The organism is Streptomyces sp. NPDC006368 (assembly GCF_040612535.1).
GTDB lineage: Bacteria > Actinomycetota > Actinomycetes > Streptomycetales > Streptomycetaceae > Streptomyces.
In genome coordinates, this window is sequence record NZ_JBEXQK010000048.1 from 1 (window position 1) to 45,376 (window position 45,376).

The window sequence follows — 45,376 nt, forward strand, 5'->3', positions numbered from 1 at the left end:
TTTCCCTTTCCGGCGATTCCGACTCTATCAGATCCTTTCGGGCCTGATTCCCAGTCAGAGGGGCTGTCATCCCGACCCGTTGGGCCGTTCCGACGAGTGAGACTTTAGCGAATCTCCTGCCTCGACGCTAATCGGGGCCGCGCTCGTTCGAACGCCGATTCTCATTTCGCAAAAGCGCACGGAAAAGAAAACGACGTCATAAGGCGTCGCTCGCTTGGAGTGGTTCTTGCGGAATGGCTGTCCGGGGACCGACCGGGGTCGGCGCTCACGTCGGACAACTCGGAGAACACTACGGATCTCGTAAACCCGTGTCAACCCGGGGTGGAGGTGCGTAGTCTGGAGGCATGACAGCGCGTGTGTGCATCCTTCAGTGGTGGGCCGCCTGACGGCGGCCGGCAGACACGCATGCACTCAACGGCCGCCGCCTCGGCGGCCGTTCGCGTTTCTCCCCTCGGGAGGCCGGCCGTCGGTGGCGGGGGCCTCGACCGGAGGACAGGGAGAGGAAGCGCGATGACGCGGATCTTCAGTGGGGTCAAGCCGACAGGGCATCTGACGCTGGGCAACTATCTCGGGGCCGTACGGCGCTGGGTCGAGGTGGATCAGCACCGGGCCGAGGCGCTGTTCAGCGTGGTGGACCTGCACGCGCTGACCGTCGAGCACGACCCGGCGCGCGTGCGGCGGCTGAGCCGGCAGGCGGCGACGCTCCTGCTGGCCGCCGGGCTGGATCCGGACCGGTGCACCCTCTTCGTACAGAGTCATGTGGACGAGCACGCGCGGCTCTCGTACCTCCTGGAGTGCACGGCATCGGACGGGGAGCTGCGGCGCATGATCCAGTACAAGGAGAAGGGGACGCAGGCGCGGGCCGGTGGGGGAAGCGTCCGGGTGTCGCTGCTGACATACCCGGTGCTGATGGCGGCGGACATCCTGGCGTACGGGACCGACGAGGTGCCGGTGGGTGAGGACCAGGTGCAGCACGTGGAGCTCACGCGGGATCTGGCGGTGCGGTTCAACCACCGGTACGGGCACACGTTCACCGTGCCGAAGGCGATGCAGCCGCCGGTCGCGGCGCGGGTGCGGGATCTTCAGGACCCGACGTCGAAGATGGGGAAGTCGCACGCGGACGGGGCCGGGATCGTTTATCTGCTGGACGAGCCGGAGGTGGTGCGGCGGAAGGTCATGCGGGCGGTGACCGACAGCGGGCGGGACGTCGAGTACGACCGGGACGCCAAGCCGGGGGTGGCGAATCTGCTCGATGTGCTGGCGGCGTGCGGGGGCGGGAGCCCGGAGGCGCTGGCCGGTGCCTATGAGTCGTACGGCGCTTTGAAGAGGGATACGGCCGAGGCGGTGGTGGAGATGCTGAGGCCGCTGCGCGAGCGGCACGCGGAGCTGGTGGCCGACCCCGGTTACGTGGACGCGGTGCTGAGGGAGGGGGCCGAACGGGCGCGGGGGATGGCGCGGCCCGTGGTGGACCGGGCCTATCGGGCCATCGGGCTCCTGCCCGCGGGCTGACGCCTGAAGGCGGGGGCCAGGGCACTGCGGGACTGCAGCTCCGGCCAGGACGTGCTGTCGTGGCGGTGCTTGAGGCGCGACGCGTGATGCGTGATGCGTGATGCGTGATGCGCCCGTGTGCGGTGGCGGGGCCGCCGCACACGGGCGCATCGGGGGTCGGTGGGGTCAGCCGTTGCCGGAGGCGAGTTCGCGGCTGCGGTCGCGGGCGGCTTCCAGCGCGGCGATCAGGGCGGCTCGTACGCCGTGGTTCTCCAGCTCCCGGATGGCGCTGATGGTGGTGCCGGCGGGGGACGTGACGGCTTCGCGGAGCTTGACCGGGTGTTCGCCGCTGTCGCGGAGCATCACGGCGGCGCCGATGGCGGCCTGGACGATCAGGTCGTGCGCCTGGGCGCGGGGCAGGCCGAGGAGGATCCCGGCGTCGGTCATGGCTTCGACGAGGAAGTAGAAGTACGCCGGGCCGGAGCCGGAAAGCGCGGTGGCCGCGTCCTGCTGGGACTCGGGGACGCGGAGGGTCTTGCCGACGCCGCCGAAGATCTCCTCGGCGTGGGCGAGGTGGTCCTGGGTGGCGTGGCCGCCGGCGGAGATCACGGACATGCCCTCGTCGACGAGTACGGGGGTGTTGGGCATGACACGGACGACCGGGGTCCGCGCGGTGAGGCGTTCCTCGATGAACGTGGTGGTGATGCCGGCGGCGGCGCTGATGACGAGGCGGTCGGGCGTGATGTGGGGAGCCAGCTCTTCGAGGAGCTTGGCCATGTCCTGGGGCTTGACCGCGAGGATGAGGGTGTCGGCGCGCTTGGCGGCGTCGGCGTTGGAGACGGCCTCGACGCCGTAGCGGGTGCGGAGCTCCTCGGCGCGCTCGGAGCGGCGGGTGGTGACGAGGAGGTGGCCGGTCGGCCAGCCGGCGCGGATCATGCCGCTGAGCAGCGCTTCGCCGATCTTGCCGGTGCCGAGGATTGCGACTGTCTGGGTCATGGCTGAACTTCACCTCGCCGGTGGGGGTACGTGTCGCCATCCTCGCATCGGTGGCGATGTCGGGGGCGCGGTGTCCGCGGAGCGGTACGGGCGGTCTGTTCAGGGGTTCGGGATGACTCGGCCGGTGCTGTCGTGGAGGTGGTGGTGGGACATCCGCCGAGGGTAGGGAGCGGGGTGACGCGGCGGAACCCATTTCTGGTGGCGGCGGTCCTACCGGGCGGCCGGCGGGGCGGGAAGGGGGCGGTCATGTCCGGTGACCTGTCGGGTGGGGTGTCAGGTGGGCTGTCCGGCGAGGCCGAGCGGGGTGAGCTCCGGTTCGTACTGCGGGACCTGAGCCGTTCGGGGGGTGAGGTGTTGCGCCCCTGTGAGCTGCGGAGACGGCGGAGACGGGCCGTGGGGGCCGGGCTCGTCGCGGTGGTGGTACTGGGAGCGGTGGCGCTTCTGCCGGGCAGCCGGCCGGGGGTGCGGGGGACGCCCGTCTCGGTGTGGGTGTCGGTGGACGCGGGGGCCGAGCGGCTGACGGTGGAGCGGGGTGGTGAGCCCGTCCGTGTGCTGGTGGCGCGGGCGGCCGGTGGTGGGGGGCGCTCCCTGCCCGCGGGTCGGTTGACCGTGGTGGCGAAGAGCGCGCGGCGCGGTGAGGCGAGGTGGGTCGTGGAGCTGGCGGGACCCGAGGGGTTCGTGGGGCGGGTGTGGGCGGGGCCTGGGGAGGGGGCGGTGGCGCTGCGGGACGTGGACGCGGAGTGGCTGCACGGGGAGCTGGAGGTGGGGGACGTGGTGGAGGTGCGGTGACGGGGGCAGCCGGTCGAGGGCCCCGTGAGGGGCGGCACTCGGTCGAGGACAGGCGGTCGAGGGCTGCGGTCAGGGGGTGGCGTCAGGAGGTGCGGCGGCGGAGGGTGGCCGCGCCGAGGGTGAGGACCAGGAGCGCGCAGGCCGCGACGATCAGGGCGTCGCGGATGAAGTCGGCCGTCATGTCGGTGTGGCGAAGGACCTGGGTCATCCCGTCGACGGCGTACGACATGGGGAGCGCGTCGGAGATGCCCTCCAGAACCGGCTGCATGCGGTCGCGCGGCGTGAACAGGCCGCACAGCAGCAGCTGCGGGAAGATCACGGCCGGCATGAACTGGACCGCCTGGAACTCGGAGGCTGCGAACGCCGAGACGAACAGGCCCAGCGCCGTGCCGAGCAGCGCGTCGAGCAGGGCCACCAGGAGCAGCAGCCAGGGCGAGCCGGTGACGTCGAGGCCCAGGACCCAGAGCGCGAGTGCGGTGGCGAGGGCGGACTGGACGATGGCGAGCAGGCCGAAGGCGAGGGCGTAACCGGCGATGAGGTCGGCCTTGCCGAGCGGCATGGCCAGGAGGCGTTCGAGGGTGCCGGAGGTGCGTTCGCGCAAGGTGGCGATCGAGGTCACCAGGAACATGGTGATCAGGGGGAAGATGCCCAGCAGCGAGGCGCCGATGGAGTCGAAGGTGCGGGGGCTGCCGTCGAAGACGTACCGGAGCAGGAAGAGCATCAGGCACGGCACGAGGAGCATGAGGGCGATCGAGCGCGGGTCGTGGCGCAGTTGGCGCAGGACGCGGGCGGCGGTGGCGAGGGTGCGGGAGCCGTTCATCGCTGGGCCTCCTGGCGGGCGTCGGCCGCGTCGACGAGGTGGAGGAAGGCCTCTTCGACGGTGGCGGTGGCGTGGTGGCGGCGCAGTGCGTCGGGGGTCTCGTCGGCGAGGAGTTCACCCTCACGCATGAGGAGGAGGCGGTGGCAGCGTTCCGCCTCGTCCATGACGTGCGACGAGACCAGGATCGTGGTGCCCCGGTCGGCGGCGACGCGGTGGAAGAGCTGCCACAGGTCGCGGCGCAGGACGGGGTCGAGGCCGACGGTCGGCTCGTCGAGGACCAGGAGTTCGGGGGTGCCGAGCAGGGCGACGGCGAGGGAGACGCGGCTGCGCTGGCCGCCGGAGAGGTTTCCGGCGAGGGCGTCGGCGTGTGCGGTGAGGTCGACGTCGGTGAGGGCGCGGGCGACGGAGGCGGCACGGGTGTCGTGGTGTGCGCGGCCCGGCCGGAGGACGGCCGCGAAGTAGTCGAGGTTCTGCCGGACGGTGAGGTCGTCGTAGACGGAGGGTGCCTGCGTGACGTACCCGATGCGGGCGCGCAGGGAGGCGTCGCCGGCGGGGCGGCCGAGGACGGTCAGCGTGCCGGTGACCTTGGCCTGGGTGCCGACGATGGCGCGCATGAGGGTGGTCTTGCCGCAGCCGGACGGGCCGAGGAGGCCGGTGATCTGTCCGGGCGGTACGGCGAAGTCGAGCCCGCGCAGGACGGTGCGGGCCCCTCGTACGACGGTGAGGCCGCGGGCCTCGATCGCGGCTCCCGACAAATTCATCATGTGATGAATACTGCGCCTGGGGGGTCGCCACGTCAAGGAAGGGCGGTGTTCCGCGGGGACGGCGCGGCCTCAGGCCGACGGGCCCGCGCTGCGTCGGCGCGGGGCATCGCGTACGGGCGCGTCGACGGCGCCCGGACACGTGGGCACTGAACGGCTAGGCGCGCTTCGGCTTCCGCTTGCGGCCGGCCGGGTTGCCGGTGCGGGTGGCGCGGCGCTTGGCGTACTGGGCGCGGGCCAACTCGTATTCGGCGCGCGCGAGCTTCTCGCCGGGCGCCTCGGTGAGCGAGCGGAGGAAGTAGGCGAGGAGGGAGCCGAGGAAACCGATGGCCTTCAGGCCCCGCAGCGCCTCCTCGCGGGCCGGGTCGGCGGGGCGGCGCCGGAACCCCTCCCAGGTCTTGCGGAACGCGATCGCGGTGCAGACGGCGAACATCACGACCAGGAGGGCGTTGACGAAACCGCCGACGTCCGCGATCGACAGCCCCTGGTACGCGAAGCGGAGCACGAGGGCACCGGCGACGGCGGCCCCGAGGGAGCCGGCGGCGGCACCGGCGCGCCGCAGCCCGTACCCGCCGTCGTGGTCGACCCATGTCGTGCCGAAGAAACGGAGGGGTTCGGGCTGCGGCCCGGCGGGCGTGCCCGTGCCGGTCGACGCGCCGCTCGCCGCGCCGGCCGACGTGCCCGTGGTCTTGTCCGTCTGGTCGCTCACAGGCTCGATTATCCCCGGAGCCGTTTCCCGACGCGGAGCGGACGTCCAGGTCCGGGCAGGTCATGTCCCGGCAGGTCAGGTCCGGGCAGTCAGTTCACGTCACGTCCGTCACGTCAGGAGCAGCGCGGTGCGACGTACCCGTCGCTGCCCGTCTTCACGTACGCGTCCGAGACGAACTCGCCGTCGGCGATGTTGTCCCAGAGGGCGGTCGTGCCGTACGGGCCGGTGATGCGCTCGCCGGGCTTCTGGCAGTAGACCGGCACCCGCACGTCGTACGCGAGCGTGCGGATGATGCGGTACTGGGTGCCGGGTCCCGAGCGGACGTTGACCCGGTGGCCGGGTGCGACCGGGTACCGGACCACGTCGGCGGTGGATGCCGTCGTGGTGACGGTCTCCGTGGTGACGTCGGTGTCTTCCATGGGCTGTGCCCCTCCCCCGTTGCGTTGCGCTGGGCTTCGCAGTGTGTGACGCGCGCAGGCTAGCAAGCCCCACCGACATCGGACGCACCATCAACTAGGCTCCGTGCGTCGCATGCGCGGCCGCAATTCGACGGGGACCACGGGGGTGGGCGATGCCGCCGTTGCCGGGATACACCGGTACGTACCGCCTGGAGGCACGTCTCGGCTCGGGCGGGATGGGTGTCGTGCACCTCGCCCGGTCCGCTTCTGGACTGCGCCTCGCGGTGAAGGTGGTGCACGAACAGTACGCCGCCGACCCCGAGTTCCGGGCCCGGTTCCGGCAGGAGGTGGCCGCGGCCCGCCGGGTGAGCGGGGCGTTCACCGCGCCGGTCGTGGACGCCGATCCGGAAGCCGAGCGGCCCTGGATGGCCACCCTGTACGTGCCCGGTCCCACGCTCGCCGACCAGGTGAAGCGGAACGGCCCCATGGCGCCCGCGGAGCTGCGCCGCCTGACGGCCGGGCTCGCGGAGGCGCTGCGCGACATCCACCGCGCCGGTGTCGTGCACCGCGACCTCAAGCCCGGCAACGTCCTCCTCACCGACACCGGACCGCGCGTCATCGACTTCGGCATCTCGCGCCCCCTGGACAGCGACCTGCGCACGGAGACGGGCAAGCTGATCGGGTCGCCGCCGTACATGGCGCCCGAGCAGTTCCAGCGTCCCCGGGAGGTCGGCCCGGCGGCGGATGTGTTCGCGCTCGGTTCGGTGCTGGTGCACGCGGCGACGGGGCAGGGGCCGTTCGACGACGGCAGCCCGTACGTCGTCGCCTACCAGGTGGTGCACGACGACCCGGATCTGGTGGGCGTGCCGGCCGAGCTCGTGCCCCTCATCCGCCGCTGCCTGGCCAAGGAGCCGGGTGAGCGCCCGACGCCGGACGAGATCATGGCGGAGCTGCGCCCGCCCTCGTACGAGGCGACCGCGTTCATACCGGCGCAGCGGCGCAGCGAGGCGCCCGCGCCCTTCGAAGCGCCGACCGAAGCGCCGACCGGAGCTCCGCCCACCGCGCCGGTGCGGCGGCCTGCGCGCGGTCCCGCCCGCCGGCTCCTCGTGGCCGCCGCGGCCCTCGCGCTCCTGGCGGCCGGCGGGGTCACGGTGTGGGCCCTGGGCGGCGCCGACCGGGCACCGGCGCCCGGGGCCGCCCGTGGTGCCGGGGCGGTGACCGGCGCGCCGTGGCGGACCCCGCTGGGTGGCGCTTCCGGTGACGCGGCGCCCGTGTGCGCGTACGCGGACGGCGCCCTGTACTGCGCGGCCCACGGCGCCGGGCTCGCCCGCATCGACCCGGCCGACGGCAGGGTCGTGTGGTCCCGGAAGGCCGGCGAGCTCACCGATCCGGTCGCCTCGGGCGGCCTGCTGCACGCCGTCGACCCGGGGGGCAGCCTCCGGACGTACGCACTCGCCGACGGCTCGCCCCGCTGGAGCGCCGGCCTCTCGGCGTACAGGGGCGGTGTCCACCACGCCGGGGACACCGTGCTGTTCACCGCGCCGTCGGGCACGGTGACGGCCACCGGCGGTGCCACCGGCCGGACGCGGTGGCGGAAGCCGCTGCCCGGCCACGCCCACCCGCACTTCGGCCCGTACAGCGACCGCACGGGGCTCGTGTACGCCTTCGAGACCTCCGCCACGGGGACGACGACGCTGATCAGCGCGGTCCGGCCGGCGGACGGCTCCCTCGCGTGGCAGCGGCGGCTGGACGGCGACCTGACGCCGGTCGGGGCGGACGGCGGCGTACTGCGTCTGACGTCACGCGACCGCGATTCGCGGACGGACGCCCTGGTGCGGTACGACCCGCGCCGTCGGACCGCCGAGCGCGTACCGCTGCCGTTCCCGATGGCGGAGCCTCAGGTCGTGCTGCGTGGGGACGCGGCGTACCTGCTCGCCCGCAACGGCACGCTGGTCGCCGTCGACACGGCGCGCGGGAAGGAGCTGTGGCGGCTGGAGACGGCTGCCGGGCGGGTGTCGCGGCCCGTGGCCGCCGGCGGGGACCGGTTGTACTTCTCCGCCGCCGACGGCAGGCTCCTGGCCGTCGACGCCGCGCGGGGCGCGCTCCTCGGCCAGACGGCGCCCCGGCTGCGCGGCGGGAAGCTGGGCTACGCCGCTTCCCTGCCCGCGCCGTTGGTCACCGCCGACGGCGGGACGGTCGTCGCCACCGCGCCGGACGGGTCGGTCTTCGCGGTCGACGCCCGCGACCCGGCGCGGTGGTGACCGGCCGGCGGTGAGCCGCCGAGCGGCCTTTCCGGGCGCCACTGGGCCGAGCCCGTCGAGGAGCGCGACGGTGTCCCGGCCCGCGCGAAAGGCGGCTCCGGTCGGCGCCGCACCTGTCGGTGTGGCCGACGGGTGCGGTCAGCCCGCACGGGTCTGAGCGGTCAGCCCAGCTTGGTGACGTCGCGGACGGCACCCTTGTCGGCGCTCGTGGCCATCGCCGCGTACGCCCGCAGCGCCGCCGACACCTTGCGGTCGCGGTTCCTCGGCGCGTACACGCCGCCCAGCGCCTCGCGGCGGGCCGTCAGCGTGGCGTCGTCGACGAGGAGCTCGATGGAGCGGTTCGGGATGTCGATGCGGATCCGGTCGCCGTCCTCGACCAGCGCGATCGTGCCGCCGCTCGCCGCCTCCGGCGACGCGTGGCCGATCGACAGGCCCGACGTACCGCCCGAGAAGCGGCCGTCCGTGATCAGCGCGCAGGTCTTGCCCAGGCCGCGCCCCTTCAGGAAGGACGTCGGGTAGAGCATCTCCTGCATGCCCGGGCCGCCCTTCGGGCCCTCGTACCGGATGACGACGACGTCACCGTCCGTGATCTCCTTGCGGAGGATCTTGTCGACGGCCTCGTCCTGCGACTCGCAGACGACCGCCGGGCCCTCGAAGGTCCAGATCGACTCGTCGACGCCGGCCGTCTTCACGACGCAGCCGTCGACCGCGAGGTTGCCGCGCAGGACAGCGAGGCCGCCGTCCTTGGAGTAGGCGTGCTCGGCGGAGCGGATGCAGCCCTCGGCGGCGTCCACGTCCAGCGAGTCCCACCGCTCGGACTGCGAGAAGGCCTCGGCGGACCGGCGGCAGCCGGGCGCGGCGTGCCACAGCTCCACGGCCTCCGCGGACGGGGAGCCGCCGCGCACGTCCCACGTCTTGAGCCAGTCGCCGAGCGAGGGGCTGTGCACGCAGTGCACGTCCTCGTTCAGCAGCCCGGCGCGGTGCAGTTCGCCGAGGAGGGCGGGGATGCCGCCGGCGCGGTGCACGTCCTCCATGTAGTACGTGCGGTCCTTCGCGACGTTCGGCGCGACCTTGGCCAGGCACGGCACGCGGCGCGAGACGGCGTCGATCTCCTCCAGACCGAAGGGGACGCCCGCCTCCTGGGCGGCGGCCAGCAGGTGCAGGATCGTGTTGGTGGAGCCGCCCATGGCGATGTCGAGGGCCATGGCGTTCTCGAAGGCCGCCATCGTGGCGATGTTGCGCGGCAGGACGGACTCGTCGCCCTGCGCGTAGTACCGGTCGGTGAGCTCGACGACCGTGCGGGCGGCGTTCTCGTACAGGGCGCGGCGGGCGGTGTGGGTGGCGAGCGTCGAGCCGTTGCCGGGGAGGGAGAGGCCGATGGCCTCGGTCAGGCAGTTCATCGAGTTGGCGGTGAACATGCCGGAACAGGAGCCGCAGGTCGGGCAGGCGTTCTCCTCGATACGGAGGATGTCCTCGTCCGAGATCTTGTCGTTGACGGCGTCCGAGATGGCGTCGACGAGGTCGAGCGTACGGACCGTGCCGTCGACGAGCGTGGCCTTGCCGGACTCCATCGGGCCGCCGGAGACGAAGACCGTGGGGATGTTGAGGCGCAGGGCGGCCATCAGCATGCCCGGGGTGATCTTGTCGCAGTTGGAGATGCAGATCAGGGCGTCGGCGCAGTGCGCTTCGACCATGTACTCGACGCTGTCCGCGATCAGGTCGCGGGAGGGCAGGGAGTACAGCATGCCGCCGTGGCCCATGGCGATGCCGTCGTCGACGGCGATCGTGTTGAACTCGCGCGGGATGGCGCCCGCCTCCTTGATCGCCTCGGAGACGATCCGGCCGACCGGCTGGAGGTGGGTGTGGCCGGGCACGAACTCGGTGAAGGAGTTGGCGACGGCGATGATCGGCTTCCGCCCGATGTCCGCACCCGGTACACCGGAGGCGCGCATAAGGGCGCGGGCGCCCGCCATGTTGCGGCCGTGGGTGACGGTGCGGGACCTCAGCTCGGGCATGGTCGCTCAGCTCCTATGAGAGGACAGGGAGGTGTCTCCTTCGAGCGTACGCCGCAGGCTCCAAGATCTGGACGCCGCGTCCGGATGGCGGGACGCGGCGCTCATACCCCGGTCGGGGAGGGCCCCTCCGTCAGGTACCGCTGCAAGGTGGGCGCCACCATCGCCACGATCTGTTCCGGCGGCGCCGATGCCAGGGGCTCCACACGGATGACGTACCGCAGGATCGCGATGCCGATCATGTGCGAGGCCGCCAGCTCCGCGCGGAACTCCGGGTCCGGTACGTCGAGGTCGGCGGCCACCCGCTCCAGGAGGCGCCGCAGCACGAAACCGCGCAGCACCGTGGCCGCCGCCTCGTGGGTCAGCGCCGAGCGCATGATCGCGAGCAGGGGCGCGCGGGTCGCCGGGTTCTCCCAGACGCCGAGGAAGTAGCGGGCCAGCCGCTCCCCGACGCCCTCGGCACCCTCGCCGAGGACCGCCGGGATGACCAGGGCCGGCTCGAAGGAGACCTCGATGGCGGCGGCGAACACCTCGTCCTTCGTACCGAAGTAGTGGTGGACGAGCGCGGCGTCGACACCGGCCGCCTTGGCGATGCCGCGCACCGACGTCTTGTCGTACCCGCGGTCGGCGAATTCGTCGCGGGCCGCCCGGAGGATCCGCTCGCGCGCGCCGGGGCCGGCGTCGGAGGCGGCGCGCGGCGGCCGGCCGCGTCCTCTGCGCGGCTCCGTCACGGGATGCGCGCCGACGAGGCCAGGTGCAGCCGGGTGAAGGCCAGCGCCTCCGCCAGATCGGCCTCGCGTTCGGCGGCGGACATCGCGCGCCGCGTATTGACCTCGATGACGACGTGCCCGTCGAAGCCGGACCGGGCCAGGTGCTCCAGCAGCTCGGCGCACGGCTGCGTACCGCGCCCCGGCACCAGGTGCTCGTCCTTCGCGGAGCCCCGCCCGTCGGCCAGGTGCACGTGCCCGAGCCGGTCCCCCATGCGGGCGACCATGTCCATCGCCTCCACGCGCGCGGTGGCGGTGTGCGACAGGTCGACGGTGTAGTGGCGGTAGTCGTCCTTGGTGACGTCCCACTCCGGGGCGTACGCGAGCATCTCGCGGTCCCGGTAGCGCCACGGGTACATGTTCTCGACGGCGAAGCGGACGTCGGTCTCGTCGGCCATCCGCCAGATGCCGGTGACGAAGTCACGGGCGTACTGGCGCTGCCAGCGGAACGGCGGATGGACGACGACCGTCGACGCGCCGAGCTTCTCGGCCGCCGCCCGGGCGCGCTGCAGCTTCACCCACGGGTCGGTGGACCAGACCCGCTGGGTGATCAGCAGACACGGCGCGTGGACGGCGAGGATCGGGACCTGGTGATAGTCGGAGAGGCGGCGCAACGCCTCGATGTCCTGACTGACCGGGTCGGTCCAGACCATGACCTCGACGCCGTCGTAGCCCAGGCGCGCGGCGACCTCGAAGGCCGTCGCCGTCGACTCCGGGTAGACCGAGGCCGTGGACAGGGCGACCTTCGCATCCGGCACGCGCACCACTCGTTCTGCCACGAGGGACAGGGTACGGGCCCCGGCTAGGAGGCCGGGAGGTGGTCCAGGCGTCGCAGGATGACGCCTTCGCGCAGCGCCCAGGGGCAGATCTCCAGCTCCGCGACGCCGAGCAGGTCCATCGCACCCTCCGCGACCAGCGCTCCTGCCAGCAGCTGCGGCGCGCGGCCCGCGGAGACGCCGGGCAGGGTGCAGCGCTGCTCGGTGGTCATGGCGGCCAGCTTGGGGACCCACTCCTCCAGTGACGTTCGACTCAGTACGCGCTGGACGTACCGGCCCTCGCCGGAGCCGGCCGCACCGGCGAGCCGGGCCAGCTGCTTGAACGTCTTGGACGTCGCCACGACGTGGTCCGGCGGCCCGAAGCGGGCGATCTCACCGACCGTGCGGGCTATCTCGGTGCGTACGTGGCGGCGCAGCGCCTTCACGTCGTCGGGGTCCGGCGGGTCGCCGGGCAGCCAGCCGGCGGTCAGCCGCCCGGCGCCCAGGGGCAGGGAGACGGCCGCGTCGGGCTCCTCGTCGATGCCGTACGCGATCTCCAGGGAGCCGCCGCCGATGTCGAGGAGCAGCAGCTTCCCGGCGGACCAGCCGAACCAGCGGCGGGCGGCGAGGAAGGTCAGCCGGGCCTCCTCCTCGCCGGTGAGGACCTGCAGGGCGACGCCGGTCTCGTCCTTGACCCGCCGCAGGACGGCGTCGGCGTTGGCGGCGTCGCGGATGGCGGAGGTCGCGAAGGGCAGGACGTCCTCGCAGCCCTTGTCCTCGGCGGTGCGCAGGGCGTCGCCGGTGATGGTGACGAGCCGCTCGATGCCGCGGGCGCCGATGGCGCCGTCCGCGTCGAGGAGCTCGGCGAGGCGCAGCTCCGCCTTGTGCGAGTGGGCGGGCAGCGGGCGGGCGCCGGGGTGCGCGTCCATGACCAGCAGGTGCACCGTGTTCGAACCGACGTCGAGGACTCCGAGTCTCATGGACGAAACGCTACTGCGCGCGGCGCATACGCTTGGTGTGTGCCAAAGACGAAGAAGGCGAAGAAGGCGAACTCCGATCTCCCCATCACGCCCGTACCGGACGAAAAGGGACTGGACTTTCCCCGTGCCTGGGTGGAGTTCCCGGACCCGGCCGACGACGAGCAGGTCTTCCGCTGCGACCTGACCTGGCTGACGTCGCGCTGGTCCTGCGTCTTCGGCAGCGGCTGCCAGGGCATCCAGGCGGGCCGGGCGGACGACGGCTGCTGCACGCTGGGCGCGCACTTCTCGGACGAGGAGGACGAGCAGCGCGTCGCCTCGTACGTGGGCCGGCTGACGCCCGACCTGTGGCAGTTCCACGACGTGGGCAAGGCGTCCGGCTGGGTGCAGCTCGACGAGGACGGCGAGCGCCAGACGCGGCGCTGGGAGGGCTCCTGCATCTTCCAGAACCGCCCGGGCTTCCGGGGCGGCATGGGCTGCTCACTGCACATCCTGGCGCTCAGGGAGGGCAAGGAGCCCCTGGAGACGAAGCCGGACGTCTGCTGGCAGCTTCCGGTCCGCCGTACGTACGACTGGATCGACCGCCCCGACGACACGCGCGTGCTGCAGATCTCGATCGGCGAGTACGACCGCCGCGGCTGGGGCCCGGGCGGGCACGACCTGCACTGGTGGTGCACGTCGGCGACGTCGGCGCACGGGGCCGGGGAGCCGGTGTACGTGACGTACCGGCCGGAGCTGACGGAGCTGATGGGCAAGGCGGCGTACGACGTGCTGGTCGAGCTGTGCGAGGCCCGCCTGGCCTCCCAGCTGCCGCTGCTGGCCCCGCACCCGGCGGACCCCGCACCCGGGAACCCCGGGAGCTGAGTCAGTTCGGCGGCGGCTGGGGCGGCGGGTCCGTCGGGGGCGGCGTGTCCGAGGGCGTCGTCGGGTCGGGGGACGGGGACGGCGGTGGGGACGAGGGCGACGACGGTGTCGGCGTCGGGTCCGGCGTGGTCGGCGAAGACGGGTCCGGCGCGGACGAAGGGGGCGGCGTGGGGTCGTCCGCCGGCGGGCGGTGAGCGCCGTGGCCGTCCAGCTCGATGACGGCGCCCGCCGGGTCGACGCGCACCCGCGCGCTCCAGGGTCCGGACGGCTCCCGGTCGCGGTCGACGGAGACGTACACGGTGACGGACCGGCCGGGGCTCAGCGTGCCGGACGAGCGGCTCGCGTGGAGCCAGGGCGCGTCCGTCCACAGCGACCAGGTCACCGGGGCGCCACCCGACGCCGTGAGCGTGAGCATCGTCATGCCGTCGCCGGCCGGCTGGGCCGCGACCGTGATGCGGCCGGGGCCCGGCCGCCCGGGGCGGGACGGCGGGGCCGGGGTGCCCGCGCTGATCACCTCGACGGAGACCGCGCGGCGCCCGCCGGGCTCGCTGCGGGCGCTGCCCGTGTGTTCGTAGCGGCCGCGCGGCCGGTCCGCCACCGAGCCGTCGGGGCGCACCTCGTCCATCTCGCCGGCGTTGATCGTCGCCGCGTCGCGCGCCTCGCCCGTCAGCGGCGCCCCGCGGTACGCCGCCCACAGCGCCAGCACCGGTGCGGCGACCACGGTGGCGACCACGGTCGTCGTCACCGCCCGCGCCCGCATCCGGTCGCGCCGCGCGGCGTGGTCCTTGGGGTCCAGCGGGAACCCGTCCCGCCCGAACCGGGGCCCTCCCGTGCGGGCGCGCGGCACGTGGAGCATCGCGGCGTACGCCTCGGCCCGCGGCGCCTCGATGAGCGGCAGCCTCGCGGGGGTGACCGAGGCGCCCGGCCACGGGCCGCACGCTCCGGCGCGCTCGGCGGCGCGGCGGCAGCGCGGGCAGTCGTCGACGTGCCGGACGAGCTCGCGCCGCAGCGTCGCGGAGAGCAGCACCTGGTGGTCGCCGGCGAGCCGGGCGACGGCCGGGCAGCCGCCGGTCTCGACGACCGCGAGGGCGGCGCGGGTCCGCTCCACCTCGCACGCGCCCGCGGACAGCAGCTCGCGCGCGGCGAGCGGCTCCATGCCGAGCACGGCGGCGACCTCGCGGGCGCCCAGCCGGTGGCGTACCGCGAGCTCCAGGGCCTCGCGCTGCTGCGGCGTCGTCCCGGCGGCCTCGGGCCAGGCGAGCCGGGCCAGCTCACGGCGGCGCAGCTCGGCGGTCTCCTCGGGAACCCGCGGCACGGCGGGGGGCTGCCCGGTGTGCGCCCCCTGCCGTCTGCGCCGTTGTTCGCGCTGCGCGCCGAGCTCCCGCAGGCAGGCCCAGCGGGCGAGCGCGTACAGCCACGCCTTGCGCTCGGCGTCACCACCGGGGCACCGCCCGAACTGGCGTTCCGAGATGGCCAGGACGTCACCGAGCACGGCGGTGGCCGTGTCGTGGTCGCACAACACGGACAGGCAGTACGTGAACAACCCGTCCAGGTACGGCTCGTAGCGCGCCGGCGGACGCTGCGTCAGGGTCCGGGTCCCGCCGCGGGGCGCGCGGCGCGGCGCCCGGTGTGCGCCGGTGGTGTGCGTGGGGGGCTCCAGCCTGCTGCTCGTCACCCGGCGACCGTAGGCGGGCGAAGGCACACCCTTCGTATGGCTTCCGCTCTTTTAACACTTACGGGTGAACGTATCCCTCAAAAGGGGACAGGAGGTTTTGCTTCCGGATCGTGGTGGGCGCTATAGGGCGTTCGGGGCGCGGGGCGTTGTCAGTGGGGGCCGCTACGGTTTGCGCATGGCTGCCCGTACGAAATCCGCGAAGGACCGGCCCTCCTACCGCTGCACCGAATGCGGCTGGACGACCGCCAAGTGGCTCGGCCGCTGCCCCGAGTGCCAGGCCTGGGGGACGGTCGAGGAGTACGGCGCGCCCGCCGTCCGCACGACCGCCGCCGGCCGGGTCTCCACCGCGGCGCTCCCCATCGGCCAGGTCGACGGCCGGCAGGCCACCGCCCGCTCCACCGGCGTGGACGAGCTGGACCGTGTCCTGGGCGGCGGTCTGGTGCCGGGCGCCGTCGTGCTGCTCGCGGGCGAGCCGGGCGTCGGCAAGTCCACCCTGCTGCTGGACGTCGCGGCGAAGGCGGCGAGCGACGAGCACCGCACGCTGTACGTCACGGGCGAGGAGTCCGCGAGCCAGGTCCGGCTGCGCGCCGACCGGATCAACGCCCTGAACGACCACCTCTACCTGGCCGCCGAGACGGACCTGTCCGCGGTGCTGGGCCATCTGGACGCCGTCAAACCGTCCCTCCTCATCCTCGACTCCGTACAGACCGTGGCCTCCCCGGAGATCGACGGGGCGCCGGGCGGCATGGCCCAGGTCCGCGAGGTCGCCGGCGCCCTGATCCGCGCCTCCAAGGAGCGGGGCATGTCCACGCTCCTGGTGGGCCACGTCACCAAGGACGGCGCGATCGCCGGACCCCGCCTCCTGGAACACCTCGTCGACGTCGTGCTGTCCTTCGAGGGCGACCGCCACGCCCGCCTGCGCCTGGTCCGGGGTGTCAAGAACAGGTACGGCGCGACCGACGAGGTCGGCTGCTTCGAACTGCACGACGAGGGCATCACCGGCCTCGCCGACCCGTCGGGCCTGTTCCTCACCCGCCGCGCCGAGGCCGTCCCCGGCACCTGCCTGACCGTCACCCTCGAAGGCCGCCGCCCCCTGGTCGCCGAGGTCCAGGCGCTCACGGTCGACTCCCAGATCCCCTCCCCCCGGCGCACCACGTCCGGCCTGGAGACGTCCCGCGTCTCGATGATGCTGGCGGTCCTGGAGCAGCGCGGCCGGATCACGGCCCTCGGCAAGCGCGACATCTACTCGGCGACGGTCGGTGGCGTGAAGCTGTCCGAACCCGCCGCGGACCTGGCCATCGCGCTCGCCCTGGCGTCCGCCGCGAGCGACACCCCGCTGCCCAAGAACCTGGTCGCGATCGGCGAGGTCGGCCTCGCGGGCGAGGTCCGGCGCGTGACGGGCGTCCAGCGGCGCCTGGCCGAGGCGCACCGCCTGGGCTTCACCCACGCCTTGGTCCCGGTCGACCCGGGCAGGGTTCCAGCGGGCATGAACGTCATCGAGGTCGCCGACATGGGCGACGCCCTGCGCGTCCTCCCCCGCACCCGCCGCCGAGCCCCGGAGAAGGAACCGACCTCATAGAGACCGCCCTCGGCCGGGAACGGCCCTTGAGGACCACCGGCCCGCACCCGGCCCGCGACACCTTGTGGGGGCCGTGCAGAGTCTTCCCCGCGAGGGTGGGGTCCCTCACTCCGGGGGAGAGCCGAGCCGGGGAGGGGTCCCGGCCCCCACCGGTGGTGCCGCACCCCGAGGTGCGGCGAGGCGCCCCTGGAACGCCCCTGGACACCGCTCCCGGCGCACCCGCGCCGCACGGCTCACCGGCCCTGCGGAGCCCGGCGGAGACGGCCGCCGGGTCGTGGCGCGGACCGGCGGTGGGCGGGGTCGCTAGACTTTGCCCTGGTCTCGCCCATCCGTACGAGCCGGAGGAGTGCAGTGGCAGCCAAGGACGGGGCAGCAGCTCCCGGAAAGTCCGGCGCGGGCTCCGGCAACGAGGCGCTCATGCGCGCCTCGCTCAGCGCGGTCGCGCCCGGAACGTCCCTGCGCGACGGCCTGGAGCGCATCCTCCGCGGTAACACCGGTGGTCTCATCGTCCTCGGCATGGACAAGACCGTCGAGTCGATGTGCACGGGCGGCTTCGTGCTGGACGTGGAGTTCACCGCGACCCGGCTGCGCGAGCTGTGCAAGCTGGACGGCGCGCTCATCCTCGACAAGGACATCACCAAGATCCTCCGGGCCGGCGTGCAGCTGGTCCCTGACGCGTCCATCCCGACGGAGGAGACCGGCACCCGGCACCGCACGGCGGACCGGGTGTCCAAGCAGTGCGGTTTCCCCGTGGTCTCCGTCTCGCAGTCGATGCGTCTGATCGCGCTGTACGTCGACGGCGAGCGCCGCGTCCTGGAGGAGTCGGCCGCGATCCTCTCGCGCGCCAACCAGGCGCTCGCGACCCTGGAGCGGTACAAGCTGCGCCTCGACGAGGTCGCCGGCACGCTGTCCGCGCTGGAGATCGAGGACCTGGTGACCGTCCGGGACGTCACCGCCGTCGCGCAGCGCCTGGAGATGGTCCGGCGCATCGCCACCGAGATCGCCGAGTACGTCGTCGAGCTCGGCACGGACGGCCGGCTCCTCACCCTCCAGCTCGACGAGCTGATCGCGGGTGTCGAGCCCGAGCGGGAACTGGTCGTGAGGGACTACGTACCGGAGCCCACGGCCAAGCGCTCCCGTACGGTCGCCGAGGCGCTGACCGAGCTGGACGCGCTCAGCCACGCCGAGCTGCTGGAGCTGCCCATCGTGGCCCGCGCCCTGGGGTACACCGGTTCGCCCGAGGCGCTCGACTCGGCGGTCTCGCCGCGCGGCTACCGGTTGCTGGCCAAGGTGCCGCGGCTGCCCGGCGCGATCATCGAGCGGCTCGTGGAGCACTTCGGTGGCCTGCAGAAGCTGCTCGCGGCGAGCGTGGACGACCTGCAGACCGTCGACGGTGTCGGCGAGGCGCGGGCCCGGAGCGTGCGCGAGGGGCTGTCGCGGCTCGCGGAGTCCTCGATCCTCGAGCGGTACGTCTAGCGCTGCCCGCCCGAGTGCGCACCGCCCCCGGGCCCTTCCGGGAGCCGGGCGCTCGGCGGCCCGGGCCCTTCCGGAAGCCGGCGCTTCCGGAGGCCCGGCACTTCCGGGAGCCGGGCGTGCTCAGTCCTTCGTGAGCGTGAACGACGCCGGGAGTACCTTCGCGCCCGGCACCGCCGCCTCCACCAGGTAGGTTCCCGCTCCGGCGGCCCGGCCCCCGGCCGGTGTCGCGCACTGCGGGGCGCTGCGGCGGCGGTCCCACTCGACGACGTGCGTGACGGTCCCGCCCGCCGGGACGCGCAGGAGCAGGGTGCCGGCGCCGCGCGGGCAGTCCTTCGACGACCACATCCGGTCGGCCTCGCTGTCCTTGATGGTCAGCACCGCCGTCCGGGGCCCGAAGTCGGCCTTGCAGGTGGTGCCGGAGGTGTTGCGGGCGACCAGCTCGAACCGCGGCGTCTCGCCCGGTGCGTACGTCACCTTCGTACTGCGCAGCGTGAGCCTCAGCGTGCCCGGGGAGCAGGTGGGAAGGGGGGAGTCCGCGGGGACCTGATCGGCACGGCCGCCACCGCCAACGCCGGTTGCAGTGCCTCCGCCTGACACGGTGTCACCGTTCTTGCCGTCGCCTCCCGCGCCGGGGCCCGTACCGCCGCCGTCACCACCGCCGGACGCGCCCGCCGCTCCGGAGGTACCACCGGAGCCCGCCGGGTCGCCGGATTCGTCGCGCCCGCCGGGCTGGTTGCTGATGGCCGGTCCGGGCCGGGAAGGGCCGGGGGTGATGGAGGGCACGGGCGTGGCTCCGTTGGCGCCGTCGCCCCCGCCGCCCGGCTTCCCGTCGTCGCCACCGGAACTGACGCCCCATACGATCAACAGCGCGAGCAGCGCGACCAGACTCGCCGCGACTGCCCTCCGTCGCCAGTAGATGGAGGAGGGAAGCGGCCCGACCGGATTGCGCAGAGATCCCACGGCCCAAACTGTACGAGAGATCGGCGCCAACTCCCGCCCCACCCGCCGCCCGCGCACGAAGTTTTGCCGATGATCACACTCCAGGGCCGCGTTTCGGTGTCCGGTGGCCCCTTTCCTGCCGTCCGGGGTGCCCCGGGACGATGGCGACGGGTGGCCGCGCCCGGGCGCCAGGTACCGTCCGTAACCATGAGCCAGGACCTCTACCTCGACATCACCGACTTCGCCCACGACACGCCGGGCTGGGTCCAGCACCTCGCCGAACTCTGGACGGAGGCGGGGCTGCTGCTCTTCGGCGTGCTGTTCCTCGTCGCCTGGTGGCGTGCGCGCCCCGACGCCTCCCGGGCCGTGGCGCTCGCCGTCCTCGCGCCGCTCGGGACCGCCTTCGGTTACGTGGTCAGCGAGTTGACCAAGTCGGTGATCGACGAGGAACGCCCGTGCCGCGCGGTCGCGGGCGCCGCCGCGTCGCTCGTGCAGTGCCCGCCGTACGGCGACTGGTCCTTCCCCAGCAACCACTCCGCGATCGCGGGCGCGGCGGCCGTCGCGCTGGCGATGGCCTGGCGCCGGATCGTCTGGCTCACTGTGCCGATGGCGCTGCTGATGGCGTTCTCGCGCGTCTTCGTGGGTGTGCACTACCCGCACGACGTGGCCGCCGGCCTGGTCCTGGGCGCGCTGGCCGCCGTCCTCTTCGTACGGTTGCTGACCGGACCGACCGGGGCGCTCGTCGGGACGATGCGTACGAGCCGGTCGGCCCTCGCGACCTGGCTGGCGGGGCCCGGGCCCCGCGTCACCGGGCCGACCGGCACGCCGGGTGCGCCGGGTGCGCGACCCGCGCGGCACCGGCGCCGGGAGCCGATGCACCGCCGCGGCTGAGGAACGTGCCAGGATCGTCAGTGCCATGACTGCGACGACTGCGACCGAGACCCCCGCCCCCGGCAACCGACCCGACCTGCACACACCCGTCCTCGCCTGGTTCGAGCAGCACGCCCGCGACCTGCCCTGGCGCCGCCCCGAGGCGGGCGCCTGGGGTGTGATGGTCAGCGAGTTCATGCTGCAGCAGACCCCGGTCAGCCGGGTCCTCCCGGTGTACGAACAGTGGCTGGCCCGCTGGCCCCGCCCCGCCGACCTGGCCGCCGACGCGCCCGGCGAGGCGGTCCGCGCCTGGGGCCGCCTCGGCTACCCGCGCCGCGCGCTGCGCCTGCACGGCGCGGCCGTCGCGATAACCGAACGGCACGGTGGCGACGTGCCGAGCGGGCACGCGCAGCTCCTCGCGCTGCCCGGCATCGGGGAGTACACGGCCGCGGCGGTCGCCTCGTTCGCGTACGGGCAGCGGCACGCCGTCCTGGACACGAACGTGCGCCGGGTCCTCGCCCGGTCCGTCACGGGCGTGCAGTACCCGCCGAACGCCACCACCGCGGCGGAGCGCAAGCTGGCCCGCGCGCTGCTGCCGGACGACGAGGCCACGGCGGCGCGCTGGGCCGCGGCCTCCATGGAGCTCGGCGCGCTGGTGTGCACCGCGAAGAACGAGGACTGCGGGCGCTGCCCGATCGCCCCGCACTGCGCGTGGCGGCTGGCGGGCAAGCCGGCGCACGACGGCCCGGCGCGGCGCGGCCAGACGTACGCGGGGACGGACCGCCAGGTGCGCGGCAAGCTCCTCGCCGTCCTGCGGGACGCGGTGGCTCCGGTGGAGCAGGCCGCGCTGGACGCGGTGTGGGACGAGCCGGTGCAGCGGGCCCGCGCGCTGGACGGGCTGGTGGCGGACGGGCTGGTGGAGCCCCTGGCGGGCGGCATGTACCGGCTGCCGGTGCGCTGAGGCCCCGCGGCGGGGCCGATCCGGGCCGCACGTCGTATCCGGGGCGACCCGGGTGCGACGTGCCCGGACCGCCCGGGCCCGGCGCCCGGGTGTGACGTGCCCAAGCCGCCCGGGGCCCGGGCACGTCACCGAGCCGGGCGGACCCACGCGTCCGGGCACGTCACAGAGCCCGGCGCGCGGAGCCGGCAAGGCCCGGTCCGTCTGTTACACCATCGCTGTTACACAACCGATGGACAGCCGTGCGTCCGCCGACGGCTGCCTCGGACAACCCCGTGACAAGAGCTCCGTAGCGTCTTCGACGTCAGACCGGCGGTGCGGCGAACGCACCGCTGACCACGGGGATTCACGGGGACGGAGGCGGTTCGGGATGTCGCATGGCGAGGTGCTCGAATTCGAGGAGTACGTACGCACTCGGCAGGACGCCCTGCTGCGCAGCGCCCGGCGGCTCGTCCCGGACCCCGTCGACGCCCAGGACCTGCTCCAGACGGCTCTGGCCCGCACGTACGGCCGCTGGGACGGCATAGCGGACAAGGCGCTCGCCGACGCGTACCTCCGCCGGGTGATGATCAACACGCGGACCGAGTGGTGGCGCGCCCGCAAGCTGGAGGAGGTGCCCACCGAGCAGCTGCCCGACGCGTCCGTCGACGACGCCACCGAGCAGCACGCCGACCGGGCCCTCCTCATGGACGTGCTGAAGGTGCTGGCGCCCAAGCAGCGCAGCGTCGTCGTGCTGCGGCACTGGGAGCAGATGAGCACCGAGGAGACCGCCGCCGCGCTGGGCATGTCGACCGGTACGGTGAAGAGCACGCTTCACCGGGCCTTGGCCCGGCTCCGTCAGGAGCTGGAGAACCGAGCCGTCGACACCGACGCCCGCCCCCTGGAGCGCAAGGAACGCAGTGACGAGCGGGGGCGGGAGCGGTGCGCGGCCTGAGCGCCAGAGACAACTCGTACGGGAACAGCGGCACCACCGGCGGCATCCGGGCGGCGGGCACCACGGCGACGGCCGTGCTCGCCGCCCTCGGCCTGCTCACGGCCGGCTGTTCCACGGGCGGTACCGGGATGCGCGACGAGGGCGCGGCCCGCACCGACCAGTCGACCCCGTCGTCCGCCCCGACGCCGCCCTCCGGCTCGTCCTCCATCAAGAAGATCGACCCGGTCCAGCTGCTCAAAAGTGACCCGAAGGTCAGCGATCAGGTCAAGGACGACCTCAAGCCGTGCGTGGCGGACGCGTACCCGGTGGACACCTCGTACGGGAATCTCACCGGCAGCGGGCAGCCGGATGTGGTGGTGAACGTGCTCACGTGCGGCGATGCCGTGGGCATAGGGACGTATGTGTACCGCGTGACGGAGAAGAAGTACGAGAATGTCTTCGCCGTCGAGGAGCCGGCCGTGTACTCGGCGATCGACCGGGGCGACCTGGTGGTCACCAAGCAGGTGTACGACAAGGGCGACCCGGTCGCGTACCCGTCGGGCGAGGACGTGATCACGTACCGCTGGGTCGGGAACAGGTTCAGCGAGCACGACCGGGTGCACAACGAGTTCAGCAAGGCGCTCGGCGACGGCGGCATCGACGGGCCGGCCCCGAGCTCGCCGCCGGAGAACTGAACGCCCGGAACCGGACCGCCGGAACCGGACGCCCGGAACCGGACGCCCACAGGTGAGCCCCAGAATGGGAGCGCCGGGCGCCGGGCAGAGCCGGGCGCCGAGAACGAGAGCTGAGACTGAGAGAGCGCGGGATGGCCGAGACCCATGTCCTGTTCGTCGAGGATGACGACGTCATCCGCGAGGCCACGCAGCTCGCCCTGGAGCGGGACGGCTTCGCGGTGACCGCCATGCCGGACGGGCTGTCCGGGCTGGAGTCGTTCCGTGCGCGGCAGCCGGACATCGCGCTGCTCGACGTCATGTTGCCCGGCATGGACGGCGTGAGCCTGTGCCGGCGCATCCGCGACGAGTCGACCGTGCCGGTGATCATGCTGTCGGCGCGCGCCGACTCCATCGACGTCGTACTCGGCCTGGAGGCCGGTGCCGACGACTACGTCACCAAGCCGTTCGACGGAGCGGTGCTGGTGGCCAGGATCCGCGCCGTGCTGCGTCGTTTCGGGCACGCGACCGGCGGAGCCGCCGGTACGGGTGACGGCTCCCAGCAGAGCGGGCACGACCAGGGCGGCACCCTCGTCTTCGGTGACCTGGAGATCGACACCGAGGGCATGGAGGTGCGCAGGGACGGCGCCCCGGTGGCGCTGACACCGACGGAGATGCGGCTGCTGCTGGAGTTCTCGTCAGCGCCCGGCACCGTCCTGTCGCGCGACAAGCTGCTGGAGCGCGTCTGGGACTACGGCTGGGGCGGCGACACCCGCGTCGTGGACGTCCATGTGCAGCGGCTCCGTACGAAGATCGGCCAGGACCGGATCGAGACGGTCCGCGGCTTCGGCTACAAGCTCAAGGCATGAAGCGGCTCGCCCTGCGCACCGGCGTCCGCTGGAAGATCTCCATCGCCATCGCGGCCGTCGGCGCCCTGATCGCGGTCGCGCTCAGCATCGTCGTCCACAGCGCCGCCCGCGTCTCCATGCTGGAGAACGCGCGCGAGGTGCAGATGGAGCGGCTGCTGTTCGCGCAGCGCATGTACGAGTCGGCCAAGCCGAAGGGCGAGCCGCGGTTCGGCACGAAGCTCAACGACCCCGCCCTGCCGCCGGAGCTGGAACAGCTCATGCGGGAGCGGCGGCGCGGGACCTTCGTCCGGGACGGCGGCCCCGGCGCGCCCGACGTATGGGCCGCCGTGCCCCTCGCCAACGGTGACGTGCTGTCGCTGCGCACCCGGTTCGCCGGCCGCTCCACCACGATCATGAAGGACCTGGACCAGGCGCTGGTCGTCGGTTCCGTGTCGACCGTCTTCGGCGGCTGCGCGCTGGGCGTGCTCATCGGCGGGCAGCTGTCGCGGCGGCTGCGCAAGGCCGCCACCGCGGCCGGCAAGGTCGCCCAGGGCAACACCGGGGTGCGCGTCCGCGACGCGATCGGCGGCGTCGTACGGGACGAGACCGATGAGCTCGCGCGCGCCGTCGACGCCCTGACCGACGCGCTGAACGAACGGATCGAGGCGGAGCGCCGCGTCACCGCCGACATCGCGCACGAGCTGCGTACGCCCGTGACCGGGCTGCTCACCGCCGCCGAGCTGCTACCGCCCGGGCGGCCCAGCGAACTCGTGCGGGACCGGGCGCAGGCCATGCGCACGCTGGTCGAGGACGTGCTGGAGGTGGCCCGGCTGGACAGCGCGTCGGAGCGGGCGGAGCTCCAGGAGATCGCGCTCGGCGAGTTCGTCAGCCGGCGGGTGCGGGTGCTCGACCCGGACGCCGAGGTGCGGGTCGTGCACGAGTCCTGGGTCAACACCGACCCGCGCCGCCTGGAGAGAATCCTCGGCAACCTGCTGGCCAACGCCGCCAAGCACGGCAAGCCGCCGGTCGAGATCACCGTCGAAGGGCGCGTGCTGCGGGTGCGCGACCACGGGCCGGGGTTCCCCGAGGCACTGCTGCGGGAGGGGCCGAGCCGATTCCGTACCGGGGCGAGCGACCGCGCCGGGCACGGTCACGGGCTGGGCCTGACGATCGCGGCGGGCCAGGCCCGTGTGCTGGGCGCCCGGCTCACCTTCCGCAACGCCGCCCCCGAGGGGACGGCGCCGGGGGCGGGCGGGGCGATCGCGGTCCTGTGGCTGCCGGAGCACGCGCCGACGACGACGGGGAGCTTTCCGGTCCTGCGGCTTCCGGGGGGCGACGCGACGCCGGGGTGAGGCGGGGCGCCGGTGGGTGCGGGGCGCCGTGGGTGCGGTGTGCCCTGCCGTTCCTCGCGGCGCGCCCGCGTGGTGGGTCAGGTCGAGGCGCCGGCCAGTTCGGGGGCGTCCTCGGGCGACGGCTTCGGGTCGCGCGGGCCCGCTCCCTTCAGCGGGACCTCCTTGACGAAGAAGGCCGCAAGGAACCCGAGCACCGCGACCGTCGCGGCCACCAGGAACGCGATGTGCGTGCCGGACGCCACCGCGAACTGGTACGCCTCGCGCACCGGGTCCGGCAGCTTCGCGAGGGCCTCCGCCGTCAGCTGCGCCGACTGCTGGGTGGCCGCGCCGCCGCCGCGCGCCGCCATCTCGTCCTGCACCCGGCTGGTGAACAGCGCCCCCATGATGGCGACGCCGAAGGACGAGCCGAGCGTGCGGAACAGGGTGGTGGCGGACGAGGCGACGCCCATGTCCTTCAGCTCGACGCTGTTCTGGGCGACGAGCATGGTGATCTGCATCAGGAAGCCCATGCCGGCGCCGAGGACCGCCATGTAGACGGCGGACGTGAGGCGGGACGTGCCCGTGTCCATCTGGGCGAGCAGGAAGAGGCCGAGCACCATCAGGCCGCCGCCCACGATGGGGAAGATCTTGTACTTGCCGGTGTTGGTGGTGACCCGGCCCGCGATCAGCGAGACGACCATCATGGCCAGCAGCATCGGCAGGAGCAGCAGCCCGGAGTTGGTGGCGGACGCGCCCTGTACGGACTGCTGGTACAGCGGCAGGAAGAGGACGGCTCCGAACATCACGAAACCGGTGAGGAAGCCGATCACCGACATGAGGGTGAAGTTGCGGTTGCGGAAGATGTGCAGCGGGATGATCGGCTCGGCCGCGCGGGTCTCGACGAGGAGGAAGCCGACGAGGGCGACGACGCCGATGGCGATCAGTTCCATGATCACGGCGGAGGTCCAGGCGTACTCCGTGCCGCCCCAGGTGGTGACCAGGACGATCGACGTGATGCCGATGGTCAGCAGGGCGGCGCCGAGGTAGTCGATCCGGGTCTGCCCGGTCCGCTCCTTCCTCGGCAGGTGGAGCACGACGGTGACCATGGCGAGCGCGACCGCGCCCAGCGGCAGGTTGATGTAGAAGGACCAGCGCCAGCCCCAGTGGTCGGTGATGGTGCCGCCGACCAGCGGTCCGCCGATCATGGCGAGGGCCATGACGCCGGCCATCATGCCCTGGTACTTGCCGCGTTCCCGCGGGGGTATCAGGTCGCCGATGATCGCCATGACCCCGACCATCAGACCACCGGCGCCCAGGCCCTGGACGGCGCGGAAGCCGATGAGCTGGCCCATGTCCTGCGCCATGCCGCTGAGCGCCGAGCCGATCAGGAAGATCACGATGGAGGTCAGGAAAGTGCCCTTGCGGCCGTAGAGGTCGCCCAGCTTGCCCCAGATCGGGGTGGAGGCGGCGGTGGCCAGGGTGTACGCGGTCACCACCCAGGAGAGGTGGGCGAGGCCGCCGAGCTCACCGACGATCGTCGGCATCGCCGTACCTATGATCATGTTGTCGAGCATGGCGAGCAGCATCGCGATCATCAGCGCGAGCAGGACCACCCGCACACTGCGTTCCGGTCGTTCCTTCGATTGGGCCATGTCCCCCAGCTCCCCTTACTTGCCGCCCGGCTAGTTACCTACAATGGGAACGGTAGAAACGGCACTAGCCGGTCGTCAAGTAAGTTTGTTGGAGAGGACCGGGATCCATGGCCCGAGGCAACACCCGCCAGCGCATCCAGGACGTGGCCCTCGACCTCTTCGCCGACCAGGGCTACGAGAAGACCTCGCTGCGGGAGATCGCCGAGCGGCTGGAGGTCACCAAAGCCGCGCTGTACTACCACTTCAAGACCAAGGAAGACATCGTCATCAGCCTCTTCCAGGACTTGTCGCGCCCCATCGACGACCTGATCGCCTGGGCCGAGGAACAGCCGCGCACGCTGGAGACCAAGCGGGAGATCCTGCGCCGCTACCACGAGGCGCTGATGGGGGCCGCCCCGCTCTTCCGCTTCATGCAGGAGAATCAGGCCACCGTGCGCGAGCTGAGCATCGGCGACCACTTCAAGGCGCGCGTGATCACGCTGACGCGGCTGATCCAGGAGCCCGACCTGGACATGGTGGACCGGATGCGGTGCATCAGCGCGCTGTTCACGATGCACGCCTCGATGTTCTTCATGCAGAACGTCGAAGGCGACCCCGAGGAGAAGCGCGAAGCCGTTCTCGAGGTCGCCATCGGACTGGTGACCGAGGCCCATGAGGGCCGCTGACGCCTGACGTCAGAGGGTGACGCCCTCGGCGCGCAGGAACGCCGCCGGGTTGACCGAGGAGCCGTAGTTCGGGGTCGTACGGATCTCGAAGTGCAGGTGCGGGCCGGACGAGTTGCCGGTGTTGCCGGACTTGGCGATGACCTGGCCGGTCTTCACGGTCTTGCCGACCCCGACGTTGATCTTCGACAGGTGGGCGTACTGGGAGTACGTGCCGTTGGCGTGCTTGAGCACGATGGCGTTGCCGTACGCGGGGCCGTCACCGCCGCCGTTCGGGCCGGCCTTCACCACGACACCGCTGTGCGCGGCCTTGACGGGGGTGCCGACGGGGACGGCGAAGTCCTGGCCGGAGTGCTTGTTGGCCCACATGGCGCCGCCCTGGTTGTAGGACGCGCTCAGCGTGTAGTGGGAGACCGGCTTCACCCAGGACACGGCCTTCTTCGCCGCCGCGGCCTTGGCCGCCTTCGCGGCCTTCGCCACCTGGGCGGCCTTCGCGGCCTGCTGCTCCGCCGCCGCCTTCTTGGCGGCCGCGACCTGCTGGGCGATCGTGGACTGGGCCTCGGCCTGCGCGGCGACGGCGGCCGCGGGGTCGAGGGCGGGGCTCGCCTGTCCCTCGGCAGCGAACGCGGCACCGGCTCCGAACACCATGGACGCTCCCATGCCGGCGGCGGCGAGGGCGACGGCGGCGTTACGGGCGGGGTGCTTGATGCGGTTCGACATACGGGGAAGACCTCCGGACAAGAACGGACCCGACGCGAGCGGCGCGCCGGGCGAGTGCTCATCCTTGGTAACCCGCCCTCCCATCCCACCTCAAACCACCCATCTACGACATCTTCTCGTAGGCGACCCGGTGTGACGCGCACGCTTGACGGCCCGCCTCAGTCGAGGGCCAAAGTCCAAAATGTCCTTAGAAAGTAAGGTTTGCCAGAGATGGCACGCCGCTGGCCTGCGGCTTTTCCGGCCGCCTTCACCCCCGTACCAGCGGCACTCGGCGCGCGCGGACCACCCCACCCCCCGGAAGCCCACGCATGGGGCGCCCGCACCGCACTATTCCGCCTAGTACCGCCCAAAACGGCTGTGCGGCTTGTCACGAGCCACGGCCCCCGTATTGTCCGTTTCGGGACCAAAGACCCGGAGCCCTGGCTACGCTCGACACGTCGACGATCACGCCACGGCTCACGGGGGGACGGACGTGGACCCAGCACTCATCGGTGTCCGCGTCACATCGAGCGCCATCAGCCCGCTCATCAGGAAGCTCTTCGTCCAGGACGGCCCCGGCGCCGGCCTCGTCGAGCAGCGCGTGCGCCTCTCACGCCTCGTCTCCTTCCGCGGCGAGCAGCGCGCCCTCACCGAGCGGGACGTACGGAAACTGGCCGCCACCCCGGTCCGCAAGGCCCTCGACACCCCCGGCGAGCAGCCCTTTCCGCACGACGAGACCGACGCGGTCGTCGACGCCCTGTCCCGGACGCTGCTCGCCCTCGGCGACCTCGACATGGACGACGTCCGGGCCGTCCACCTGGGCCACCGCGCACTGGCCCGGCACCTGCGCACCAGCGGCCCCGCGCCCGACGGTCTGTCGACGGACGCGACGCTGTTCCTCGACACGGTCACCGAGTGGGCGTGCCTGCACATCCTGGACTTCTTCACCCGGCGCTCGACGTTCATCGCCCGCACCCTGGTCGAGCAGCGCCGGGACCTGGCCGAGCTGATCGGCAGGGCCGACCGGCTGATCGCCCGCACGCCCCACGTCACCGCACAGGACGGGGACTTCGAGCGGCGCTGCCGCGCGTACCTCGGCAAGAAGCACGGCAGCCTGACCATCTAAGGCATCGACCTGCACCACTCGCCGGACACCTGGCCCCTGGACGCGGCCTATCTGAGCCTCCAGGCCGGTTCCGCGACCGCATGGCCGGCCCTCGACGAGGAGGCCCGGCGTGGCGGCGCGACCACGCGCGACGCGCTCCGCCTCGAACTCGCCCGGCTTCTCCCGCCCCGCCCCGCCGATCTGGTCCTCGCCGACCACGGGCGCGTCCTGCTCCGGGGCGTCGCGGGCTCCGGCAAGACCACGCTCATCCAGTGGCTCGCCGTCTCCGCCACCGACGGCACCCGCCGCGAAGGGGGTGAGAGCCCCATGGCGTACTTGCGCGACAAGGTCCCCTTCGTCTGCCCCTGCGCACGCTGACCCGCCACGGCGAGCCGCTGCCCTCCCCGGACCGCTTCCTCTCCGCCGTCGCCTGCCCGCTCGTCCCGCCCGACGGCTGGGCCGACCGCGTGCTGTCGGCCGGCCGCGCTCTCGTCCTCGTCGACGGGATCGACGAGGTGCCGGCGCCCGAGCGCGAGCGCGCCCGTGGCTGGCTGCGCGATCTGCTCGCCGCCTACAGCGGCAACCGCTGGCTCGTCACCTCCCGCCCCTCGGCGGTACGCGACGACTGGCTCGCCGCCGACGACTTCACCGAGCTGACGCTCTCCCCGATGAACCGTGCCGAGGTGATCGCGTTCGTCCGCCGGTGGCACACCGCCATGCTCGACCTGGCGGACGCCCCGGCGCCTCGGGGAGGGCTGAGCGGCATCGCCCGGTTCGGCGCGGTGACCGACCTGTACCTCGGCGCCCGGAGCAGCCCCCTGCGGCCCGAGGAGTGGACGGCACTGGCCGCACTGGCGGGCCTGGCCGACCTGAGGATCGCGTGGGAATCGCTGACCCGCTGCCCGCCCGGGCTCTCGCTCCCCGACGTGGCGGAGCTGACGCTGGTCAATGCCGGGGACCATCCGCTGCCGGATCTCGAACGCGTGCCCGACCTCTTCCCCGGACTGGCGATCCTCAGTCTGATCGACGACGTCCTGCTCCCGCCCGAGCTCGACCTGACACCGCTCGCCGGGATGGAGCTGGTGGCAGTCCATCTGCCTCCGGGAGTGCCGGTGCGAGGAGAGGCCAGGCTGCCCGCCGGTGTCGTACGCCGCATGGGGGCGCACTGACATCCGCCGACACCCCACGCGCGGGTTCTTCCCACCCCCTCCCCCCTCCGCCATCCTCCTCTGCATGAGCAGACACGTGACGCGCGTGACCTCCCTCGCCCTCGGGCTCGCCGCCCTTCTCACGGTGAGCGCCCTCCCCGCCGACGCCGGGCCCTCCGACTCCGGTCTCAAGGGGGCCATCGACACGATCCTCACCGACCCCCGGCTCGACGGCGGCGCCGTGAGCGTCGTCGTCGCCGACGCCGCCACCGGGGACACGCTCTACCAGCGCGACAGCGGCGACCGGCTGATGCCCGCCTCCAACACCAAGCTGGTCACCTCGGCCGCCGCCATGGCCCTGCTCGGCCCCGACCACCGCTTCCGTACGGAGGTGCTGTCCACCGGGCGGCGTGCCGGCGGCGTCCTGCGCGGCGACCTGTACCTGCGCGGTACGGGCGACCCCACCACCCTCGCCAAGGACTACGACGCGCTCGCCGCGCGGGTCGCCGCCTCCGGCATCACCCGGGTCTCCGGCCGCGTCGTCGCCGACGACACCCGCTTCGACACCCACCGGCTGGGCCGCGCCTGGGCCGCCGACGACGAGTCGTCGTACTACTCCGCGCAGATCTCGCCCCTCACCGTCGCCCCCGACACCGACTACGACGCGGGCACGGTCGTCGTCGAGGCCGCCCCCGCCACCACGGCGGGCGCGAAACCGCGCGTCACCCTCACCCCCCGCACCGGCTGGGTACGCGTCGACAATCGCGCCTCGACCGTCCCCGCCGGCCGGCCCGACACCCTCACCATCGAGCGCCGGCACGGCACGAACACCCTCGTGATCAGCGGTGACATCCCCCTCCGGGGCGCCGCCACCAGGGAATGGGGCACCGTCTGGGAGCCCACCGGCTACGCCGCCGCCGTCTTCGCCGACGCGCTCGCCGCCCATGGCGTCCGTATGGGAGGACCGCCTCGCCTCGGTGAACGGACGCCCGACGGGGCCACGCTCCTCGCCACCCACAGCTCCATGCCCCTCAGGGAACTCATGCGCCCCTTCATGAAGCTGTCCAACAACATGCACGCCGAGGCGCTCACGAAGACGATCGGTTACGAGTCGTCCGGCCGCGGCACCTGGAGCGCCGGCCTCGCCGCCATCGGCGCGTACCTGAAGACCGAGGGTGTGGACCCGGACCGGTACCGCCAGACCGACGGCTCCGGCCTCTCCCGGATGAACCTCTTCTCCGCCGCCCAGCTCGCCCGCCTCCTGCTCGCCGTCCAGGACGCCCCCTGGTTCGCCGATTGGTACGCCTCCCTCCCCGTCGCCTGCGCCCCCGACCGCTCCACGGGCGGCACCCTGCGCACCCGGATGTGCAACACGCCCGCCGCCCTCAACGCGCATGCCAAGACCGGTTCGCTGACGGGCGCGTCGGCCCTCTCCGGCTACGTCACCGACGCCGGCGGGCGCCGCCTGGTCTACGCGGTCCTCCTCAACAACCACCTCGCCCCGTCCGTCAAGAGCGTCGAGGACGCGATCGTCGTGACGCTGGCGAAGTCCGACACGGCGAACGGCACCATCCGACCCGCACAGCCGCCCCGTACCCGCGCCACCGAACCGGCGGCCGACCTCGAATGCTCCTGGCGGAAGCCGGCGTCCTGCTGAAACGCCCGGCGCCCAGGCCGCACGGCCGAAAAAAGGGGGCTGCCCCGGACCGTACGTTTCCGTACGCGTCCGGGGCAGCCCCTTCAGTCGCTCAGCTCCCTGGGAGCGTCACGCGTCCTTCGACAGGTTCGGGCCGGCGCCGCCGGCGGCCTGCTCGATCGGGGGGACGTCCGGCAGAGCCGCCTTCTCCTCGCCGCGGAAGGTGAACTTCTTCTGCTCACCCTCGCCCTCGGTGTCCACGACCACGATGTGACCGGGGCGCAGCTCACCGAAGAGGATCTTCTCGGAGAGGATGTCCTCGATCTCGCGCTGGATCGTCCGGCGCAGCGGCCGGGCGCCCATCACCGGGTCGTAGCCGTGCTTCGCCAGGAGCTCCTTGGCGGAACCGCTGAGCTCGAGGCCCATGTCGCGGTCCTTCAGTCGCTCGTCCACCTTGGCGACCATCAGGTCGACGATCTGGATGATGTCTTCCTGGCTGAGCTGGTGGAAGACGACCGTGTCGTCGACGCGGTTGAGGAACTCGGGCCGGAAGTGCTGCTTGAGCTCTTCGTTGACCTTCGCCTTCATCCGGTCGTAACCGGTCTTGACGTCGCCCTGTGCCGCGAAGCCCAGGTTGAAGCCCTTCGAGATGTCCCGGGTCCCGAGGTTGGTCGTCATGATGATGACCGTGTTCTTGAAGTCCACGACCCGGCCCTGGGAGTCGGTCAGGCGACCGTCCTCCAGGATCTGGAGAAGGGAATTGAAGATATCGGGGTGGGCCTTCTCGACCTCGTCGAAGAGGACGACGGAGAACGGCTTGCGGCGCACCTTCTCGGTGAGCTGGCCGCCCTCTTCGTAACCCACGTATCCGGGCGGGGAACCGAAGAGGCGGGAAACCGTGTGCTTCTCGCTGAACTCCGACATGTCGAGGGAGATCATCGCGTCCTCGTCGCCGAAGAGGAATTCGGCGAGCGTCTTGGACAGCTCGGTCTTACCGACACCGGACGGGCCGGCGAAGATGAACGAGCCACCCGGGCGCTTCGGGTCCTTCAGGCCGGCCCGCGTACGGCGGATCGCCTGCGACAGGGCCTTGATGGCGTCCTTCTGCCCGATGACGCGCTTGTGGAGCTCGTCCTCCATGCGGAGCAGGCGCGAGGACTCCTCCTCGGTCAGCTTGAAGACCGGGATGCCGGTGGCGGTCGCGAGGACCTCGGCGATCAGCTCGCCGTCGACCTCGGCGACGACGTCCATGTCGCCGGCCTTCCACTCCTTCTCCCGCTTGGCCTTCGCCGCCAGCAGCTGCTTCTCCTTGTCACGGAGAGACGCCGCCTTCTCGAAGTCCTGGGAGTCGATCGCGGACTCCTTGTCCCGGCGGACCGCGGCGATCTTCTCGTCGAACTCGCGGAGGTCCGGCGGCGCGGTCATGCGGCGGATGCGCATCCGGGAGCCGGCCTCGTCGATCAGGTCGATCGCCTTGTCCGGCAGGAAGCGGTCCGAGATGTACCGGTCGGCCAGGGTGGCGGCCTGGACCAGCGCCTCGTCCGTGATGGAGACCCGGTGGTGGGCCTCGTAACGGTCCCGCAGACCCTTGAGGATCTCGATGGTGTGCGGCAGCGACGGCTCCGCGACCTGGATGGGCTGGAAGCGGCGCTCCAGGGCCGCGTCCTTCTCCAGGTACTTGCGGTACTCGTCGAGCGTGGTGGCGCCGATGGTCTGCAGCTCACCGCGGGCGAGCATCGGCTTCAGGATGGAAGCCGCGTCGATGGCGCCCTCGGCGGCGCCCGCACCCACCAGGGTGTGGAGCTCGTCGATGAAGAGGATGATGTCGCCACGGGTGCGGATCTCCTTGAGCACCTTCTTCAGGCGCTCCTCGAAGTCACCGCGGTACCGGGAGCCGGCGACGAGCGCGCCGAGGTCCAGGGTGTAGAGGTGCTTGTCCTTGAGGGTCTCGGGCACCTCGCCCTTGACGATGGCCTGCGCCAGGCCCTCGACGACCGCCGTCTTGCCGACGCCGGGCTCGCCGATGAGGACCGGGTTGTTCTTGGTCCGGCGGGACAGCACCTGCATGACCCGCTCGATCTCCTTCTCGCGCCCGATGACCGGGTCGAGCTTGGACTCACGGGCGGCCTGGGTGAGGTTGCGGCCGAACTGGTCGAGGACCAGGGACGTCGAGGGGGTGCCCTCGGCAGGGCCACCGGCGGTGGCGGCTTCCTTGCCCTGGTAGCCGGAGAGCAACTGGATGACCTGCTGCCGCACCCGGTTGAGATCGGCGCCCAGCTTCACGAGGACCTGGGCGGCGACGCCCTCGCCCTCGCGGATCAGGCCGAGCAGGATGTGCTCGGTGCCGATGTAGTTGTGGCCGAGCTGAAGGGCCTCGCGGAGCGACAGCTCCAGGACCTTCTTGGCACGGGGCGTGAAGGGGATGTGCCCGGACGGGGCCTGCTGGCCCTGGCCGATGATCTCCTCCACCTGCTGGCGGACCGCCTCGAGCGAAATCCCGAGGCTCTCCAGGGCCTTAGCGGCGACACCCTCACCCTCGTGGATCAGGCCCAGGAGGATGTGCTCGGTGCCGATGTAGTTGTGGTTGAGCATCCGGGCTTCTTCCTGAGCCAGGACGACAACCCGCCGCGCGCGGTCGGTGAACCTCTCGAACATCGTTAATCGCTCCTCAGAGCGGTCAGGCAGTAAGGGGTCGGTCCCCTCCCTGTCCTTCCGCAGCTTAGTCCCGCAAGCGGGGACCGCTCATTCCAACTGCCGACACCCGTCAATGGCCTCCTGACCCGAACGCCGACAAATGCTCCAACCCGATGGTGCGAGACGATGTTCCCGCAGGCCAGGCACTTACCCTCACCGGTTGTACGCCGATGGCGAACGTGAGACGTCCGCGGCCTGCGTGTCGCCCCTCCCCACTAGGAATGTCTTACCCGTAAGCACGGACACTCCATGCGGCGGACCCCGGTTCCCTCAGCTAAGGGCGAACACCCTTGCGCCCATGACCACTCGCGCGCACGCCCATCGCCCGCACGGTGAGTGATCGATTCCCCACTGCGCGTAACCTCGGCGCCGGGTCGGGAGTTCCCCGGGTATGGCCTTCACCGTTCCGCTGCCGCGCGTGCCGCTCGACGACGGCGACCGGGCGCGGTGGTACGAGCACGGGCTCGGCTGGGCGGTCGACAGCCGCTCGGGCGGCGTGGAGCTGCTGACGGGGCTCCGCTTCGATGTGCTGGAGCTGCCGGCCGCCGCCGGGGCCGCCGTACTGCGGCGCCTGGGGGGTCGCTGGCCCGTGGCCGTCCAAGGGCACCGGATGCGGATGCTGGTGGCCGCGGGCAGCGCCGACGAGCTGCCGGGGCTGCTCGACTGGCTGGAGTGGGGCGGCATCGGCCTCGACCTGGCCGCGCTGGGCGCGGGCGGCCGGATGACCGCCCCTGTTCCCCCGGGATGGAGCGGATCCGGCTCGCCGGGCGCCGCCGTGTGGCTGCGCCCTCCCGTGCCGGGGCGCGAGGTGGAGCCGACACTGCCGGCTCCGCCCGCGCTCGCGGCGGACTGGGCCGCCGGGGGCGACGGGGGTGGCCCCGGTCTCGTACGGCTCGTGGACGCGGCGGCGACGGAGTGCCTCCGGGTCCGGCTGCTGAATGCCGGCAGGGCCGCCCGCACTCAGTGGTTGGCGTCCTCGTAAGCCTTCTTGATGTCGGCCGGCACGCGACCGCGGTCGTTCACATTGAGGCCCTGCTCCTTGGCCCACGCGCGGATCTTCGCGGTGTCGGGGCTGCCGCCGGCGGCGACGCGTCCCTTGCCACGGCCACCCGCGGAACGGCCACCGGTACGCCGGCCGCTCTTGGTGTACGGCTCGAGCAGGCTGCGGAGCTTGTCCGCGTTGGCGGTGGTGAGGTCGATCTCGTAGGTCTTGCCGTCCAGAGCGAACGTCACCGTCTCGTCCGCCTCGCCACCGTCGAGGTCGTCAACAAGAAGGACCTGAACCTTCTGTGCCACCGGATTTCCTTTCATCGAAAATGCAGTACGCGGAAAGGAAACCGCTTTTCCCGGGAAAACACAAACCCCCGGGAGAGGTTCGGAACCGCGAGAACGCGGGAAACATACGCGATTCGGACATAGGGATCGGCGTTGCCGATCGGCCGGTCACAGGTGCAGAAGCATCCGGCTGTTGCCCAAGGTGTTCGGCTTCACTCGTTCGAGACCCAGGAACTCGGCGACACCCTCGTCATAGGAACGCAGGAGCTCGGCGTAGACATCTCCGGCGACCGGCGTCTCACCGATCTCCACGAAGCCGTGCTTCGAGAAGAAGTCGACTTCGAAGGTCAGGCAGAATACCCGGCGCACACCGAGCCAGCGGGCCGTCTCCAGCAACTTGCCCAGCACTTGATGGCCGACACCTGCGCCCTTGAACTCGGGATCGACGGCGAGAGTACGCACTTCGGCGAGGTCTTCCCACATCACATGCAGTGCGCCGCACCCGACGACGGTGCCGTCCCCGTCGCGTTCCGCGACCCAGAACTCCTGGATGTCCTCGTAAAGCGTCACGGTCGCTTTGTCGAGCAGGATGCCTTCGCCGACGTACGGATCCACAAGACGGCGGACGGCCGGCACATCGGTGGTCCTGGCCCGCCGTACGGTCACGGCATTTGCGGCGGGATTGGGCGGCGTAGGCGGAAGCTGGGTGGAGGACATGGGTGGACGCTATCGCCCTGTGGGGTCCTCGTCGTCGGCGGCCTCGCGCTGTGCGGGTTGCTCACCGGTCGCCTCTTCGCCGGCTTCGACTTCCGTGTGTTCCCGTTCCGCGGGCGCCGCCGGTTCTTCTTCCGGGGTGTCCCCCTGGACGATGCGGACGGCGGCATTCAGCGCCTCGCGCTGCTCCGGCGACATCATGCCGAAGAACGCCACCAGGGCCGCCGCGGGGTTGTCGCTCTTCGACCACGCTTCGTTCATCAGTGCGGCCGAGTAGGCGGCACGGGTGGAGACCGCGGTATATCGATAGGCGCGGCCGGAGACTTCCCTGCGCACCCAGCCCTTCTGATGGAGATTGTCCATTACGGTCATGACGGTGGTGTAGGCGATGGAGCGTTCCTGCTGGAGATCCTCCAGGACTTCCCGGACGGTGACCGGGCGGTTCCATTGCCAGACGCGGGTCATGACGGCGTCTTCGAGCTCTCCCAATTGACGCGGCACGTCGTCACCATAGTGGGGGATGTCGGAATAACTGGCTATTGACCTATCAAACGTAACAAAAAGGGCGTACGCCGCGTAAGCGGTCGTACGCCCTGTGGGCTCGGCGGGTACGGGTCGGGTCGCCCCGGCCGGTCAGGCGGAGCCGTCCGGCTGCCGGGCGGCCTCGGCGCGCGCCAGCGCCGCGTCGACGGCCGCGTCCTCCTTGGCCTTGTTCGGGCCACCCTGGCTCTTGACGATCGTCACCACCAGGGCGATGAAGAAGGCGGCCATCACCACCGGGGGCAGGAGCGCGGATACGTAGTCCATGCCGACCAGGGTAACTAGCTCGCCGCCCGTTTCTCGGGCGGGGGCGCCGCCGGGCGGCGGCGCGGCGGGAAGACCTCGGACGGCTTGGGCACCGGGCGCTCGGCGGGGGGCGGGGCCGGAGGCGTGGGCGCGGGCTTGGGCTTGGGCGTGTCGCCGGCGCCGGCGGTCGCGGTACGGCCGCCCGGCAGGGCGAGCAGCCGCAGGCGGGGGGCCGGCGGGGCGGTGCGCTGCCCGGCGAGGCGGGCCCGCACGGACTGTTCGGCCAGGGTTCGGCAGCGCTCCAGGAGGGCGGCGCCGACGGTCTTGTGGCGCAGGGTGCGCAGCGCGGCCAGGTCCTCAGGGCGGGGGTCGTAGCCGGTCGCCAGGGCGTCCTGGAGGAGCTCCAGATAGCCGGGGGCGGAGCCGGGCAGGGCGTCCCGGTAGCGTGCGAGGTCCGCGAGGAGGAAGGCCCGCAGCCGCCCGGCCTCGCGGACCGCCTCGTCCACGGAGCCGGCGAGGCGGTGGCAGTCCTGGACGTCCTCGTCGTCGAGCGGGGTCGGGTGCAGGGCATGGGCGAGGGCGCGTCGGAGCACACGCAGCTCATCCGCGCCGAACGCCAGGCCGCCGCGGGATCCGTATGGCGTAGGCATGGCCCGACGATACGCGCCAATCGGACAAAAATTGTTTAATCGGTCCATTCTGGGCGCGTTGCCCGACCGTGTTCGTGCGGGAGCGAGTCGGTGCCCGGACGGTGCGGGTCGGGGCGGCGCGCCCGGGGTGGTGCGGGTCCGGCGCCTTCGCCGCCTACATGCGGGACACGTTCCGCTCGTAGACCAGGCGCAGACCGATCAGGGTCAGCCACGGCTCGTGCTCGTCGATGCCCTGGGACTCGCCCAGGACCATCGGGGCGAGTCCGCCCGTGGCGATGACCTTGACGTCCGACGGGTCGCCGGACGGGCCGGCCAGTTCCCGCTTCATGCGGTGCACGACGCCGTCGACCTGGCTGGCGAAGCCGTACACGATGCCCGCCTGCATCGCCTCCACCGTGTTCTTGCCGATCACGCTGCGCGGGCGGGCCAGCTCGATCTTGCGGAGCTGGGCGCCTTTGACGCCCAGCGCCTCGACCGAGATCTCGATGCCCGGGGCGATGACGCCGCCCACGTACTCGCCGCGCGCGCTCACCGCGTCGTACGTCGTCGCCGTGCCGAAGTCGACGACGACCGCCGGTCCGCCGTAGAGCTCGACCGCGGCGACGGAGTTGATGATGCGGTCCGCGCCGACCTCCTTGGGGTTGTCCACCAGGATCGGCACGCCCGTCTTGATGCCCGGCTCCACGAGGACGGCGGGGACGTCGCCGTAGTAGCGCCGGGTCACCTCGCGCAGCTCGTGCAGGACGGAGGGGACGGTCGCGCAGATCGCGATGCCCTCGATGCCGTCGCCCAGCTCGTCGCCGAGCAGGGGGTGCATGCCCATCAGGCCTTGGAGCAGCACGGCCAGCTCATCGGCGGTGCGACGGGCGTCCGTGGAGATCCGCCAGTGCTCGACGATCTCGTCGCCGTCGAAGAGGCCGAGGACGGTGTGGGTGTTGCCGACGTCGATCGTGAGCAGCATCAGCCCTGCTCCGCCTCTCGCAGGTCGAGGCCGATGTCGAGGATCGGGGAGGAGTGGGTCAGGGCGCCCACCGCGAGGTAGTCCACGCCGGTCGCCGCGTACGCCGCGGCGTTCTCCAGGGTCAGACGGCCGGACGACTCCAGAATTGCGCGGCCGGCGACGATCGTGACCGCCTCCACCGTCTCGGCCGGGGTGAAGTTGTCCAGCAGGATCAGGTCGGCGCCCGCCTCCAGGACCTCGCGGACCTGGTGGAGGTTGTCCACCTCGACCTCGATCGGGACGTCGGGGAACCGGTCCCGTACGGCCTTGAAGGCCTCCGCGACGCCGCCCGCCGCCACCACGTGGTTGTCCTTGACCAGCGCGGCGTCGGAGAGGGACATGCGGTGGTTGACGCCGCCGCCGCAGCGCACCGCGTACTTCTCCAGGGCGCGCAAACCCGGCGTCGTCTTGCGGGTGTCGCGGACCTTCGCCTTGTGGCCCTCCAGCGTGTCCGCCCACGCGCGCGTGGCGGTGGCGATGCCGGACAGGCGGCACAGGACGTTCAGCGCGCTGCGCTCGCCGGTGAGCAGGTCGCGGGTGCGGGTGGTGACGGACAGCAGCTTCTGGCCGGCCTCGACGCGGTCGCCGTCCTCGACGTGCCGCTCGACGGCGAACTCCTCCGTGCAGACGACCGACATGATCGCCTCGGCGATGTGGATGCCCGCGACCACGCCCGCCTCACGTGCGGTGAAGTCGGCGGTGGCGACGGCGTCCTCCGGGACCGTCGCGACGGTCGTCACGTCCACGCCGCCGTCCAGGTCCTCCTCGATCGCGCGGTACGCCACGTCCTCGACGAGTACGGGGTCGAGGCCGGCGTTGACCAGCAGCGCGGCCAGCGCGGGGTCGAGCCCGCACTCGTACACCTCGTCGTCGCCCCCGCAGCCGCAGCCGTCACCGCAGCCTTCCGGCGCGGCCGGTGCGCCGATGTTGATCAGGGGGACGTCCACGGGCTGCGGGCGTTCTTCGGGCGTGCTCACGGTTACGGCTCCTGGGGGGCGTCGGCGGCGGTCGGAGGGAAGTCTTGGGTGTCGGTGGCGCGCACGTCCAGAGCCCGGTCCGGCCCGAGGCGTACGACGAGGTGGCGGCGGAACGCGGTGTCGTCGCGGTCGGGGTGGTCCTCGCGCCAGTGGCAGCCGCGGGTCTCCTCGCGGCGGCGGGCCGCGGCCACCAGGACCCGGGCGACGCACAGCAGGTTGGTGGTCTCCCACGAGTCGACGCCCGGCTCGGCGGCCTTGCCGTCCTCGCCGGCGACGGCGCTCGCGTGGACGGCCTCCAGCTCCTCGGCCGCGGCGGCGAGGCTCCGCGCGGAGCGCAGGACTCCCGCGCCGGTGGTCATCACGTGCTGGATCCGGGCGCGCGTGGCCGGGTCGAGCAGCGGGAGGAGCGTGGGGGCGGGGTGCGGGACGGGCGTACCGGGCTCCCGGGAGGTGTGCGCCGCGATGTCGTCGGCGATGCGCTCGGCGAAGACCAGGCCCTCCAGGAGGGAGTTCGACGCGAGGCGGTTCGCGCCGTGGACGCCCGTGCAGGCCACCTCGCCGCAGGCGTACAGGCCCGGGACCGTGGTACGGCCGTGCAGGTCCGTGCGGACGCCGCCCGACGCGTAGTGCGCCGCCGGGGCGACCGGGATCGGTTCGGTCACCGGGTCGATGCCGTGCGCGCGGCAGGCGGCGAGGATCGTCGGGAAGCGGGACTCCCACATCCCGGCGCCGAAGTGCCGGGCGTCCAGATACATGTGGTGGGCGCCCTGTTCGCGCATCCGGCGCATGATGCCCTTGGCGACGATGTCGCGCGGTGCGAGCTCGGCCAGCTCGTGCTGCCCGACCATGAAGCGGACGCCGTCCGCGTCGACGAGATGGGCGCCCTCCCCGCGTACCGCCTCCGACACCAGCGGCTGCTGGCCCTCCGCGTCGGGGCCGAGGAACAGGACCGTGGGGTGGAACTGGACGAACTCCAGGTCGCTGACCTCCGCGCCGGCGCGCAGCGCGAGCGCCACGCCGTCGCCGGTGGAGACGGCCGGGTTGGTGGTCGCGGAGAAGACCTGGCCCATGCCGCCGGTGGCGAGGACGACGGCCGGCGCGTGGACCGCGCCCACGCCGTCGTGCTGGCCCTCGCCCATGACGTGGAGCGTCACGCCCGCCGTGCGGCCCTCGGCGTCCGTGAGGAGGTCGAGGACCAGGGCGTTCTCGATGGTGCGCACCGCGCGGTCACGGACCGCGTCGACCAGGGCGCGGGAGATCTCCGCGCCCGTCGCGTCACCGCCGGCGTGGGCGATGCGGCGGCGGTGGTGGCCGCCCTCACGGGTCAGTTCGATGGTGCCGGCCTCGTCGGTGTCGAACCGCGCGCCGGTCGCGATCAGCCGGCGTACGGCGTCGGGGCCCTCGGTGACCAGCGCGCGCACCGCCTGCTCGTCGCACAGGCCCGCGCCCGCGACGAGCGTGTCGTCCTCGTGCTGCTCCGGAGTGTCGCCCTCGCCGAGCGCCGCGGCGATACCGCCCTGGGCCCAGCGCGTCGAACCGTCGTCCAGGCGGGCCTTGGTGACGACGACCGTGCGCAGACCGGCGGCCGTGCAGCGCAGGGCGGCGGTCAGGCCCGCGACACCGGAGCCGACCACGACGACGTCGGCGTCGATGGCCCAGCCGGGGGCGGGGGCCTGGAGGCGTATGCCGGTCATGCGGGCGCTCCGAAGGTGAGGGGAAGGTTGTCGATGAGCCGGGTCGTGCCGACCTTCGCGGCGACGGCGAGGATCGCCTCACCGGTGTGGTCGTCGGGCACCTCGGTGAAGTCGGCCGGGTTCACCAGGGCCAGGTAGTCCAGGGCGAGCGGCGGCTTGCCCTTCGCCGCCTCGTCGAGTACCGCGCGGGCCGCCGCCCGAACCGCGTCCGCCCCGCCCGGGCCCGCCGCGGCCACCGCGTGGGCGTCGGCCGCGGCGCGGGACTCGCCGAGCCGGGACAGGGCCTCGGCGCGGCTCTCGGAGGTGCGCAGCGTCTCGGCGCGGGCGCGCAGCGCCGCTTGCGCGGCGAGCCGGTCGCGGGCGGCGAACAGCGCGGCGGACAGGGCGAGGGCGGTGCGGCGCTCGGCGGGTGACAGGTAGCGGTTGCGGCTGGAGAGCGCGAGGCCGTCGGGCTCGCGGGCGGTCGGTACGCCGACGATCTCGACCGGGAAGTTCAGATCGCGGGCCATGCGGCGGATCAGGGCCAGTTGCTGGGCGTCCTTCTGGCCGAAGAACGCCACGTCCGGGCGGGTCAGGTGGAGCAGCTTGGCGACCACGGTGAGCATGCCGTCGAAGTGACCGGGGCGGGACGCCCCTTCGAGGCGCTCGCCCATGGGGCCCGCGGTGATCCGGACCTGCGGCTCCCCGCCCGGGTAGACCTCGTCGACGGAGGGGGCGAAGACCGCGTCCGCGCCCGCCCGCTCGGCGGTCCTGAGGTCCGCCTCCAGGGTGCGGGGGTAGCGGTCGAGGTCCTCACCCGCGCCGAACTGGAGGGGGTTGACGAAGACGGTGACCAGGACGTGGCCCCGCGCGCCGACGTGCCGGCGGGCGGTGCGGACGAGCGTGGCGTGCCCGTCGTGGAGGGCGCCCATGGTCATGACGACGGCCGTGCGGCCGCCGCGCGCGGCCACCGCGTCCAGGGCGCGGTTCAGCTCCGCGCGGGTGGGGATCAGTGCGAAGTCGCGGTCGCGGCTCATCGGCTGCCGTCTCCTTCGGTGCCTTCGGTGCCTTCCGCGCCTTCCGCGCCTCCTGCCGGACCCGCCGGGCCCGCTCGGTCCGCCCGGTCCGCGAGGACGCCGAGGAGGTCCTCCGCGAGCTCCGGCTTGAGCAGGCCGTGGGCGAGCGCCCGGTCGGCGGTCGACCGGGCCATGGCGAGATAGCCGGCCACGGTGGCGGGGGCGTGCTTGCGCAACTCGGCGACGTGCGCGGCGACCGTACCGGCGTCGCCGCGTGCGACGGGGCCGGTGAGGGCCGCGTCGCCGGAGCGCAGGGCGTTGTCGAGGGCGGCGCCGAGCAGGGGGCCGAGCATCCGGTCGGGGGCGGCGACCCCCGCCGTGCGCAGCAGCTCCATGGACTGGGCGACGAGCGTGACGAGGTGGTTGGCGCCGAGGGCGAGGGCCGCGTGGTAGAGCGGGCGGGCCTCCTCCTCGATCCATTCCGGTTCGCCGCCCATCTCGATGACCAGCGCCTCGGCGGCGAGCCGCAGCTCCTCGGGGGCGGTGACTCCGAAGGAGCAGCCGGCCAGCCGCTGGACGTCGACGCTCGTACCGGTGAACGTCATGGCCGGGTGCAGGGCGAGCGGGAGCGCGCCGGCGCGGCGGGCCGGGTCGAGCACGGCCGTGCCGTACCGCCCGGAGGTGTGCACCAGGAGCTGCCCGGGGCGCACGGCTCCGGTCTCGGCCAGGCCCTGGACCAGGCCGGGCAGGGCGTCGTCGGGGACGGTCAGCAGCACCAGATCGGCCCGCTCCAGGACCTGGGCGGGCGGGACGAGCGGCACGTCGGGCAGCAGCTCGGCGGCGCGTCGCGCGGACGCGTCGGACACGCCGGACACGGCCACCGGACGGTGCCCGGCGAGCCGCAACGACGCGGCGAGGGCGGGCCCGACCCGTCCGGCGCCTACGACGCCGACGGTGAGCCGGGCGGGGCGGGGTTCAGATGCGTTCACGCGGGCGTCGGCCTTCCGTTCCAGTCCGCGGGGGGTACCGGACGATTTCTGGTCATGCTACGCCAGCGTTTCGTTCCGCTTGCTGACCGTCCACAGGCGGTGACCGCCGGTGTGATGATCGGCTCGGCGGCGGGGGGGGCGGGGCGTCGGCGTGCCGGGGAGGCTCCGGTCTCAGGGCCTCGGGCGGTCCTGGCGCGGAGGGTCATGACGCGGGGGGTCGTGGCGCGCGGGGGCGGAGGGGCCACCGGGGCCGGAGGGGCCGCCGGGGCGGTCCGGGCGGTCCGGGGCGTCGGCGGCCTCGGTGACGTACGGCGTGGAGGCGCGCAGAAGCGCGCGGCAGCGGCGGAGGTCGCGCAGCGAACGCAGCGTTCGCCAGTCGTACGCGCCCGGCAGTGGCGGCCGGGGGGCGCCGTGCAGGTCGCTGCGGTAGGCGTCGATCAGGTGCTGGTGCAGGGCGTTCATGTCTTCCAGGGTCCGCGCCACGGGCCGTGCGGGCGCGTCGATTGACGAGGGGCGTCAATCGGCGCGAGGCCGGCCCCCGCAACCCTCACCATGGGGACGTGAGCGTGAGCATCGACATCACCGGCCTGCCGCCCGAGCGCATCGTCTTCGACATCTCGCCCCTCGCCGAGCTGGGCGTGGCGCTGCACGCCCTGTCCGAGCCGGGGCACCACCCGGGGCTGCACGGCTGGGCGACCGCCACCGCCGCCGCGCTGAAGCCGGATCTCGCCGACCGGCTGCATGAGGCGAACTTCCTGTGGACGACCACGTTCTCCGACATCCTGATGCCGTTCGCCGGCATCCGGGGCGGCGAGGGCCGCACTGGCGCCACGCTCGCCGAGGAGCTGGACCTCCTCGACCGGCTGGACGAGGAGCGCTTCATGGCGGCGGCCCTGGACTTCACCTGCTCCGCGCAGTACGTGAACGGCGGCCCCCTGCGCACCGAACGCGCGCTGGAGCTCGCCGCCAACCGCGGCCCCCGGCAGCTGGAGTTCACCCGTCGGCTGCTCGCCGACCCTCCCGGCGTACGCGCGTGGCTGCGCCGTCTCTTCGAGGACTGCGACGAGGCGTTCTTCGCCGACACCTGGCGCCGCGTCCAGCCCGGCCTGGCCGCCGATGCCCGGCACAAGACCGAGGTGCTGCGCCGCAAGGGCCTGCACGAGGTGCTGCACGCCGTCTCCCCCGCCGTGACCCTCAGCGAGGACGGGGGCGCGCGGCGCATCGACGTCGACAAACTCATCGACGGCCGGACCGCCGCCACGGGCACCGGCGTGACGTTCGTGCCGTCCAGCTTCGGCTGGCCCCACCTGTGGGTGGTGCACGCTCCCGGCTGGCGGCCAGTCGTCCACTACCCCGTGGGCGCGCCCGAGCTGCCCGGGCCGGCCTCGGTGGAGCTGCTCCACCTGCGCATGGAGGCGCTGGCCCACCCGATGCGCATGCGCCTGTGCCGGCAGCTCGCCCGCGCCGCGTACACGACCAGCGAGCTGGCCGACTGGCACGGCATCACCCCGCCGGAGGTCTCGCGCCACCTCGCCGTACTGAAGAAGGCGCAGCTGGTGACCACGCGCCGCCGCGGCCGGTACGTCCTGCACCAGCTCGACGTCGCCGCGGTCGCCCGCATCGGCAGCGACTTCCTGGAGACGGCGCTGCGCTAGGGAGCGTCTTCACAGGAGCGTCGTCCGCCCGAAGGGCGGGCCCGGCGGTGTCCGGCGCGTGCGATCGCAAGGCGGAGAAAGGAGGCACCGCGGTGGGCCCACCTCCCGTGCCCGAAGGGCTACGGGGGACATCGGCGACTGACGACAACGCGGCTGGGGGTACCCCCAGGCGCGTTGCTCTGGGGAGT

41 protein-coding genes and 1 pseudogene are annotated in these 45,376 nt (G+C 72.7%); 17 read left to right on the forward strand and 25 right to left on the reverse strand.

The genetic code is table 11. The features are described 5' to 3' along the window. Nucleotides 1-510 precede the first annotated feature (510 nt). On the forward strand, nt 511-1,509 hold the full coding sequence (gene trpS / locus ABZZ38_RS26225; protein WP_356744279.1) for a tryptophan--tRNA ligase: 999 nt from the start codon (nt 511-513) through the stop codon (nt 1,507-1,509). 165 nt (nt 1,510-1,674) lie between these two features. Here the strand turns inward: trpS and proC are convergent, their stop codons facing one another. Further along, the gene (gene proC, locus ABZZ38_RS26230; RefSeq protein ID WP_356744281.1) at nt 1,675-2,484 is read right to left on the reverse strand and encodes a pyrroline-5-carboxylate reductase; all 810 of its coding nucleotides are present in this window, start codon (nt 2,482-2,484) and stop codon (nt 1,675-1,677) included. Nucleotides 2,485-2,730: 246 nt separating this feature from the next. Here proC and ABZZ38_RS26235 point away from each other — a divergent pair, with 246 nt between their 5' ends. Further along, entirely contained in the window at nt 2,731-3,273 is a 543-nt protein-coding gene (locus tag ABZZ38_RS26235) for a hypothetical protein (RefSeq protein WP_356744283.1), read from the forward strand. A gap of 82 nt (nt 3,274-3,355) precedes the next feature. On the opposite strand, the gene ABZZ38_RS26240 is transcribed toward ABZZ38_RS26235, so the two are convergent. From ABZZ38_RS26240 to ABZZ38_RS26255, 4 genes are all read right to left on the reverse strand, one after another. Then, nucleotides 3,356-4,093, reverse strand: a complete 738-nt coding sequence (locus ABZZ38_RS26240) for an ABC transporter permease (RefSeq protein WP_356744285.1) — start codon at nt 4,091-4,093, stop codon at nt 3,356-3,358. Next, nucleotides 4,090-4,857: an ABC transporter ATP-binding protein gene (locus ABZZ38_RS26245; protein ID WP_356744287.1), complete on the reverse strand. Its 768-nt coding sequence runs from the start codon at nt 4,855-4,857 to the stop codon at nt 4,090-4,092. Before ABZZ38_RS26245 ends, ABZZ38_RS26240 begins: the two co-directional genes overlap by 4 nt. Nucleotides 4,858-5,011: 154 nt before the next feature. Next, entirely contained in the window at nt 5,012-5,563 is a 552-nt protein-coding gene (locus ABZZ38_RS26250) for a hypothetical protein (RefSeq protein WP_356744289.1), read from the reverse strand. A 113-nt stretch (nt 5,564-5,676) separates the two neighbouring features. Then, nucleotides 5,677-5,982, reverse strand: a complete 306-nt coding sequence (locus ABZZ38_RS26255; RefSeq protein ID WP_356744291.1) for an SH3 domain-containing protein — start codon at nt 5,980-5,982, stop codon at nt 5,677-5,679. 152 nt (nt 5,983-6,134) lie between these two features. Between ABZZ38_RS26255 and ABZZ38_RS26260 the strand changes: the two genes are divergently transcribed. Continuing rightward, on the forward strand, nt 6,135-8,222 hold the full coding sequence (locus ABZZ38_RS26260) for a serine/threonine-protein kinase (protein ID WP_356744292.1): 2,088 nt from the start codon (nt 6,135-6,137) through the stop codon (nt 8,220-8,222). A gap of 161 nt (nt 8,223-8,383) precedes the next feature. Here the strand turns inward: ABZZ38_RS26260 and ilvD are convergent, their stop codons facing one another. The 4 genes from ilvD to ABZZ38_RS26280 form a co-directional block, all read right to left on the reverse strand. Beyond that, nucleotides 8,384-10,237 (reverse strand): dihydroxy-acid dehydratase, encoded by a 1,854-nt coding sequence (gene ilvD / locus ABZZ38_RS26265; RefSeq protein WP_356744294.1) that lies wholly within the window; start codon nt 10,235-10,237, stop codon nt 8,384-8,386. A 101-nt stretch (nt 10,238-10,338) separates the two neighbouring features. Beyond that, nucleotides 10,339-10,965, reverse strand: coding sequence for a TetR family transcriptional regulator (locus ABZZ38_RS26270; RefSeq protein ID WP_356744296.1), 627 nt, complete (start codon nt 10,963-10,965; stop codon nt 10,339-10,341). Then, nucleotides 10,962-11,780, reverse strand: a complete 819-nt coding sequence (locus tag ABZZ38_RS26275; protein WP_356744298.1) for a sugar phosphate isomerase/epimerase — start codon at nt 11,778-11,780, stop codon at nt 10,962-10,964. The genes ABZZ38_RS26270 and ABZZ38_RS26275 overlap by 4 nt, the downstream gene beginning before the upstream one ends. A 23-nt stretch (nt 11,781-11,803) precedes the next feature. Further along, nucleotides 11,804-12,736: a Ppx/GppA phosphatase family protein gene (locus tag ABZZ38_RS26280; protein ID WP_356744299.1), complete on the reverse strand. Its 933-nt coding sequence runs from the start codon at nt 12,734-12,736 to the stop codon at nt 11,804-11,806. Between the two features lie 39 nt (nt 12,737-12,775). On the opposite strand from ABZZ38_RS26280, the gene ABZZ38_RS26285 reads away from it, so the two are divergent. Continuing rightward, entirely contained in the window at nt 12,776-13,597 is an 822-nt protein-coding gene (locus tag ABZZ38_RS26285; RefSeq protein WP_356744301.1) for a hypothetical protein, read from the forward strand. A gap of 1 nt (nt 13,598) precedes the next feature. Here the strand turns inward: ABZZ38_RS26285 and ABZZ38_RS26290 are convergent, their stop codons facing one another. Next, a complete protein-coding gene (locus ABZZ38_RS26290) occupies nt 13,599-15,272 on the reverse strand; it encodes a hypothetical protein (protein WP_356744303.1) in 1,674 nt (557 codons plus the stop codon). A 175-nt stretch (nt 15,273-15,447) separates the two neighbouring features. Between ABZZ38_RS26290 and radA the strand changes: the two genes are divergently transcribed. Together radA and disA are read left to right on the forward strand one after the other, a co-directional pair. Beyond that, on the forward strand, nt 15,448-16,851 hold the full coding sequence (gene radA / locus ABZZ38_RS26295; RefSeq protein ID WP_356744305.1) for a DNA repair protein RadA: 1,404 nt from the start codon (nt 15,448-15,450) through the stop codon (nt 16,849-16,851). A gap of 351 nt (nt 16,852-17,202) precedes the next feature. Further along, on the forward strand, nt 17,203-18,327 hold the full coding sequence (disA, locus tag ABZZ38_RS26300; protein ID WP_356744307.1) for a DNA integrity scanning diadenylate cyclase DisA: 1,125 nt from the start codon (nt 17,203-17,205) through the stop codon (nt 18,325-18,327). Nucleotides 18,328-18,447: 120 nt separating this feature from the next. On the opposite strand, the gene ABZZ38_RS26305 is transcribed toward disA, so the two are convergent. Then, nucleotides 18,448-19,287 (reverse strand): hypothetical protein, encoded by an 840-nt coding sequence (locus tag ABZZ38_RS26305; protein ID WP_356744309.1) that lies wholly within the window; start codon nt 19,285-19,287, stop codon nt 18,448-18,450. A 186-nt stretch (nt 19,288-19,473) separates the two neighbouring features. Here ABZZ38_RS26305 and ABZZ38_RS26310 point away from each other — a divergent pair, with 186 nt between their 5' ends. The 6 genes from ABZZ38_RS26310 (at nt 19,474) to cseC (ending at nt 24,878) form a co-directional block, all read left to right on the forward strand. After that, entirely contained in the window at nt 19,474-20,157 is a 684-nt protein-coding gene (locus tag ABZZ38_RS26310; protein ID WP_356744311.1) for a phosphatase PAP2 family protein, read from the forward strand. Nucleotides 20,158-20,182: 25 nt separating this feature from the next. Further along, entirely contained in the window at nt 20,183-21,097 is a 915-nt protein-coding gene (locus tag ABZZ38_RS26315) for an A/G-specific adenine glycosylase (protein WP_356744313.1), read from the forward strand. Between the two features lie 367 nt (nt 21,098-21,464). Beyond that, a complete protein-coding gene (locus ABZZ38_RS26320; protein ID WP_356744315.1) occupies nt 21,465-22,028 on the forward strand; it encodes a SigE family RNA polymerase sigma factor in 564 nt (187 codons plus the stop codon). Next, a complete protein-coding gene (locus ABZZ38_RS26325) occupies nt 22,016-22,702 on the forward strand; it encodes a hypothetical protein (protein ID WP_356744317.1) in 687 nt (228 codons plus the stop codon). Before ABZZ38_RS26320 ends, ABZZ38_RS26325 begins: the two co-directional genes overlap by 13 nt. Before the next feature lie 131 nt (nt 22,703-22,833). After that, the gene (gene cseB, locus ABZZ38_RS26330) at nt 22,834-23,547 is read left to right on the forward strand and encodes a two-component system response regulator CseB (RefSeq protein WP_356744319.1); all 714 of its coding nucleotides are present in this window, start codon (nt 22,834-22,836) and stop codon (nt 23,545-23,547) included. Further along, the gene (gene cseC, locus ABZZ38_RS26335) at nt 23,544-24,878 is read left to right on the forward strand and encodes a two-component system sensor histidine kinase CseC (protein WP_356744321.1); all 1,335 of its coding nucleotides are present in this window, start codon (nt 23,544-23,546) and stop codon (nt 24,876-24,878) included. The genes cseB and cseC overlap by 4 nt, the downstream gene beginning before the upstream one ends. Nucleotides 24,879-24,955: 77 nt before the next feature. Here cseC and ABZZ38_RS26340 read toward each other — a convergent pair whose 3' ends face one another. After that, the gene (locus ABZZ38_RS26340) at nt 24,956-26,509 is read right to left on the reverse strand and encodes an MDR family MFS transporter (RefSeq protein ID WP_356744322.1); all 1,554 of its coding nucleotides are present in this window, start codon (nt 26,507-26,509) and stop codon (nt 24,956-24,958) included. Between the two features lie 107 nt (nt 26,510-26,616). Between ABZZ38_RS26340 and ABZZ38_RS26345 the strand changes: the two genes are divergently transcribed. Beyond that, complete coding sequence (locus tag ABZZ38_RS26345; protein WP_356744324.1) at nt 26,617-27,174, forward strand: helix-turn-helix domain-containing protein; 558 nt, start codon at nt 26,617-26,619, stop codon at nt 27,172-27,174. Nucleotides 27,175-27,183: 9 nt separating this feature from the next. Here ABZZ38_RS26345 and ABZZ38_RS26350 read toward each other — a convergent pair whose 3' ends face one another. Further along, nucleotides 27,184-27,891, reverse strand: coding sequence for a M23 family metallopeptidase (locus ABZZ38_RS26350; RefSeq protein WP_356744326.1), 708 nt, complete (start codon nt 27,889-27,891; stop codon nt 27,184-27,186). Nucleotides 27,892-28,363: 472 nt separating this feature from the next. Between ABZZ38_RS26350 and ABZZ38_RS26355 the strand changes: the two are divergent. Both ABZZ38_RS26355 and dacB read left to right on the forward strand, forming a co-directional pair. Next, a pseudogene (locus tag ABZZ38_RS26355) lies at nt 28,364-29,691 on the forward strand (NACHT domain-containing protein); the annotation flags it as partial. Between the two features lie 517 nt (nt 29,692-30,208). Next, complete coding sequence (dacB, locus tag ABZZ38_RS26360) at nt 30,209-31,780, forward strand: D-alanyl-D-alanine carboxypeptidase/D-alanyl-D-alanine-endopeptidase (RefSeq protein WP_356744328.1); 1,572 nt, start codon at nt 30,209-30,211, stop codon at nt 31,778-31,780. A gap of 108 nt (nt 31,781-31,888) precedes the next feature. On the opposite strand, the gene ABZZ38_RS26365 is transcribed toward dacB, so the two are convergent. After that, nucleotides 31,889-34,414 (reverse strand): ATP-dependent Clp protease ATP-binding subunit, encoded by a 2,526-nt coding sequence (locus ABZZ38_RS26365; protein WP_356744330.1) that lies wholly within the window; start codon nt 34,412-34,414, stop codon nt 31,889-31,891. 430 nt (nt 34,415-34,844) lie between these two features. On the opposite strand from ABZZ38_RS26365, the gene ABZZ38_RS26370 reads away from it, so the two are divergent. After that, nucleotides 34,845-35,435: an SCO3374 family protein gene (locus tag ABZZ38_RS26370; RefSeq protein ID WP_356744332.1), complete on the forward strand. Its 591-nt coding sequence runs from the start codon at nt 34,845-34,847 to the stop codon at nt 35,433-35,435. Here the strand turns inward: ABZZ38_RS26370 and ABZZ38_RS26375 are convergent. The 11 genes from ABZZ38_RS26375 to ABZZ38_RS26425 form a co-directional block, all read right to left on the reverse strand. Then, nucleotides 35,414-35,749, reverse strand: a complete 336-nt coding sequence (locus tag ABZZ38_RS26375; RefSeq protein WP_356744334.1) for an Lsr2 family protein — start codon at nt 35,747-35,749, stop codon at nt 35,414-35,416. The genes ABZZ38_RS26370 and ABZZ38_RS26375 overlap by 22 nt on opposite strands. Nucleotides 35,750-35,896: 147 nt before the next feature. Next, nucleotides 35,897-36,445, reverse strand: a complete 549-nt coding sequence (locus tag ABZZ38_RS26380) for an amino-acid N-acetyltransferase (protein ID WP_356744336.1) — start codon at nt 36,443-36,445, stop codon at nt 35,897-35,899. A 9-nt stretch (nt 36,446-36,454) separates the two neighbouring features. After that, the gene (locus ABZZ38_RS26385; protein WP_356744338.1) at nt 36,455-36,943 is read right to left on the reverse strand and encodes a BlaI/MecI/CopY family transcriptional regulator; all 489 of its coding nucleotides are present in this window, start codon (nt 36,941-36,943) and stop codon (nt 36,455-36,457) included. 132 nt (nt 36,944-37,075) lie between these two features. Beyond that, nucleotides 37,076-37,249 carry a hypothetical protein gene (locus ABZZ38_RS26390; protein WP_356744340.1) on the reverse strand — a complete coding sequence of 58 codons (174 nt, stop codon included), beginning with the start codon at nt 37,247-37,249 and terminating at the stop codon, nt 37,076-37,078. Nucleotides 37,250-37,263: 14 nt separating this feature from the next. Then, complete coding sequence (locus ABZZ38_RS26395; protein WP_356744354.1) at nt 37,264-37,848, reverse strand: hypothetical protein; 585 nt, start codon at nt 37,846-37,848, stop codon at nt 37,264-37,266. A 184-nt stretch (nt 37,849-38,032) separates the two neighbouring features. After that, nucleotides 38,033-38,839: a type III pantothenate kinase gene (locus tag ABZZ38_RS26400; protein ID WP_356744342.1), complete on the reverse strand. Its 807-nt coding sequence runs from the start codon at nt 38,837-38,839 to the stop codon at nt 38,033-38,035. Then, a complete protein-coding gene (gene nadC, locus ABZZ38_RS26405) occupies nt 38,839-39,855 on the reverse strand; it encodes a carboxylating nicotinate-nucleotide diphosphorylase (protein ID WP_356744344.1) in 1,017 nt (338 codons plus the stop codon). Before nadC ends, ABZZ38_RS26400 begins: the two co-directional genes overlap by 1 nt. Before the next feature lie 2 nt (nt 39,856-39,857). Beyond that, complete coding sequence (locus ABZZ38_RS26410; RefSeq protein WP_356744346.1) at nt 39,858-41,549, reverse strand: L-aspartate oxidase; 1,692 nt, start codon at nt 41,547-41,549, stop codon at nt 39,858-39,860. Continuing rightward, nucleotides 41,546-42,565 carry a pantoate--beta-alanine ligase gene (gene panC, locus ABZZ38_RS26415; protein WP_356744348.1) on the reverse strand — a complete coding sequence of 340 codons (1,020 nt, stop codon included), beginning with the start codon at nt 42,563-42,565 and terminating at the stop codon, nt 41,546-41,548. Before panC ends, ABZZ38_RS26410 begins: the two co-directional genes overlap by 4 nt. Then, the gene (locus ABZZ38_RS26420; RefSeq protein WP_356744350.1) at nt 42,562-43,533 is read right to left on the reverse strand and encodes a DUF2520 domain-containing protein; all 972 of its coding nucleotides are present in this window, start codon (nt 43,531-43,533) and stop codon (nt 42,562-42,564) included. The genes panC and ABZZ38_RS26420 overlap by 4 nt, the downstream gene beginning before the upstream one ends. Before the next feature lie 171 nt (nt 43,534-43,704). Further along, nucleotides 43,705-43,995 carry a hypothetical protein gene (locus tag ABZZ38_RS26425; RefSeq protein WP_356744352.1) on the reverse strand — a complete coding sequence of 97 codons (291 nt, stop codon included), beginning with the start codon at nt 43,993-43,995 and terminating at the stop codon, nt 43,705-43,707. A 104-nt stretch (nt 43,996-44,099) separates the two neighbouring features. Here ABZZ38_RS26425 and ABZZ38_RS26430 point away from each other — a divergent pair, with 104 nt between their 5' ends. Next, on the forward strand, nt 44,100-45,188 hold the full coding sequence (locus ABZZ38_RS26430; RefSeq protein WP_356744356.1) for a DUF5937 family protein: 1,089 nt from the start codon (nt 44,100-44,102) through the stop codon (nt 45,186-45,188). Nucleotides 45,189-45,376 lie beyond the last annotated feature (188 nt).

Coding starts and splice junctions, on each gene's coding strand:
- trpS (WP_356744279.1), top strand. CDS start 511: ATGACGCGGATCTTCAGTGGGGTCAAGCCGACAGGGCATCTGACGCTG.
- proC (WP_356744281.1), bottom strand. CDS start 2,484: ATGACCCAGACAGTCGCAATCCTCGGCACCGGCAAGATCGGCGAAGCG.
- ABZZ38_RS26235 (WP_356744283.1), top strand. CDS start 2,731: ATGTCCGGTGACCTGTCGGGTGGGGTGTCAGGTGGGCTGTCCGGCGAG.
- ABZZ38_RS26240 (WP_356744285.1), bottom strand. CDS start 4,093: ATGAACGGCTCCCGCACCCTCGCCACCGCCGCCCGCGTCCTGCGCCAA.
- ABZZ38_RS26245 (WP_356744287.1), bottom strand. CDS start 4,857: ATGATGAATTTGTCGGGAGCCGCGATCGAGGCCCGCGGCCTCACCGTC.
- ABZZ38_RS26255 (WP_356744291.1), bottom strand. CDS start 5,982: ATGGAAGACACCGACGTCACCACGGAGACCGTCACCACGACGGCATCC.
- ABZZ38_RS26260 (WP_356744292.1), top strand. CDS start 6,135: ATGCCGCCGTTGCCGGGATACACCGGTACGTACCGCCTGGAGGCACGT.
- ilvD (WP_356744294.1), bottom strand. CDS start 10,237: ATGCCCGAGCTGAGGTCCCGCACCGTCACCCACGGCCGCAACATGGCG.
- ABZZ38_RS26280 (WP_356744299.1), bottom strand. CDS start 12,736: ATGAGACTCGGAGTCCTCGACGTCGGTTCGAACACGGTGCACCTGCTG.
- radA (WP_356744305.1), top strand. CDS start 15,448: ATGGCTGCCCGTACGAAATCCGCGAAGGACCGGCCCTCCTACCGCTGC.
- ABZZ38_RS26310 (WP_356744311.1), top strand. CDS start 19,474: ATGAGCCAGGACCTCTACCTCGACATCACCGACTTCGCCCACGACACG.
- ABZZ38_RS26315 (WP_356744313.1), top strand. CDS start 20,183: ATGACTGCGACGACTGCGACCGAGACCCCCGCCCCCGGCAACCGACCC.
- ABZZ38_RS26320 (WP_356744315.1), top strand. CDS start 21,465: ATGTCGCATGGCGAGGTGCTCGAATTCGAGGAGTACGTACGCACTCGG.
- cseB (WP_356744319.1), top strand. CDS start 22,834: ATGGCCGAGACCCATGTCCTGTTCGTCGAGGATGACGACGTCATCCGC.
- cseC (WP_356744321.1), top strand. CDS start 23,544: ATGAAGCGGCTCGCCCTGCGCACCGGCGTCCGCTGGAAGATCTCCATC.
- ABZZ38_RS26340 (WP_356744322.1), bottom strand. CDS start 26,509: ATGGCCCAATCGAAGGAACGACCGGAACGCAGTGTGCGGGTGGTCCTG.
- ABZZ38_RS26345 (WP_356744324.1), top strand. CDS start 26,617: ATGGCCCGAGGCAACACCCGCCAGCGCATCCAGGACGTGGCCCTCGAC.
- ABZZ38_RS26350 (WP_356744326.1), bottom strand. CDS start 27,891: ATGTCGAACCGCATCAAGCACCCCGCCCGTAACGCCGCCGTCGCCCTC.
- dacB (WP_356744328.1), top strand. CDS start 30,209: ATGAGCAGACACGTGACGCGCGTGACCTCCCTCGCCCTCGGGCTCGCC.
- ABZZ38_RS26365 (WP_356744330.1), bottom strand. CDS start 34,414: ATGTTCGAGAGGTTCACCGACCGCGCGCGGCGGGTTGTCGTCCTGGCT.
- ABZZ38_RS26370 (WP_356744332.1), top strand. CDS start 34,845: ATGGCCTTCACCGTTCCGCTGCCGCGCGTGCCGCTCGACGACGGCGAC.
- ABZZ38_RS26380 (WP_356744336.1), bottom strand. CDS start 36,445: ATGTCCTCCACCCAGCTTCCGCCTACGCCGCCCAATCCCGCCGCAAAT.
- ABZZ38_RS26390 (WP_356744340.1), bottom strand. CDS start 37,249: ATGGACTACGTATCCGCGCTCCTGCCCCCGGTGGTGATGGCCGCCTTC.
- ABZZ38_RS26400 (WP_356744342.1), bottom strand. CDS start 38,839: ATGCTGCTCACGATCGACGTCGGCAACACCCACACCGTCCTCGGCCTC.
- ABZZ38_RS26410 (WP_356744346.1), bottom strand. CDS start 41,549: ATGACCGGCATACGCCTCCAGGCCCCCGCCCCCGGCTGGGCCATCGAC.
- panC (WP_356744348.1), bottom strand. CDS start 42,565: ATGAGCCGCGACCGCGACTTCGCACTGATCCCCACCCGCGCGGAGCTG.
- ABZZ38_RS26425 (WP_356744352.1), bottom strand. CDS start 43,995: ATGAACGCCCTGCACCAGCACCTGATCGACGCCTACCGCAGCGACCTG.